Origin of the sequence: Gracilibacillus timonensis, assembly GCF_900086715.1 — a bacterium.
Lineage (GTDB): Bacteria > Bacillota > Bacilli > Bacillales > Amphibacillaceae > Gracilibacillus > Gracilibacillus timonensis.
This window is the reverse complement of record NZ_FLKH01000010.1, coordinates 403,700-461,370: the sequence shown is the minus strand read 5'-3', so window position 1 is coordinate 461,370 and position 57,671 is coordinate 403,700. Positions and strand designations below refer to the sequence as shown.

The following is a 57,671-nucleotide window of genomic DNA, read 5'->3' as shown; positions in this document are numbered from 1 at the left end:
AAGCGGGTAAAAGGCATCCGGATAAGATTGTAAAAAGCTTTGAGCACGCTGGTCTTCAATCAGGACAATGTTAGGCATACCATTCATTGTGCCCGAACTTAATCCCGTATTTAAGCGTTGTACAATATCATCTTGGGCATTTTCTTGGATCTCTAACTCGAATCCTTCCTTGTCGTAGTGCTCATTAGCTAGGTTTAAGGCAGCGATATTAAAATTGGGATCCCACGCCCAAGCAACAATGCTGTCGGATCCTTCGTTTTCATTTCCTTCTGTCTCGTCATCACCGCCAGAGCATGCCGCCAGTAGTAATACCATCAAACTAGCAATAAGTGTCGTCCAAAGTAGCTTTTTTCTCATGTTTTCCACCCCTTTTTATTTTTTATCACCAACATTGAATGCGTTTTCTTTATTGGTGAGTTTATCTTAGCAAAGAAAAGCTAAAAACCTCTAGGAAGATTTTTAGCAAAAAATAAGACTATTTTTAGATGTCTCGTACTAAATGGTAAAATCTTTTGAAATGGTATTATCTTTAGTTATTTTTTTGAATTCCTTCTTCAAGGATGGGGAGCGTCATGGTAACTGTGGTACCCTGATGAGGTTCGCTAATGACATCCACTCCATAATGATGGCCGTATAGTAACTGGATCCGCTCGTGTACGTTTTTAATGCCAATGCCGTTGAATAGCTGTTTTTTATTTTTTAAACGAGACAGATCCTTTGTTTGTTTCATCCCATCTCCGTTATCCATGATTTCGCAAACGAGCATGCCTTCTTTTTGAGCAATTAATATTTTAATAAACCCACGCTTCTTTTGTACAAAACCATGGAAAAAGGCATTTTCGATAAAAGGCTGGATAATCAGTCTTGGTATTTGCAAAGACAAACAGTCAGGTGCGACTAAAAAGCTGACTTGGATTTGATCCCCATACCTGGCATGGTTGATCTGTACATAATGACGCAGAATTTCCACTTCTTCTTCTACTGTAGTCGTCTTTTCGATCGTTTTTAATGAAGCTTGTAAAATCGAGATAAAGGAGTCCATGGTGACCATGGCCTTATCATTTTGCTGCTGTTTAATCATAAATTTGATCGAGGTTAGGGTGTTATAGATAAAATGTGGATTGATTTGGTGCTGTAAGGCCGTTAATTCTGCTTTGCGTTGTTTTTCCTGGGTATTTAGCAATATATTCACATAATCACGTAGCTCATTTAGCATATAGTTAAAGGCAGTGGCGATTTTTCTTGATTCATATCCTCCTTTGACGGGTAGGGATCTGGTAAATTGATAACGAGCCATATCAGAAATATTATGCACAATTTGACTAAGCGAAATAGTCATCTTTCGTAAAATCAGAAATGAAAAAATTAATGCAAAGACAGCAATTGAAACGCTAATCAGTAGAATTTCCTTTGTGCTGATTAGGTTACTGGTAATCTGTTCATGGTCAATTAAATTCACAAGGTAGAGATCCAGATTCGGAATATACTCAGCAAAGAATAAATAATTTTGATCAAAGACATCCACGGCCTGATAGTTTTCTTGCTGGCTAGACAGATCATTGATACCTGCCAATAGACTGGGAGAAGATTCGCCTAGCCAATTCGTCTGGCTGCTGGAAATAATCGTGCCATCCCCATCTAGCAGTAATAAATCGTTACCATCGGATGTGTACCCCTCGTAGATACTGCGCAGATCACTTTCCCGAATAGATAAAAAAAGATAGCCAAAAATATCATCGCTTGTTTGATAACGAAGGGCTTTAGAGGCAATGAACATCGGAATATGGTTCGTAATTTCTGATGATTCAAATTGATACACGATATCATGTTCATTGGCCTCTGCCCTTGTCGTCAATTCATGCTCTAACAATTCCGTGCCAGTAACTTCCCAGTTCACATAATTGGTGGTAAAGGTATCCAAATAATTGGAGAGCAGTACAATATTTGTTTCGCGCGGTTCTAAGGTATTATGGATACGCTCTATCTCCTCTTGTATTCGATAATAGGCACGAGACGTATCCTTTGCTGAAATAGTTTTGGTGTTTAAATACTGTTTGAGTACAGCATTGGTTTCCACTTCTTTAGAGGCCATTACCAATGAATCACTAAAAGAATTCAATTGTCTTGATATATGGCCAATGCTTTTGGTGCTGGTCATGCTAAAGGTGTCCATAAACAGCTGACTCGACATCCGAATATTGCTAAAGGTAATGAATATCGCCACCATCCCAATACTAATTAGCATCACGCAGAAAATCTTGAACAATAAAGCATTCCGGTATAGGATCTTTTTTAATCGCTTCATCTTAAGAACCTCTTGTTTTTCTCATCATGCTGCGATAGCTTCTGGGAGACTGCTTTTCTACTCTTTTAAACACCTTGGTGAAATAACTAGGATCTGAGAAGCCAACTTCCTCGCTGACAGTGGTGATGGATTGATTCGTTTCTATTAATTTTTCTTTGGCGTATGTTATTCTCACCTTGTTTAAATATTCGCTAAATCCCTCTTGATGATGTTTAGTAAAATAACTCGATAAGTAAGAGGGGTTAAAGTGAAACTGATTCGCTAATGTTTGCAAGGTCAATCGCTCTTGGTAATGTTCCTCGATATAGTCCAAGATAGTTTGGAAGGAAGAACCCCTTGTTGTTATTTGTGTTTGAAGCTGTTCCACATCAGTCTGAAAAGCCTCCACGATATCCATCGCCTCTTGGATATGAAAAGAATGGGTGATCCAATGCAAGTATTGATATTTTTGATCTTCAAACGCTTTACTTGTTAAACCGATATTGTTTAGAGCTACAACGATATTAAAAATAACGTTCTCTAACCAGGATTTAAACGCGAAGATTTCCATCTCTCGCTGCTGTTGTAATAACTGAATATGTCTATGCAGATAGTGGAATCCCTTTTCAAATTGCTGATGCTTAAAATGGTCGATCAAACGTTGTAAATCAAAATCCTCTTGGATTATTTCTCTGTCCGGTAATTGTCCGTATTGTATCCAATGCTGTTCGGGCAAATAAAAATGATCCTTTTCCATTTCAGCAAACTGTTCTTGATTAATGTCGGCTAGTTTCTCTAATGGAAAAAAAGGGGTGCTAATCATCCATTTTTGCTGATGGTTGGCATCCGCCTCTGTAATGGCTTGTAGCAAGGAGCGTTCCATTGCTGGTAATTCCTCTGTTGTGAAATTGATAAGCGTTAAACAGTGATCATCGTCCTGACTGATATCGACTATCTCACAGCGTGGAAAGGTAGTCGTCAAGATATGTTGAAAAGTCTGATCATGTGTGTGTTGATCCTTTTTCTTTTTCCAGAAGGTCTTGACTAAGAGATATTGCTGGAAGGTGAAGTGTGTTTTTATTTCTTCCATTTCACGGACGGTATGGTACCCATCGATTATTTTACGCAGCATGTTTTGGATCGATCTGGTTGGATGCTTTTCTTCTCGATCTGGTTGTTTTTTTGTAATTCTATGCAGCGTTTGTAGTAAATCATCGGATTGCAACTTCGGTTTTAAGATATAATCGACCACGCCATATTGGAATGCCTGTTTCACGTATTCAAAGTCTTCAAAGCTGCTTAATACAATAATGTCGATATGAGGATGGTGTTCTTTGATATATTTGACCAATTCCACACCATTGAGTTCGGGCATCACAATATCGGTTATCAAGATATGCGGTTGTTGTTCGGTAATTTGTTTCATCGCCTCTTTTCCATTGGAAGCTTCTCCAATAATGGTAAAGCCTTCGTATTCCCAGTCGAGATAGTTCATAATACCTCTGCGTATCAGTAATTCATCGTCGACAATCAATACTTTATAAAATGAATCCATGTCAACACCTCATTCATTATGTCGTATTATTACTTTAACAGAATTGTGTACAGGAAGGAACGGTAGTTTAGTTAAGTTTGAAACCGCATACTTTCATAGAAGAGGTTTATTCGATATACTAGATGTGATCATTGAGTGTAGGAAAAAGGGAGGACGTGAAGTATGCAATATCGCCAATTGGGTAAAACAGATATGAAAATTAGTGAACTAAGCTTTGGTACTTGGGCTATAGGTGGTTCATGGGGGAAGACCGACGATAAGGAGGCCTTAAACGGTCTTGCCCGTGCCATGGATCAAGGTGTTAACTTCTTTGATACCGCCGATGTGTATGGCGATGGCCATAGTGAAGAGCTGTTAGCAAAAGCGACCAAAGGGAAGGAAGATCACATCTATATCGCTAGCAAGTTTTGTCGGGCCGGTGACATCCATGATCCAGCCAATTATTCGGAAGCTGCTGTTACGCAATATGTGGAAAATAGTTTACGCCGCTTGCAACGGGAACGGCTCGATTTGATCCAGATTCACTGCCCGCCGATCGACATATTGCGAGATGGCAGGGTGTTTGAGGTGCTGGATAAATTGCAGCAACAAGGGAAAGTCCGTTATTATGGTGTGAGTGTGGAAACGGTGGAAGAGGGACTGCTTGCAATGGAAAATCCTAACGTGGCTGCCCTGCAAGTTATTTTCAATATATTCCGGCAGAAACCTATTTTTGAGTTATTCCCAACAGCCAAGGAAAAGCAGGTGGGCTTACTCGCTCGTGTTCCATTGGCAAGTGGTTTATTGACCGGCAAGTTTAGCAAAGACCATCAGTTTGAAGGTAGTGACCATCGCCAATTTAATCAAAATGGGGAGGCCTTTAATGTTGGTGAAACCTTTGCAGGTCTGCCATTTTCCAAAGGGGTAGAGTTGAGTGAGAAGCTGGATTGGATCACATCAGGCAGAGGTAATTTAACCCGCGCTGCCTTGCAGTGGATTCTTAGTTATGACGCGATATCCTCGGTTATTCCAGGGTTCAAGACCGTTAAACAAATTGAGGATAACTTGGGTGCCGTAGAAGCACCTGCCTTTACAGAAGAAGAGCTAGAGGAATTGCATACCTTTTATCAGAAGGAAGTACACGATTGGATACGTGGTCCTTATTAAGTACAGCTACACACAAAAGTTGCCATGCAATGTTTGTGTGTTTTTTTATGGTCTTTGAAAACCCCTGGCTATGCCGGGGGTTCCATAGAGCTTCTAGCGCGGGGGCAAAAAAAGCCTCTCTTCATGATAAGATAAGGTTGGTTTCCCGACCACCAAATCTCATCAAAGAAGGAGGCATGTCCAATGCAGGACAAGAATAGTTTAGCACATACACAATGGAGATGTAAGTTCCACATCGTTTTTGCACCAAAATATAGAAGACAAATTATTTATGGGAAATATAAAAAAAGCATCGGAGAAATAGTAAGAGAGCTTTGTGAAAGGAAAGGGATTGAGATACACGAGGCAAATGCATGTAAAGATCACATTCATATGTTAGTAAGTATTCCACCAAAACTAAGTGTATCTCAGTTCATGGGCTACCTAAAGGGCAAAAGTAGTTTAATGATATTCGATCGCCACGCTAATTTAAAGTACAGATATGGTAATCGTAAATTTTGGTGTCGAGGCTACTTTGTAGATACAGTGGGCAGAAATAAAAATCAAATTCAAGAATATATTAGAAATCAGCTTAAAGAGGACTACATGAGTGATCAGTTAACATTATTTGAAGAATTTGATCCGTTCACTGGAGAGAAAAATAAGAGGAAATAAGAGATTCTTTTAGAATCAGTGAGTGAGTGTGGTGCAAAAGGGAAACCATTCAGTGGGCCTTTTAGGCCGAGGCCGGTAACATAGGCTTTCAGCCGCAGAGCAAACCACCAGTTCACACTGGTGGTTTTGATTGTCCTAGTCATGTAGTATGATATACTTAATTAAGAGCTTTAAGAAAGTGGGTACGTGTATGCAAAGAGGCAGTTTTCAATGGATGAAGTCATTAAATAAATCGATTATTTTAAATAAAATTCGTAAAGCTGGATCGATCTCGCGCGCTCAAATTGCGAAAGAAACAGAACTAACCCCACCTACCGTAGGAACAATTGTGAAGGAGCTGTTAGTGCAAGGGCTTATTAGGGAAAGTCAACTAGGAGTTTCTCAAGGCGGAAGAAAGCCAACTATGCTTGTATTGAATGTGCAGGCCTTTCATATTGTTGGGGTAGATGTTGGTCCAAGTCAAATTCGTTTTATTATTTCTGATTTGTCGGGAGAAAGACGGGATGAATTAAGGGAGATCATTCGCGATAAAGTAGATAGCGAGAACCTGTTGGACAGGCTGAAGAAAGGCATTCAACAATTAATGGAGCGGCACGACAACTTACAATTTATCGGAATCGGTGTGGCTATGCATGGTATTGTGGACGCTGAGCAGGGACGGGCTATCTTCGCACCTAATTTAGATTTACGTGATGTCCCGATCAAAGAACGGTTAGAAGCATACTTTGCGATGACGGTGAAGGTTGAGAATGATGCCAAGGCCTTGGCACTTGGCGAGTCCTGGTTCCATGGCGAAATAACTGGTAGAAGTATGGTTGCCATTAACGTGGGACGAGGTATTGGTGCAGGTATGGTGATAGATGGCAAGCTCTATAATGGCGAACATGGCATTGCTGGTGAGATTGGTCATATGATGATTGATTTACGTGGAAAAAAATGCAGCTGTGGTAACCATGGCTGTTTACAAACGATTGCGTCGGGACCGGCTATTGCAGAAAGGGCTGAAGAATTACTGGCGGCAGGAAATGCATCGATGTTGTTGGAGCACGCTGATGAAATTACAGCAGAAACCATTCATCAAGCGGCAGTTGCTGGTGATGACTTGGCAGGAGCGGTTCTTCATGAAGCCGGTATTTACTTAGGGATTGCCTTAACCAACCTTATTCACACGTTTAATCCTGGATCAGTGATTATCGGGGGTGGAGTGGCTAAAGCAGGTGCTTACATTCTCGATCCTGTTCGGGAAACGATTCATTCGCGTGTCATATACGATCGGGCTCAAGATACGGTTGTTCAATTATCGAAACTGGGCGAATACGGCTCTTCGCTTGGGGCGGTTGCCTTGGTATTGAGTGAGTTGTTTCAGCCGGAGGTCGGTAATTGATATAGTAGTTTCCGTCATGAAACCTCTAAGAAAAAAACATTCTTAGGGGCTTTTTGACGTCCAGCCCTTTTTACGATAAGATAAAAGTATTCCAAAATACAAAACATCATTCCGTATTATGGAATGAAAGGAGGGGGATATGGCACAAGTTCAATCTGTTGAGCGCAGTTTATCGATTTTGGAGTATCTGGCTGACGAGCCAAATGGAGCGAGTATTGCTCAGCTATCAGCGGAAATGGGGCTGGCGAAAAGCACGATTCATCGATTGTTGCAAACGCTGATGGTAAGAGGTTATATTCAACAAGACGAACAAACGGGTTATTATCAATTAGGAGTACAGTGCCTCACTTTAGCTAGCCATTTTCTAGGTCAGCTCGATATACGGTCGGTGGCAAAAGAAAATCTAAAGCAACTGTCACAAGACGCTGAGGAAGTGGTTCATTTATGCATTTTGGATCAAGATGAAGCCGTTTACATCGATAAAGTGGAAAGCAAACAAACATTGAGGATGTATTCCCAGGTTGGAAAGCGTGCGATGCTGCATTGTACCGGTGTAGGTAAGGCGCTGTTAATAGGGTATGAGGCGTCGCAATGGGAGCAATTAGCGGAAAATAAAGGGTTTCCGAAGTTTACCGATACGACGATCACCAATTTGGAGCAGTTGAAGGAGGAGATCGGTAACATACAAGCTCAGGGTTATGCTATCGATGAACAGGAGCATGAGAAAGGAATCCGCTGTATAGCTGCCCCCATTCTAGATGCTGAAGGCAAGGTAGTAGCGGCCATCAGCATTGCAGGACCGATCGAACGCATGACCAAAAGTCGTGTTCAAACAGATTTGGTTCCTGTTATCCGCAAGCAAAGTCAACTTATCTCGCAAAAATTAGGATATCGGAAAGGTGTGGAAAAATGAAGATTACTTCGATCGAAACATTTGTTGTGCCGCCAAGATGGTGCTTCGTGAAAGTGGAGACAGACGAAGGGATCACTGGCTGGGGAGAACCAGTCGTTGAAGGAAGGGCAGCTACGGTGGAAACCGCTGTACAGGAATTAGCGGAATACTTAATGGGGAAAGACCCATTAAACATCGAGGATCATTGGAATGTGATGTATCGCTCTGGCTTTTATCGCGGGGGTCCGATTCTGATGAGCGCGATTGCAGGGCTTGATCAGGCACTATGGGATATTAAAGGAAAATTTTTTAATGCCCCTATTTATCAATTATTGGGTGGCGCTTGCCGCGAGTCTATTCGGGTGTATTCCTGGATTGGCGGAGATCGCCCCAGTGATGTGGGAGAAGCAGCTCAGTCAGTTGTCGACGCTGGTTTTACGGCGGTGAAGATGAATGCTACGGAAGAACTGCAATATATCGACAGTTATGAAAAGATCGACCGTGTCGTCGAACGAATTGCCTCTGTCCGTGAAGCAGTTGGTGACTATATTGGCATCGGCATTGATTTTCACGGCAGGGTTCATAAACCGATGGCCAAAGTATTAGCGAAAGAATTGGAAGCGTTTCGCCCGATGTTTATAGAGGAGCCGGTACTGCCGGAGAATAACGAAGCGCTGGCTGAGATCAGCAAATATACTCCGATTCCGATTGCGACCGGTGAACGTATGTACTCTAGATGGGATTTTAAACCATTGTTTGAAGCCGGTTATGCCGATATTATTCAACCCGATTTATCTCATGCAGGCGGCATCACGGAAGTGAAGAAAATTGCTTCGATGGCAGAAGCCTATGATATCGCGGTTGCTCCACATTGTCCGTTAGGTCCGATTGCCTTGGCAGCCTGTCTCCAAGTGGACGCCACGGCTCATAATGCGTTTATTCAAGAACAGAGCCTCGGTATTCATTATAACCAAGGCAATGATTTATTGGACTATCTGACAGATACTTCGGTGTTTGATTATCAAGAGGGTCATGTCAAACTGCCACAAGGTCCTGGTTTGGGTATTGAAATGAATGAAGAAAAGGTAAGAGAACTGGCAAAAACGGGGCATAGCTGGCGAAATCCGGTTTGGCGTCATCAGGATGGCACGGTGGCAGAATGGTAAAGAAAATGGATGTTATCACGCTGGGAGAGACAATGGCGATGTTCAGCCCTGATACCATGGGGAAGATGCGCTATGCTTCCCAGTATTCCCGTAAATTTGCCGGAGCAGAGACAAATGTGGCGATTGGTTTACAGCGTTTGGGTTTTCAGACGGGCTGGATCAGCAGAGTTGGTGATGATGAGTTTGGCAAAGGATTAATCCATTTTGTTCGAGGAGAAGGAGTGGATGTTTCTCAGGTTCAAGCAGACAGTAGGGCGCCGACAGGATTATATTTTAAAGAGATTCGTCATGAGCAGGATGTGTATGTTTACTACTATCGCGCCGGATCTGCCGCAAGCAGAATGAGTGCAGATGATATCCAAGAAACATATATTGCGCAGACCAAATATTTGCATATTACTGGTATAACACCCGCATTAAGTGAAAGCTGTTTTCAAGCCGTTATGCAGGCCTTACGATTTGCTGAAAAATATCGTGTACCGGTCGTGTTTGATCCTAATATTCGCGAGAAGCTATGGGACTCTAAGCAGCAGGCAAGAGAACGTTTAGGGCAGATTGCCAAACAAGCCGACATCATCTTGCCAGGTGTCAGCGAAGCCCGTTATTTATTTGGCGATGCTTCCTTGGAACAATATGCCCAGCGTTTCATGGAAAAGGGAGCCAGTACGGTAATCTTAAAAGAAGGGAGTAAAGGCGCCCATTTTTTTACGAAAGATTCGCATGGGTTTGTGCCAAGTTATCCGGTGGAACGGGTTGTTGACCCTATTGGTGCAGGAGATGGCTTTGCGGCAGGCTTGATCGCTGGGCTATTGGAAGGGTTACCATTGGAAGAGGGGGTCGCTAAGGGAAATGCGATTGGTGCGATCGTGACCACCGTGAATGGCGATGTAGAAGGTTTGCCGGATGCGGACGAATTAGCGCGCTTTACCCAAGTAAAGAAAGGAGATGTGGATCGATAAGATGAACATCTTACAGGAAATATACAAACATAGACTGGTTGCGATCATACGTGGTGTACCAAGCTCTGAAGTGATGAATGTCGTAGAATCGTTGTATGCAGGTGGTATTCGAATACTGGAAATTACGGTAGATACGCCCAACGCCTTTCATTGGATTGAAAAGGTACGAGAAAGGTATCAAGGAGAGGTGATTGCAGGAGCGGGCACTGTCTTAGATGCAGAAACGGCTCGGTCGGCGATCATGGCAGGTGCACAGTTTATTTTTTCCCCAACGGTTGATAAGGAAACGATTGTAATGGCCAAACGTTATGGCATAGTAAGTATTCCGGGGGCGATGACACCAACCGAGATATTGACGGCTTACGAGAGCGGCGCGGATATCATCAAGGTTTTTCCTGCTACCGTGTTAGGACCGAGTTATCTCAAAGACATTCAAGGTCCATTACCGCAGATTCCTCTTATGCCAACGGGAGGGGTCAATCTAGATAATATAGCCGACTATTTTGCAGTTGGGGCAGTAGCAGCAGGAATCGGCAGCTCGCTAGTAAAGAAGCAATCAAGTTATTCCACACAAGATTTGCAGGCATTAACCGATCGTGCCAAGGCCTTTTCGCAAAAAAACAACTCCGTATAAGGTTACGGAGTTGTTTGTTGACATAATGCGAGATTGTCCGGAAAAAGGAGTGAACTGACCGGAAAAAGTCTCGAATCGTCCGGAAAGATCCCAGAACCGTCCGGCAAACAGCCAAAACCGTCCGGAAAAGCACACCTGCTATAGTCCACACTTCAACTGTGCGCCGCAATTGGTACAGGTATTACAACCGCCGATATCTTCTATACTTCCTTGACGGCAGACGGGGCAGGTGTCGCCAACTTCGGAGCCGACCGACATATTGGTTTTATCTAATTCATTGATCGTATCCATCAGCACCACTTTTTTCTCTTCATCGGCAAAGAGTTCTGTCTGCTCCGATAAATCATTCTCTTCTGCCTTGAGTGTGAGGACTTGGCTGTCACGGCTGCCATCGACATAGACGGTACCACCTTTGGCGCCGCCTCGATATAATCGCTGGTAAACCTGTTCGACTTGCTCGACCTTGTAGCCTCTCGGTGCGTTGACGGTTTTCGAAATCGAGCTGTCTACCCAGCGCTGAATTACGCATTGGGTGTCGGCATGAGCCTCTGGTGATAAGCTCATCGCAGTCACAAACCATTCCGGTAAGTCATTTTCGTCTTGCTCTGGATGGGCATCTAGATATTCCTGAACAATATCGGCCTTGACCTCGATAAACTTGCCTAATCGTCCACTGCGATAATAGGTGAAGGAGAAGTAAGGCTCCAGCCCAGTGGAGACGCCAACCATCGTACCAGTAGAACCAGTTGGAGCAACCGTCAACAAGTGAGAATTGCGAATGCCATGCTGCAGCACGCCTTCTCGAACATCCTCAGGCATACCTTTCATATAGCCTGTGTTGATAAAGTTTTGTCGCAGTTGTTGTGTTTCTTCCTCTGTTTCTCCGATTAAAAATGGAAAGCTTCCTTTTTCCTTAGCCAACTCTATCGACGTGCGATAGGCCGTGGTAGCGATCGTTTCAAAAATCTGATCCACTAGTTGGTTACCTTCTTTTGATCCATAGGCTGACTCACAATAGATCAACAAATCATGCAGTCCCATTACCCCTAAGCCAATTCGGCGTTCGCCTAATGCTTGCTGCCGGTTTTTCTCCAAGAAATAAGGGGTGGAGTCAATCACATTATCCTGCATTCTAACACCAATTTCGACCGTTTGTTTCAGCTGGTCAAAATCAGGTTTCTTCTGTTTTTTATCTGCCATATTAGCAAGATTGACTGCCGCCAAGTTGCAGACACTATAAGGAGCGAGGGGCTGTTCCCCACATGGGTTAGTCGCAACGACCTTTTGACCATAAGCTGTTGCGTTTGTTTTATTATTGGCATTGTCAATGAAGAAAATGCCAGGTTCTGCTGAATAAGTTGCACAAATATTGATGAGATTCCATAAGTCTTTCGCCTTTATAGTTCGATATACTTTTACACCAAGCCCGCGTTCTGCCCATTCCCGAACATCACCAACCTGATGCCAATGTTCATTATAATAGGCCATTTCTTCCGCTGTATAATTTTCTACATCAGGAAAACGTAAGCTATACTCACTGTCGTTTTCTACAGCTTGCATAAACTCATCGGTAATACAGACAGAGATATTGGCCCCTGTTAGGAAATCTGTATTGTGAACAGAGTAAGAACCGCCATCGCGTAATTCTGCTTCTGCCTTTTCTATATTGGCGTCGGTAAATCCGCCTTGCCCCGGCATATCTTTATAATTAACAATACCTTGGTATAACTGAACGTCATCAGCTGGAAGCGGTGTAAATGCTAGCTTTTCCTCTGCCAGTTGAACAATAGTCTCATCTTGACTACTTTCAATTAAATAACGTAAAATACGCGGATTTTGCATCTTAGAAATAATAAATTCGATGACATCTGGATGCCAGTCGCTTAACATAATCATTTGAGCCAGTTTGTTGCGTTGATTCGTTACATCAACTCTCTAAGTCACCTTAGAGGTCAGACCATATCTTATATCCATCTGAGTAAAACAGATATCCTCGCGCTTCGGGAGCACTTGCTCCCTACTCTACTCTCTTCCACTAAAAAGTGTGATTTCGATGGTCGTTGAACCTTCTCCATTTAAAAGGAGCTTGGCTGCTGGTTGTCTTTAACCATTTGTTATTTTTCAGCATTCACATCTATCGTTTCCGATTCTGTTGTAGCTAACAAATTATTTATAATGCTTTTGATATCTTCAAAATGATGAATGATATCAAATTCCCAAAATCTTAAAATAATATATCCATTTCGGTTAGCTATATTTGTATTTTCACATAGACTGTATGAACATTTTAAGTCATTTTCTGCATAAAAATATCGAATTAGATAATCATTTAAGGATAATCCATGTTGTATCTTTAAGTGAGAAGTAAATCTTCCTTGTTTATTATGATTGATTTCAAAATTACATAATTGGGATTCTTTAGCATTATAGAAAGACATGATTTTTCACTCCAAAATTATTTAATTTTTAGGAGATAATCATGTATTCAAAAAGAGTTTCCAGCAATTCACGAGGTTTATTTAGAGACGAGGCACTCGATTTTACCACGTCTTGATCCGCCTTGTTCGACTAAATGCGTTAACTTAGCGATGTCATCCAGCCATGAGACAGAGCCTGATGATTTGCCATTTACCCCTCTGGCTAGTGCATTTCGCGGTCGTAAGGTGGAACCGTTTGTTCCGACACCACCGCCACGGGACATAATCTCCATCACCTGTTTGCGATGATCGCTGATGCCTTCCCGCGAATCCTCAACAAAGGGCATCACATAACAATTAAAGTAAGTGACATCGGTATCAGAGCCAGCCCCGTAAAGCACACGTCCAGCTGGTACAAAGTTGAGGTCTACTAATTCTTGATAAAAATGGTCAAACCATTCCCCTTGTTTAACCTTTGTTGTTTCAACTGCTGCCAGCCCAGTTGCATTTCGTTTGGCTATCTGTTCATAGTAAACCTCTAAAGGTTTGTCAATAATCGTTAATGGCCGTTCAATAATGCCTGTTTCTTGTTCTTCTGGTTTTTCCAATACATGAAGATAATCGGATTCTATTTGTATTTTGGCCTTCGCTGAGTTGGGATTAATCTCTAGTATAAATCCCGTTCCTCTAGCAGGAAACTTCGGATCTTCCTTGATGGTTAATACGACAAAGTCACCTGGTTTCAAGGTCTCTTTTTGCGTATCCTTGAAGGCATATCGATCCAACATGACCAGTCGCGATACCCCTTTATGGGTGGTATGCATGTCTGAGGTAATCGAGTGAACTTGCGGAAATTGGGCAATATCTTGGTTTAATTGTTCTACATTTATTTCCATCGTATCGTTTTTTGTTGCTGACATCTCAGAGCCTCCTCTTTATAACAAAATCAATTCAAGCTTATCAGAAATAACATTATCATTCAATATATTGAGTGTTTGTGTCAAAATAAGCACTATATATTGAATAAAAAGTGAAAATGATGGCATGTTGATTTTTATGCTAGCGTTAGCGATGAGGGAGATAGAGGAATAAGAGGGATCTTCATTCGTTAACTCATGATTATACGAATAAAAGGGGGGGATTAACGCGATTATTTGTGATGGCGTTTTGTTTGGGAATTAGAGAATAGTAAGTGAACCCGCGATGATTGCAGGTCCTTAACCACAAAGACCAATAGACGCTCTTTTAGAACGTCTATTGGTCTTAGCTTTCTAAGAAGAAAAAATAAATTGCGTCTTCCCAAAATAGCGTTCGCCTTTATCAATCCAAACAGATGGGAATCCCTCATGATGGATGGAAGCAGGGGAGGCCTGGGTTTCTAAGCATAAACCTAAATATTGATCCGATTCTCGTTCGCGTAATGCCATACCTTTGTCGAGGTTGTTCGAGGTATACATGACAACACCCGGTTGATCAGTGATAACCTTCAGTTGCCGCCCGCTTTTGGGATCACGTACGATGGCGCTTGCCTCTTGCGAATGATCAAAGATAAAGTAATGATCATAGCCATGATTAGCCACGAGATTTTGTTTGAAATCAGAAGAGACACCGTCTTTCATCGGTCGACCTTGACGGAAATCAAACATCGTATTGGCTGTGTCGAGGATCTGTCCAGTCGGGATTAGTGCCTCGTCTAATTCAACAAACTGACTGCTGTCCAAGGTGATTTCATGATCTTGAATGTCTGTTTTTAGATCACCGCTCAAGTTGAAATAGGTATGATTGGTGCTCGTTAGTACGGACTTGTGATCGACAAATCCTTCATACGTAATCGTTAAAGCATTATCATTATCTAGTGTATAGACCACTGTCATTTCCAGGTTGCCCGGATAACCATTTTCTCCATCTGGGCTGGAATGGGTGAGGGTGAGGCCGACTTCTTCATTATTTTGAAAAGGAGTAACCTTCCAAATTGTTTTGTGAAAACCAGGCTCACCACCATGCAGATGGTTTTCTCCTTCATTGGCTGGCAGCTGATAGGTTTTACCATCTATCTCAAACTGTGCCTTCTCGATCCTGCCAGCCACACGGCCAATCAAGGCACCAAAATTACCGGGATTGTCTAAGTAATCCTCATAATGTTCAAAACCAAGCACGACATTTTCTACATTTCCGTCTTGATCCGGTGTGAGGATTTGGGTGATAATCCCCCCAAAGTCTAGGATAGACACGCTCATATCGTTGTCATTGACTAAGGTAAATTCTTTCCATTGTTGATCTTTTACATCAATTGCATGTGTTTGAATGTCCATTCAACGGATCCCTCCTAATAGGATTCTATTATTGATTGAAGAAGGCAAGAAAACGACGGAATGCCTCTCGTCCAGCTTGATCGGTTTTGTAAACACCGGCATCCTCTAGCACACGGGCAAATTTCGCGCCTAATGCGTCTTCAACGATTTGATCGACATTTGCTGTCGTGATCGCTTTATGCTCCTCTTGTATCGATTGTACCCAATTCTGGTGATAATCGGCAACATTTACTTCTTCCCCTAATAAGTACCGCTTAATCGCGGCTAGTTCTTGTTTCAATCGTGGAGGCAAAACCGCCAAGCCCATGACTTCAATTAAACCGATATTTTCCTTTTTAATGTGATGGACATCTGCGTGTGGATGAAAAATGCCCATTGGATGCTCCTCTGATGTACGATTATTACGCAAGACCAAATCTATTTCAAACATGCCATCTCGTTTGCGGGCAATCGGCGTGATCGTATTATGTGGTGTATTATCGCTAAAGGCATAGATATTCGCCTCCGGATCACTGTATTCACGCCATTTCTGCAGAATATCATCAGAAGCGTTGATCAACTGTTGACGATCGGCATGACGCAAACGAATCACGGATAATGGCCATTTAACCACTGCTGCCTCGATCTCCGGATAAGCATCTACCTGAAAAGAGAATTCATCTTCCGCATTGGTCATGGCAAAGGTATAGTTTCCCCCTTGATAATGGTCATGGGAGAGGATGCTGCCGCCTACAATTGGTAAATCAGCATTCGAACCAATAAAATAGTGAGGGAATTTCTCGATAAAGGCCGTTAACCGTGCGAAAGAATCACGGTTAATCTTCATCGGCCGGTGCTCCCTGGCAAAAACAATACTGTGCTCATTGTAATATACATACGGCGAATACTGTAAGAACCATTCTTCTCCCTCTAATGGCACCTCAATAATCCGGTGGTTAGATCGGGCGGGGTGTCCAATCCGCCCAACATAACCTTCATTTTCGGCACATAATAGACATTGCGGATAAGCTACATTCTGAACCATTTCTTTCTCCCGTCTGATCTGTTCAGGATCCTTTTCTGGTTTGGACAGGTTGATCGTAATATCCAGATCCCCATAGTCAGAAGCGGATTTAAAATGAATATTATTAGCAATTCGCTTGGTTTGAATATAGTTACTGTCTTTGCTTAACTGATAAAAGTAAGCTGTCGCCTGTTCTGGCGCGATTTCATATTTTTGATAAAAGGTATCATTAATGGCAGATGGTTTAGAAAGGAAGACATCCATGATTTTAGCGGTTAGTTGTTCCCGTTCATCTAGTAATCCTTCTATCATCCCTTTTTCTTGTGCAACATCCGCCAATTCTTCTAATACATCAGGTATATCCATAGAAAGCAGTTCATCTGTTTCTTGATAACTTGCTTCTTGCAGTAGGCCTAAGATTTGATTACGGGCATAGAACCGGTCGCGGTTGGTTATCAAGTCTTTTTCCGTTGCTTTGGTTACTAGGGTGTGAATAAGGGCAGAAAGGGATGCCATTTATTGATCCTCCTTATAGCCTTGTGGATTAGCCTGATGCCAGTTCCAAGCATCTGTAATAATCCGTTTAATATCGGTGCGCGATGGATTCCAGCCCAAGATTGATCGTGCTTTATCAGAAGCAGCGATTAAGGTACTCGGATCCCCTGCTCTTCTTGGCGCAACTTGTGCAGGGATCGGGTGCTGCGTTACATTCCTGGCGGCATCGATGATTTCTTTAACCGAAAATCCTTGGCTGCTTCCGAGATTAAAGACGGTACTTTCTCCGCCTTTTTGTAAATAAGTAAGGGCAAGTAGATGTGCCTCGATTAAATCCTCGATATGAATATAGTCGCGGATACAGGTGCCATCTGGTGTATCATAATCATCTCCAAAAATAGAGATATGCTCGCGTTGTCCTAGTGCTACTTGCAATACAATTGGAATCAGATGTGTCTCAGGATTATGATCTTCACCGATTTCACCAGTGCTGCGCGAACCGGCTACATTAAAATAACGTAACGAGACAAAATGGATGTCATGGGCCTGCTCAGTCCAGTGCATCATTTTCTCCATCGTTAATTTTGTTTCTCCGTACGTATTTGTCGGCTGGGTCGGCATTTCTTCCGTGATCGGTACTTGTTCTGGCTCTCCATAGGTGGCTGCTGTGGAAGAGAAGACGATATGTTTCATATCAAATTCCGTCATGGCCTGTAATAAGGTTTGTGTGCCATAGACATTGTTATCGAAATACATCAATGGTTTTTCCATCGATTCCCCGACCAGAGAATGGGCAGCAAAATGGAGAACGCCATCAATGGATTCTCGAGAGAAGACATCTCGTAAAAAATCCAAATCACGCATATCTCCTTGATAGAATGTAGCTTTTGGATGAACAGCATCCTGATGTCCGGTCAGTAGATTATCGATAACCACCACATCATGCCCTTGTTCGATTAATTGATAGACTGCATGGGAGCCGATATAGCCGGCTCCTCCTAATACGAGTGTACGCATCTAATATTCCTCCTAAAGTTCGATTTCTTTGGCACCATCGCCGATTGCCGCAATATAAAACGTTGGGGCGTAACCTACCTTTGCTTGATAGGCTTCAGTAATAGCCTGCTGTACCGTGTCTACTTGGTTTTTTTCAACGATAGCAATAGCACATCCGCCAAATCCTGCTCCTGTCATTCGCGCTCCTAAGACACCCTTTTGCTGCCAGGCGGTTTCGGCAATGGTATCCAGCTCAAGTCCAGTAACTTCATAGTCATCACGTAAGGAAACATGGGACTGGTTTATCAGCTGACCAAAGGTGTCCAGCTCGCCGGCCTTTAATTGTTGTAAGGCTTCAATGGTTCTGGCATTTTCATAGACGGCATGCTTGGCACGTTGTTGGTTAGTGCTGTCTTTAATTAGTTGACGATTTTGTTCAAATTGTTCTGGTGTTAGCTCACCGAGGCTGTTGATTGATAATTCGCTTTGTAAATCGGCTAGGGCTGTTTCACACTGACTGCGACGTTCATTGTATTTTGATTCCGCAAGCTCACGTCGCTTATTCGTGTTAATAATAATGATATCATGATTTTCTAATTGAATGGGGGCATATTGATAATCTAATGTATCACAATTTAAGAGCATGGCATGATCTTTCTTGCCCATTCCTACCGCAAATTGATCCATGATTCCACTGTTTACACCGATGTAATGATTTTCTACCTTTTGACCGAGCTGAACCAATTGCAGACGATCAATGGTAAAAGAATAGAGGTTTTCCAGTAACACACCGGTAACAAGCTCTAGCGAAGCAGAAGAGGATAAACCGGCTGCATTCGGAATATTACCATAGAATAACACATCAAAACCGGTTTCAATCGAATAGCCTGCTTTCTTTAAATAAAGCACCATCCCTTTAGGGAAATTGGTCCAATCATCTGCCTTTTGATAGGCTAGCTCATTCAGAGAAACCTCGATGATCCCTTTTTCCGGGAAATTATCAGAATAGAAGCGTAATGTTCTATCCTCTCTAGGAATAGCAAGTGCATACGTGCCAAACGAGATCGCAGCAGGGAAGACGTGCCCACCATTATAGTCGGTATGCTCTCCGATCAGATTAATACGGCCTGGCGCAAAAAAGGTGCGTGGTTGTGCGGACGTAGCGAATGTCTCTTGAAACTTAGTGGTTAATTCAGAAATATTCATGTCGTTCTTCTCCTTTCATTTTTAACTTAATTAATTTAATTTATTAACTATATTGTAAGCGATTATCGATGGAGATACAAGGTGTATGAAGTAAATTAATTTATTGTGGTTTTTTACAGCCAAAAATTACTTTGGAAGAATTCACTTAAAACAAAATGTGTGTTACGTTGAGGCTGTAAGATTTGTGTGAGGAAGGTGAAATGGAAAATAAATTTAGGGATGATTTTGTATGAAAAATAGTAGAATGATAAATATTATGGTAGCTCTATGTATAGCCTTACTATTCGTTACAAGAGCGATATACCCAGAGTTATTATCTGATTTAGCAACAATGCTCATTCTGACCGTTCTTTGTATACTCGCAATTTACACATCAGATGGCTTCCATCCTATTAATATCATGGCAGTAGCATTAGCTTTGATTTTCGGTTATATATATATTTACTTTGGAGAACAACTAGATTCTTTATATACTGGCGTTACAGGAACAATTATTACCATAATTCTACTAATAATGTTGCTCTATAAGCCAAAAAAGAAGGTTGACATTTCTTGAGGATGGAGACTTCTTGGCTAAAATACGTTAAAAGGTTTAGATCGATTTTAGTCTGTAATTTGGAACAACGAGTGGCATTTTAAAAGTCAAATCTTCATCAGTACGTACAAGATGTTTTTAGGATTTGGAAGACGTGCTTACTACGATTTTAACAAGACTATAGTTTTATGAAATAAAAAAATCAATACAAACACTTGTTCTTTTTAGTGATAGATGCTATACTAGTCTTAGAACTTCACCACGATCCATCCTCCTATAACCTCGCAAAGGACGTGCCATAATGACCGTACTCTCACTCGTTCGAGAAGCAACTCAGACCTACACCAAACATGACCAACTATTCAAAGAATTGATCCACCACTTTTTTGAAGAATTTCTGGAGGCCTTTTTCCCTGATGTCCATGCTTATTTAGATTTTGCAACCATCAAGCCCCTCTCGGAAGAAGTATTTTCCGACTTGCATGATGGAGACGCCCGCCGCCTGGATATTGTCGTAGAAGCCAAGTTGAAGAAAAGCGATGCCGTTCTGATTATCCATGTCGAACCACAGAGTTACCAGCAGTCGAATTTCCATGAGCGCATGTTTCTTTATTTTAACATGCTGTATAATAGGTATAGAAAACCAATTGTGCCGATTGCCGTTTTTAGTTACGAGGAAGACTGGGAATATGATCAATATACGATGGCTTTCCCTTTCCATCATGTGTTAACCTTTAACTATAGGACCCTTCATTTGCGCAAAAAAGACTGGCGCGACTATATTCAGTCGGACAACCCTGCAGCGGCTGCCCTTCTGAGTAAAATGGGCTATTCCGAAGAAGAAAAGGTAGAGGTGAAGAAAGAATTTCTGCGTATGCTGGTACGAATGAAACTGGATCCAGCCAAAGAACGCTTGATTTATGGCTTTTTTGAAAGCTATTTAACCTTAAATGAAGAAGAGGAGGAAGAACTAATGGAGGAAATCAAACGATCGGACGACGCCGAAAAGATTTTGGAGCTTCCTATTTCGTATGAGGAGAAAGGAAAGGAAATAGGGAAAAAAGAAGTCGCCATAGAAATGTTGGAGGAAGGATTTTCTTTAGATCTAATTTCAAGAATTACCGGTTTGGAAAAAGACGTAATCGAGGCGTTAAAAGAGGACCTCTAAGCATCCCCGTAGCCCAAGTCCCGTTTTGGGTCTTGGGCTAGGTGAAAACCGGTTTGCCGTTGTTCTCTTCTCTTGTTTTTCTAAGTCTCTGAATCCTTTTTCACCATTGATCAAATAAAAAAATTTCTCCAAAGAAAATGAAGCTATTGGGAAAAACATGAGCTATTAAAAGAATGGGTAGAATATAAAAAGAACTTTATAAACATCGCCAATGTAGAGGAGATAATAATATGAAAGCAAAATTCCTTACAATGATAATGGCATTTTTAATATTATGTGGTTGTGCAGATAATGGTATGTCTGAGGAGGATGTTGTTTTTCAATTTATTGAATCATCGGTTGTGAGAGGCGATTTTAAAAACTCGTTAGAACTTAGTACTGGTATTAACGAAGATCAGTTAGAAAGTATTTACCGGGAAGTAACGACTGAAGATAGAGAGACATATTTAAAAGTTGATATACATCTTACTAGTGAAGATGATTATTATTTAGCCTATCTTCCGGATTATCATATGCTAATTGAAATAGAGTTAACTAGTGGGAATGAAAGGAAAGTAAATGATGTGCTTGCTTATCATCCTGAAATAGAAGAACTAGAGAAAATATGGACGAATCACAATTGGGGTACTAGGACCATCATGTTGGATGAAGAATCATCTTAAAGCTGTTACTATTGTGGGGAATGGTAAGGTTGTTAAATAAAATGTGTATGTTTTTCTGAAATACTTTGTGCATTCATGTAAAACATGGAAGATGGCATTCTTATGTGGAAATGCCATCTTCCTGATAGCTCTGATTTTTTCTGTAATGGAAAGCGATACTCACCGTTCATAACAGCAGACAGACAAATGATGATGTTTCGTATGTATTTCATGAATCCCATCTATCATTGCATAGTATAAAAAAGGGATAACATAGCGGTAAAAACCTATGTTATCCCTTGCTAACCCGTTATAATCTACTGTTGCTTAGCAGTCGTATACTGCTTACGTGCGATCTTAGCTGCTTCGACCATCTTCTCCAAAGCGGCGACCGTTTCTGTTTCTTTCCTTGTCTTGAGGCCGCAGTCTGGGTTGATCCAGAATTGTTCCACATCAATGGTTTCTAAGGCCCGATCAATATTGGTTAGCAATTCTTCCACAGATGGAATACGTGGACTGTGGATATCATAAACGCCGAGCCCAATTTCCTTTTGATAATCATTTTTTTCAAAGGTTTCGACCATTTGCCCGTGACTACGTGAGGTCTCGATAGAAATCACGTCGACGTCTAATCCGTCGATCGCTTCGTAAATGGAACCGAAATCTGAATAGCACATATGAGTGTGAATTTGCGTTTCAGCTTTCACCGATGTAGTAGCTAAACTAAAGGCATGAACAGCAGCGTCGAAATAGGCAGGCCATTTTAATTTATCCAGCGGAAGTCCTTCACGTAATGCCGGTTCGTCGACTTGGATGATTTGAATGCCTGCTTCTTCCAATGCCAACACTTCTTTCTCCAATGCCAACCCGATTTGATCTTGTACAGTAAAGCGAGGTAATTCTTCATGGACAAAAGACCAGTTAAAAATGGTGACCGGTCCTGTAAGCATCCCTTTTACTGGACGTTTAGTCAGTGACTGGGCATAGGCGATCTCTTTAACGGTAATCGGACGATCCCATTCCACATTACCAGCTAATAATGGTGGCTTGACGCAGCGGGAACCATAGGATTGTACCCAGCCAAACTCGGTAACGGCAAAGCCTTTTAATTGTTCTCCAAAGTATTCGACCATATCGTTACGCTCGAATTCACCATGCACGAGCACATCCAAATCCAGATCCTCTTGTATTTTGATCCATCTTTGTGTTTCTGATTGCACGAATTCTTCATATTGTGCATTGGTAATCTCTCCTCGACGCCACTTGGTACGGGTGCGTTTCACCTCTGGCGTCTGGGGAAGACTGCCGATCGTAGTTGTTGGCAAAAGCGGCAGGTTCAGTTCTGCATGCTGTAGTTTCTTTCTCTCACTAAAAGGCAAACTGCGCACAGCTTGTTGATCCGCTGCCTCAGGTGTTTGGTTACGATAATCCGATTGATCGAGCTGTTGAATTGCCGTTTGACTTGCACTGATTGCTGTTTGTACGGTTTCTTTTCCTTCTGTTAATGCCTTTGTTAATACGGAAATTTCCGTTAACTTCTCATCAGCAAAACTAAGTCCTTCTTTTACGATATCATCCAGCTTTTCCTCTAATGTTTTTGTCACCGGTACATGTAATAGGGAAGAAGACGGCTGTACCAAAAGGGTATCTACTGAAGTAGCTTCTAGAATGTCTTGTAATAATTGATATTTTGTTTCCAGATTGGCGCGCCAGACATTTCGACCATTGATCACGCCGGCCCCTAATACCTTGTCTTGTGGAAAACCGAATTTTTGAATAAGTGTAAGACTATCTCCATGCACAAAATCAAGCCCAATTCCAGCCACTGGTAAAGCGATCACTCGCTCATAGTGCTGTACGGTTTCGAAATAAGTCTGCAGTAAAATGTTAATGTTCGGTATTTCTGTGGCAAAAGCCTGATATACACGTTCTACGGTGCTGATTTCTTTTTCTGATAAGTTTGTGCCTAAGATCGGTTCATCAATCTGTACCCATTCTGCGCCGGCTTCCGCTAGTTCTTGTAACACCTGTTGATAAAGCGGAAGTAACTGGTCAATCCAATGATCAAAGTCCTTCGTTTGATATTTTTTAGCTAATTTAATTAATGTGACCGGACCGACAAGAACAGGTTTACCATGAATCCCTAGTTCTTCTTTAGCCTCTTGATAATAAGTAAGCGCCCGGTTCTCATTTAGTTTTGGTGTCGTTCCCTCTAATTCCGGTACAATATAATGATAGTTGGTGTTGAACCATTTCGTCATTTCTGCTGCCACGGCATTGGTCTCGCCGCGAGCAATCGCAAAATAAGTAGATAACTCGGTTGGATCATGATGCTGAAAACGCTTAGGGATCAGATTAAAGGCAATCGCTGTATCCAAGATATGGTCATAAAAGGAGAAATCTCCTACTGGAATCAGATCAATCCCTTGTTCCTGTTGCTTTTTAAGGCTGTGCAGGCGTAATTGTTTCGTTTTTGACTTTAGCTCTTCTTCGTTGAGATTTCCTTGCCAAAATGCCTCGATTGCTCTTTTCCATTCTCTTTTTTCGCCAATACGAGGGTAGCCTAGGTTATTACTTAAGATAGTTGTCATTTAAAAAACTCCTTTATTTGATTAGTTTTTTTAACGGATGCTCTCTTCTTGTTTTTGATTGACTTGCTTATGCACATACTTAGTTAACTCAACGGTTAATGGATAGTGCATAAACGGGGTAATGATATAGACGCCATGAAAATAGCTTAGTACGGTGTCGATCAATTCTTTGGCAATTTCAACACCTTCTTGCAGACTGTCGGTGCGGTTATCGTGCTGCTGCATTCTAGCTCTTACCTCATCAGAAAGTTTCATCCCTGGTACCTCATAATGCAGAAATTCGGCATTGCGATGAGAGGTAAGTGGCATAACCCCGACAAAAATCGGTTTGTCAATATGTTTGGTTGCCCGGTGGAGAGCGATGATTTGTTCATGATTAAAGATGGGCTGGGTAAGAAAATAATCGGCACCATGCTTTATTTTTCGCTCCATTCGTTTAACGGCCTTATCCAGATTAGCAACATTCGGATTAAAGGCAGCTGCCACTTGGAAATGGCTTTTTGTTTTTAAAGAACTGCCGGAGAAGGATAATCCTTCATTGCTTTGTTTGATTAAGCGGGTCAGCTCAAAGGATGTGACATCAAACACCGAAGAAGCCCCAGGGAACCCGCCAATGCGAGTAGGATCGCCTGTAATCGCTAGGATTTCATGTAATCCGAGTGTGTGTAAACCCATTAAGTGAGATTGTAAACCAATCAGATTGCGATCTCGACAAGTCAAGTGAATAAGCGGTGTAACCTTGCAGCCTGCTTGCTTCATCTTGATTGCCATAGCTACATTACTGATGCGTGGTGTGGCGAGAGAATTGTCTGCCAGTGTAATTGCGTCTACTCCCGCTTTTTCTAAGGCAAATGCTCCTTTGATAAAATCTTCCGTATCCAAATGTTTTGGTGCATCGAGCTCCACAATCACGGTTGTCTGTTTAGCTGCTTTCCCTGCTAGTGTTTCTTCTGGTGGTGGAGATTCTGTTTGCTTTTCAGCTGGGAAATGGAGCGGAATGACCTCCTTGCTTTCTATCGGTTTCAGTCCAGTGACGCCATTCTTTAAGGCGCGAATATGTTCAGGAGTAGTACCACAGCAGCCCCCGATCAAATGCACTCCTTGGTCACGGAAATCTTTAGCGCACTGTTCAAAGTAGTTACTAAACTGATTGTAAACTAGTTTGCCATTTTGATAGGATGGCAGACTAGCGTTCGGATAAGCAGCCAAATAGGCTTTCTCCAGAAGCGGTACCGATTCTAATGCCTTGATCATAAAGTGTGGTCCCAAATGGCAATTCACACCGACGACATCGGCACCGATATCTTCTAATGTTTGTAATGCCGTTGACAGAGCCATACCATTTTCCATTACTCCTGGCTCATGCATGGATACATTGGCGATAATCGGTAGATCGGTTTCTTTTCTGGCAATCTGTAACACCTGTTTTATTTCCTCAAAGTCGTAATAGGTTTCCAGCAGTATGCCATCGACACCCTCTAAAAGAAGGGAAAAGAGCTGCTCTTTAAAACCACGAATAATATCCGACTCGGAGGTGTCCAATTTCTGTACTCCTCTGATTCCACCAATCGTGCCAACCACATTTGCCTGATTCCCTGCCGCTTGTTTGGCAAGCTGTACTGCCTTGGTGTTCAATTCATGCACATCATTTTCCAAGCCATAACGCGATAGTTTAATATAGTTAGCGCCATATGTATTGGTTTGAATAAGCTCTGCGCCGGCCTCGATATAGGATCGGTGTACACTTAGGATTTGTTCAGGGTGCGTAGTATTGTATGATTCAAAACAGCGGTTGCCTCCATGCGCATACAGTAAGGTTCCCATTGCTCCATCCGCTACTACTAGTTGATTTTTCAGTTTTTCCAAAATGGTTGTCATATTTTGCTTCACCTCTTTTCAAAAAATATAAAAAAATCCCCGTCTGCTTAAAAGACGGGGATTTGATTCTGCCATAGCATCTCATCTTTCAAGCATTCATTGCTTGCTGGAAGTAGCACCTTGTCTGTAATAGACGGTTGCTGAGGTATCAAAGGGCCAGTCCCTCCACCTCTCTGGATAAGAAAGATATTTAATTTTCAGTAACATTTGTAAGTATGTTACAGCATTTTTTAACAGAGCGCAACCCTTTTTTTGAAAAAATTAAGAAGCGGTCAAAGTGTTTGGAGATAGAGTGAGGCTTTTTCTAGTTCCATACTTGACTTGCAGAGAGGAAATAACATAAGATAATAATAGTTGAAAATGATTATCAGTTAAGGGAGAGTGGTTGCTATGACGTTAAAACAAACCATCAGAGAACGCCGCTCCATATCGGCTTATCAAGATAAGGAAGTATCGGCAGCATTAGTAGAAGAATTATTGGAAACGGCGATTTGGGTACCCAATCATAAATTGACCGAACCGTGGCGATTCGTATTTGTGCAAGGAGAAGCCAAACGAAAGCTGGCGGAGATCAACCGGGAAGTGGCAATGGCCAAAAGTAACACCGATAACAAAGAAGATTTACAAGTGATCAGCGATAATGCCTTTGACAAAATAAACCGCGTACCGTTCCTCTTTTTTGTGATTAACACCCTGCACACCGATGCGAAATTAAGAGAAGAAGACTACGCTGCTAGCAGCTGTCTGATTCAAAACTTCAGTCTGTTGGCATGGGAGGAAGGGTTAAGTACTTTTTGGAAAACGGGTAAATTGGCGACCTGTGCAGAAACGGCGGAATTGATTGGTTTGACAGAGAACGAGAGAGTCGTAGGCCAGATTCAGGTTGGCTACCCAGCCAAATCCCCAATTCCGACTCCAAGATTTGCGGCAAAAGATAGGATTACGGTAGTGGAGTAAGTAAGATGCTTAACCCCCTTTTTTAATGTGAAAGGGGGGGTTTTGCATAAGCTGAGCTTTTTTTAATTAATAATCTTGCCCCACAATGATGTTCCATTCGTTATCTGCACGGCGAATAGGGAATGTTGTCTCTATTGATTTTCCATCTTCTTCTATTTTTACCGTTGCTTCATATTCCTGAGCCTTTACTTGCTGTATGTTTACTATGTTTGTGTCTGTTATATCTTGACTCATGGTATCATAGGCCTCTCTTTGATCTTCTTTATTGGGAAATCTGACATCTCTGCTAGATTGAAGTAATACTTCCGTGTCATTCTCCTCCAGCGCTTCGAGATATTGATTCAGAAGCTTTTTTATATCAGTTTCTGTTGTTTCGGCAGCTTGACTTGTGCATCCAGTTAGAATAAATAAAAATAGGGCAATGGACATGTAGTATTTGACTTGTCTCACGTATGGTACCTCCTAATTAAAAAATAGGTATTATGTAGATAGTATACCATGATTAGCAAGCGTTCTCTATGTAAACTTCTAGGTGCAATAACGATTGTAATGAATAGAAAAGGCATTCATTTTGTGCATTGTTTTACTGTATTCCACGTATTACAATGAATATATAGACAAGATAATTAGTCAGGTGTGAACGTAAGAGGTTAAATGGCGTTCATAAAATCATTCTTAGTTAACATTAGGAAGGAGCATGAATATGGATCTCTTACGTAAATATTGGCTACCTGTATTGATTTACCTGCTGACTTTTCTCATTGTCCCTTACTTTATGATGGAGCAAGTAGAGGATGGATTAGCACTTGCTATCATTGATTTATTTCTACTTAATTCCATTGCTGTCTTTTTTGGTGTTTGTTACATCACTTACAAGTATGGTTTTGATTGGGTGAATTTGCTTATCATAGCGCTTCTATACTTATTGTCTTGTTATACCATTTGGAATGAATCGGCCCTTGTTTACTTTGTTCTTTATGGGATCGTCGCTGGTGTTGGCCTTTTAGTAGGTTATCTTTTCAGAAAGAAACTAGGAAACATACACAATAGAAAACCAGTTTAATCTTTTCTGTTTATAATCATATCAATTATTTTGATTTTTAGACAATGAAACAATGTGAAAAAGTGGCAGATAAGTGAGTGCAACTAGTTGTGTGAAACTTGAATCAAAAAAACAAATGAGGAGTGTAATAATGTCAGATAATCGTTTTGAAGAAGTTTATACTCAAGGAAAATAGAAGGTTACTAAGGTTATTCGTGATAATGAGACAGGTGTTTTGTATATGCTGCATCAAGAAGGCTATGGGGCTGGATTGACTGTTATGGTTGATCAAGACGGTAAGCCTCTAGTGGATAATCATTTTAAAAAGTAAAGAGGACCCGCCAATGATAAAGAAATGTGAAAAACGATTAACTTGAACAAAAAAAGACCCACAGCCTTCTAAAACTGTTGGTCAAAAAGGGACACTGTTTTGCGAGGAAAATGTAAAGCATGATAACTTGGAACAACTATAGTATAGCAAAGGATTGCAAAGCAGTAGTTAAGCACAGGTTAAGTTTTTGTAAATTTAGGATATGTCCTTTGCAGCCAAATAAAAAGCCAGTCAGCTTGCAAAAATAACATAAAATGAAAAAAATATTGCGAAACCATGTATAAAATCTAGCAATGTTGCCCAATAATGACGAGTGTGACAAGCTTTTGTAACATCGTAATCTTTGTTACAAACTCTTAATCTCAGTGTAACCACAGAGCTATTTTTGTGTGTTATATTGGGGCTTGTCAACATGAAAGGAGGCAACATTGATGAAAAAAGTTTTAATGTCAATGGGCGTTGTAGCAACTAGTTTTTGTATTGCTTTACCAATCTCTGCAGCAGAATATGAGGTGGAACAAGGTGATAACTTGTGGTCCATTGCTGATGAAAATAACACATCAGTTGCGGAATTGAAGGATCTTAATCAACTAGATTCAACCATCATTCATCCAAACCAAATCTTACAGATAGATAAAGAAGAAATACATGTGGTAGAAAAAGGAGAAACCCTAGGTGAGATTGCTAAAGAACATGGGGTAAAAGTAAAAGACCTCAAAGATTGGAACAACCTTGACTCACATATTATCCAAATTGGACAAGAATTAACGATTGAAGAGTCTAACAAGGAAGCAGCTCCTTCCACTGAACCGAAGCAAGAACAACCTCAACAAGAAACTGCAGAGGAACCTCAACAAGAAGAACCTCAGCAAGAACCAGTTGAGCAAGAACAACCTAAGGAAGAAGAAGTTACAGCGGAACCAACTAGTGCTCCTGCTGAAGAACAAACGGCCGAAACACCATCAACAGAATCCGATTCTTCTCAGCAAAGTGGAGAAACTATCAACGTAACGGCTACTGCCTATACTGGACAATGTGATGGATGTTCTGGAATTACTGCAACAGGTATTGACTTGAATGCCAATCCAAACGAAAAGGTGATTGCAGTAGATCCGAACGTGATTCCATTAGGTTCTAGAGTACATGTAGAAGGTTACGGTGAAGCAATTGCAGGCGATACTGGCGGTGCGATCAATGGAAACAAAATTGATGTGCATGTGCCAACAAAAGATGAGGCATACAGCTGGGGCGTTCGCTCTGTAGAAGTTACTATTTTAGATTAATAACCACATTTATTACTTAACTCTCTCACACCGCCATGTGAGGGAGTTTTTATTTTTGACGCAAATCCCACAGCTGTAAATAATCAATGATTCACTGTTTATGTATTATGTAAATTCCCAAAATTAAGATAATATAAACTTATTTTAGAATAATAAGCAGTTATTTTATGGGCGAAAAGTACAGGTTAAGCACGATAATAGATGTTTGATAATTAATTGAGAGAGATTAAAACAATCCCTCCAGCTAAAGTATCGATAACTATTTCTTGAATTTTTAAAGATAAAAAAGCACTTGCTATTTTTTGTGATGTCCTTTAAACTAAAATAACAACGTTGTTATTTAAGCGATTACAAAAAATGAGAGGTGCAAAAAGTGAAGAAAAAGTATGTACTGGTAGGGACAGGTGGACGTGCGGAATTTTTTTATGGGTCGATGGTTCGAGATTTTCAGCAAACTTGTGAGCTAATGGCTTTTTGTGATGTGAATCAGACGCGGATGGACTATGCCAATCATTTGTTGGAAGCATCTTATGGAGCAGCGAAAGTCCGTACTTATTTAGCTTCGCGATTTGAGGAGATGATCAAGGAGGAGCAGCCGGATATTGTGATTGTTACCTCCATGGACCGTACGCATCATCGTTATATTATCAAGGCATTGGAGCTAGGGTGTGATGTCATTACCGAAAAACCAATGACCGTCGATGCGGAGAAAACACAAGCAATTATTGATGCGGTAGAGCGTACTGGTCAGCAGGTGCGAGTTACCTTTAACTATCGTTATGCTCCACATAACACAAAAGTACGTGAATTAATACGTGATCAGGTGATCGGCAGGGTAAATTCTGTCCATTTTGAATGGGCGCTGGATACGCAACATGGCGCGGATTATTTCCGCAGGTGGCATCGTGATAAACGTAATAGCGGCGGCCTGCTTGTGCATAAATCAACCCATCATTTTGATCTGGTTAATTTTTGGCTGGATACCGAGCCTGATATAGTCTATGCGACAGGCGGTCTGCGTTTCTATGGAAAGGAAAATGCTGAAGAGCGTGGTGTGACCAAGTTTTATGAACGAGCTTATGGCAGTGAGGTGGCGAAAGAAGATCCATTTGCGATTGATATGGAAAGCAATCCGCATTTAAGAGGGATGTATCTGGATGCAGAGCATGAAGATGGTTACCATCGCGATCAAAGTGTCTTTGGTGATGGTATTAATATAGAAGATACCCTTGGTGTCAACGTGACCTATAAAAACAAAGCAATTCTAACCTATTCCTTAAATGCTTATCTGCCATGGGAAGGATTCCAAATTGCCTTTAACGGAACAAAAGGGCGCATTGAACTATCTGTTGGAGAACAGTCTTATATTAACTCAGGCGGTGAAAAAAGTGACGAGGGTAAATTAAAACAAAAGTCACTCCGTGTTATTCCGATGTTTGGTGAGCCTTATGAAGTAGAAATTGAAGAAAAAGCAGGAGGTCACGGCGGCGGTGATCCAGAATTATTACATGATCTATTTGGCGATCCAAAAGAAGATGCCTTCCATCGTGCTGCTTCTCATGTGGATGGTGCTATCTCTATCTTGACGGGAATTGCAGGGAATCAGTCATTGGCAACAGGGCAGGCTGTAAAGGTAGATAGTTTGGTTGATTTAAAGCGTTAATAAAGATAGAAACGAAGAAGCTGGTTCCATGAGAGAGCCAGCTTCTTTATTTTTAACAAAGGTCAAGATCTATCACCTTTTTTCTGCTATATCCTCTATTCCTCTTGCTCCAATTCGACCGAGTCATTATTGATGGTCTGGCTTTCCATCGAGAAACCCAACACGCTGAAGCCAGTGATTAATAGAAGAAATAACACAATCAATAATTTTCTCATGAGCCATCCCTCCATTTGTCAATCCAAACTATATTGTATATCATAGAGAGCATAAAAACTATAGAAATTTTGTGGAAATATTTCAAAAAAAAAGAGGGGGAGACTTCATGGGTCATTCATTACAAGAAGCGGAAGTGGTGCAAATAGAAAGCATTGGCGAAGGGGCACGCGTCTGTCTGGATTTTGTCGATCAGTTAGCACCAACAGAAGGGCTGTTAGTCGGCAACACAGGTCATGGTTACTTGGTCGTGTTAGCAGAGAATCGCACAACGGATACCTACCCGGCAAGACCTTTTCGTATTAATGTTGGAGCTATTCATCATTATTTGATCAAAGAAGGAGAGCAGTCGGCTTATCTGGCGGAATTGCAGCCAGGAAATCGACTTTCACTGATTAACGAGAAAGGAGAGACGCGCTCTCTAGCCATTGGAAGAATCAAGATCGAAAAACGTCCATTACTAAGGGTGGTTACTAAGATAGGAGAAACGGAGATATCCGCTACATTACAGGAAGCAGATAGTGTCCATGTATTAGGACCTAATCAGGAGGAGAAGCAGATCCTATCTTTAGAAGTGGGCGATCAAATCATGATCTGTGTTGACCAGCCCGGAAGACATTTAGGAGAGAAAATAGACGAGGAGATTGTTGAGTTTTGAAGTGCCATGGTGAAATCTCCACTGCAAGAGATTTCACCTATCTTATTAAATCAAAAAAATGGAAAGAAAGATAAGCGCAAACGTAGCTAAAAAGCTCAGCGTTACAACCGATTTTGCGGAGCTATTCGATTTCGACAGGAATGATACGAGTATCCAATATAAACCTGATATCAACAAGGATGCAAAAAGAAAAATCAACCATCCATTCTGTTCAGCGCCGATCTGAAGCTCTCCGGTAATGCCTAAAAAGATAAACAGGCATATAAGTAATACTTCAGTTATCGTAAAAATAACCGGGACTTTTTTCCAAAAACGATGCTGAAAGAAATCTTCATGCTTCTGGATTTGGAAATAAACGATGAGATAATTAAATCCTAAAATCACCAAAATAAACAGCGAGATACTTAATTGTATAGCGCCGCTTTGGCTGGATGATATAAAGGCAGAAAAAAGATCATGACCTTTGATTTCTATAAAAATAAAAAATAAGGCCAAGACGAAGATACTAATGATTTGGTAGATACTCCACTTCTTAATGAGTTTCACCTCGCTTGTTTCATTTGTAAATGCAAGGTAACAGAATCCCAGACGCAAGACCCTTTGCAAGGCGATTGGAAATCTGCTGAACTTCATTAAATGGATCTTCAGCATGTAACTCCACTCGGTGAACTGTCATCTTTGTGCAAGCCCATATCGTCAGTTGTTGGTGATCCTATCGTTGTATGGACAGCAAACAGACCCTATATGAACCGAGACGTGCAAAACGAGGACCGGGTTGTGGCATGGAGGCCGGTTTTTCTTGCATGTTATACCAACAAGCTAAAACTCCTTTTGTGAAGAATTTTACAACTAGTTAGCAATCCAGTCCTCTACGGTCAGTACATATGACATCTATCCACAAGTTATACTCATAAATCAAATCTACCAGCCGTGAAAATCAGTGAATTTGTGCCAACCTTAAAAGACCATTAAATGAACAAAGTTTTGTGAAAGATTCAGTAGTTTGATATAATTAAAAAGAACTAGAAGCAAGTTCCGGTTCTTGATAAAAATGTCCTATTAAAATAAAAATAGCTCAACCCTGCAATAATCGGTAGCGGGGTAAAGCTATTCAACGTGCACTTGTGTTACAACTCTGCCTGAAATGGTAGCAAAGGAATAACACTAGATTACCTTTAGATTACACTATTATTCATTGAAAGTCAATATTATAATTTAGCAAACAAGGAGGTTAAAATGAACTATCTAATTTATTTCGACGAGTCAAACAAAATAGACCAATTTAATGAAAGGTTTTCATATTACGGCGCTTATGGTGCTTCAGATAAATCTTTAGCAGAGATAGTGAAAATAATAAGAAAAATATATATAGACAATCATTCAAAAAGTGAGCTTCATTTTACAAAATATACAAAAGATACAAACATAAAAAAGTATTTTAAAACTTTAAATGCCGTTATAACAAGTGAGCTTAGAATAAATATTCTAATCGTAAATAATGAAGATGCGTTATCTTCAGCAGCTAGATTGGGTTTAAACACAGAAGAATTGAGAAATTTGTTCTATATTAAAATACCTGAACGGCTATTTTATGGCTTAACAAGAGATTTATCTGATTTAACAAAAGACGACAAACTAGTTTCTGTAAAATTAAAAATCGACAATAATGAAGAGTATGAAAAACTTAATCTAAATGAAAAATTAGTTGAGCAAATGAATGCACATGCTGCCTATAGAAATAAAAACTATCGTGTAATGAAATCAATTACACTTGATTCAAAAAAATCAATTCCATTACAAATAATTGATACCTTTATGGGGATAGTAGTATTTCTCATCGAAAAAAGTTATATGGATAATACGAATTCAACTATTATAAAAAGCGATTTAATTTATAGAGTTCTTATAGAAAAAGCCAATATTTATCGCTTCCAAAAGCAAATTAAATTATTTGAATGGACGGGTAGTGAAGAATTAAAAGAAATAAATATAGGTGACTACCTCTCCTCTTTTATCGTTTATAAATCAAACTATGATATAGAAGAAATAACAAAAATGAAAGATATTTTGCTGACTAATCCTTCAATTAAGACTAAAGATTTACGTAATATAATGGGATATCCTAATACGAGAAGGAACCAATTATTAGGATATAGAAACCATATTGAAGGTATTGGAAGGAACTCTTTTCTTTTGAACTAAGGAAACTTGATTTGACTGATTTAATAATTCTAGCTCTCCTAAATGATTTAAAACATCGCGCTCGTTGATTAGATCATTACCTACTATACAGCTTCTCTTCTCTTTCTTACACCCTATCAATTTCCACTTAATAAAGCTTTACTTTATCAAATAAATGTTTGTAAATAAATTAACAATATAACAAAAAATATAAAAACTGATAAAATTACCTAATTGATAGAAATTGGATGAATATAATAATATACAATGGTAACCAAGCTAGAGCGTGTAGGCTCCTTTGTTTAAAGTAACATAGTTATAATTTATCAAAGGAGAAGAGAATATCGGTGAGGCAATCCTTTAAAGTAAGCAAGTAGAAGCAACAGAAGAATAGTTATGTTGGTTTGTTACAAATAGAAGTTTTAGGAGGGGTGCATGAAAGTCTTTTTAAAGCGGTTACTGAATCAAGTGTTTGCTCAACTACCCGAATATTCCCATCCCCTAATCAGCATCAAACTATCCAAATTTTCTGACCATTTTGATCAAAAATGATTGACAAATGCTGACGACCGTACTATGATAGTAACAACATTCTAAATCAATGGCGCAGACGAAGAGTAGTAGCTTGATTCCTCATACAATAAGAGAGCTGATGGTTGGTGTGAATCAGCGTATGGGATAAGTGAATGGACTTTTGAGCTACCAAACCGAACGATTTTCTAGTAGGCTTTGGCGAGAATCCCACTCGTTATAAAGGGAACATGTTGCATAGACATGATAAGTGAGTTGCTTTTTGGCAGCTAATAAAGGTGGTACCACGGGTTTCCTCGTCCTTTGCGGATGGGGAGACCCTTTTTGTATACAAGAGGATGTTCAAAAATCCAATAAAAATGACGCATCGAATTTCTGCGTTGGCTTGCTCTTCCGGTACTCACGTATGAAAGGCATACGATCCGTTCCTCTGAGCTGCGCCGCCTTGAACTTCTTGGTCCTTTTTATCGAACTTTTTGAACTAGCATTATAAATAAAATCAGTGAGAAGGAAGAGTACAGCAATCCACTGTATCAAAGAGAGCCGGGGTGGCTGGGAACCTGGCATACATGAATGTTGGAATGGACCTTTGAGAGTGCCTTAGAAATCAGAGTACAAGGCAACGATTCATCCTCGTTAACGGATCATGAGTGGAAGGTAGCTTTTTTGCCTTCAATATAGGTGGCACCACGGTGAGAAACCGTCCTTATGCATACTGCAATCGGTATGTATAAGGACGGTTTTTTTAATGAAAAAATGATAGAGGAGTGACAGCAATGATCTCATATAAGAGTGTTACATTAAATGGTGATACGATCACACCAATCACCATTTTTCATCGACTGAAAGGGAAGAAAAAATTTTTATTAGAGTCTTCTGGTAGTCATAGTGATAAAGGACGATATTCGTTTCTTGGCTTGAATCCATACAAAGAAATTATTGGTGCAGCAGCTGAAACCGTTGTGAAGAATCATACGACTGGCACAGAGGAGAAGGTGCAGGAGAAACCACTGGAGGTTGTCAAGGCGCATATCCCGAAAGAGGAACTGCCCTTACCATATGCCTTTTACAGCGGAGCGATTGGCTATATTGGCTATGACACCATTCGACAATATGAAGACATTGGCGAGCTGTTGGACGACGAGATCCATATGCCGGATGTACACATGATGTTTTATCAAGATGTGATTGTCTTCGATCATATGAAACAACAGTTGACATTAATGACCGTGAACCTAGATGGAACTAGGGAGAATCAACAGCTAGAGCAGCAATTAGAAAAGCTTCAGGAAGATATTTTAACACCAGAGAGTTATATGCCTGATGAAGATTTAGCCATTAGCTTCAATACTTCCATCTCTAAAGAAAAATTTATGGGGATGGTGGAAGAAGCGAAACAGCATATTAAAGATGGAGATATTTTTCAGGTGGTGTTGTCTCAACGAATGAAGGCAAGTTTTACGGCAGATCCATTTGTTTTCTATCGCAAATTAAGGGTAGCTAATCCATCTCCTTATATGTATTTTATTGATTTTGATGATTATATTGTGTTGGGAGCTTCTCCAGAGAGCTTGATCAAGACAACGGGTACTCAAGTAGTGACCAACCCTATTGCTGGAACAAGACCGCGGGGGCAAACGGTGGAAGAAGATCAGCAATTAGCCCTTGATTTATTGGCGGACGATAAGGAATTGGCCGAACATAAAATGTTAGTTGATCTAAGCCGGAATGACTTGGGGCGTGTGTGTGAAACGGGATCGATTACGATTCCTAAGTATATGGAAGTCGAACGTTTTCAGCATGTCATGCACATCGTTTCAGAGGTCCATGGGCAGCTAACCCCAGCTTATACAGGGTTAGACGCCTTAATATCGGCGTTACCCGCTGGAACTGTCTCTGGCGCACCGAAGATTAGGGCAATGCAGATTATCAATGATTTAGAGAATAAGAAGCGCGGCACTTATGCTGGAGCCGTTGGTTACATCAATATGAATGGGGATTTGGACTTGGCATTGGCCATCCGCACGATGATGATTAAAGGACAACAAGCATATGTGCAAGCAGGAGCAGGGATTGTATATGATTCCGATCCCGCACTAGAATACCAGGAAACACTTAACAAAGCCAAATCCTTATTGGAGGTGACCCAGAAATGATATTATTAATCGATAATTATGATTCCTTTACCTATAACTTGTATCAATATATTACGGAACTGGGAAAACAGGTTGAAGTAGTGCGTAACGATAAAATCACGATCGACGATATGGTGACAATGAACCCGGAAGCTATTATTCTTTCGCCGGGACCAGGAACACCGGAACAGGCCGGTATTTGTATCGAGGTGGTAAGGCAGCTTGCCAACAGGTTCCCGATCTTAGGTATTTGCTTAGGACACCAAGCTATTGGGGCGGCTTACGGAGCGGACATTATCCATGCAGGACAGATTAAGCATGGTAAGACATCGATGATCCGGCACCAGAATGATGAAATCTTTAATTACCTGGAACAGCCGTTAGAGGTCATGCGCTACCATTCACTAGTAATCGATCAAGCGACGCTGCCTAATGAATTAGTCATAACGGCAACGGCCATGGATGACAGGGAGATTATGGCCATCAAACATACCTATTTACCCGTTTATGGGTTGCAATTCCACCCTGAATCTATCGGTACAGGCAAAGGCAAGAAAATATTGAACAATTTCTTTGAGGCGATTAGAAAGGAGCAAAAGGCATGAAGGCATATTTGAAAAAGGTGTTGGAAAAAGAAGATTTGTCACTGAAAGAAATGGAAGAAGCAGCGAGATTTATTTTTGCTGAGGATACAAATGATATAACGATCGGAGCGTTTTTAACGGCATTAAAGGCCAAAGGGGAAACCGCTGATGAAATTACTGGTCTTGTCAATGTGTTGTTAGAAATATCACCTCTGGCACTTCCGGATGAATTGGACGAGGCGATGGATAACTGCGGTACCGGAGGGGACGGTTCACAAAGCTTTAATGTCAGTACGACCTCCGCCTTTGTGATCGCAGGTGCAGGAATTACCGTTGCCAAGCATGGAAATCGCAGTATTTCCAGTAAAACAGGCAGTGCCGATGTCTTAGAATACCTCGGAGTGCCGTTAGAGTTTACACGACCAGAAACCTATGAGATCTTAAAAGAGAATGGTATCGCTTTTTTATTTGCTCCTAATGTACATCCAGCTATGAAGCGGGCGATGACAGTGAGAAGAGAGTTAGGTGTTCCAACCATTTTTAACGTGATAGGGCCATTGACTAATCCCGTTAAGTTAACCTCTCAATTGATGGGTACTTATCATCGTGAATCATTAGAGACGATGGCAAGAGTGTTAGGGAAATTAGGACGCAGGCGTGCCTTAGTCGTGAATGGTGCCGGACATATGGATGAAGCCTCTTTAGCTGGAGAAAATCATTTGGTATTATTAAACCATGGTCAGATTGAAAAATTCACCCTTCATCCCGAAGAGACTGGATTGCCAGTGATTGATAATGACTTGATCAAAGGTGGCGATGCGAAAGATAATGCCGTGATATTACGTCAGGTATTAGAAGGAAAGAAAGGTCCGCATCGTGATACGGTTTTATTAAATGCAGGATTGGGTATTTTTGCCAATGGAACAGCAGAAACGGTGAAACAAGGGATAGAATTAGCACGGGAGTCGATTGATTCAGGAGCCGCATTGGCCAAACTGGAAAACCTTATTACGATCAGCAATAAACTAAAGCAAGGGGTATAGTATGACGATCTTAGATAAGATTTTAACGGAAAAGAGAAAAGAAGTGGATGTATTAAAGCAGGATTATAAGCCAGGTACTATTCAAGGCAAACGAGTGAATGTTTCCTTATTCGATACTTTTATGCAGTCGGATCGAATGAGTATTATTGCTGAGATGAAGCGGGCTTCGCCATCTAAAGGCCTAATTAATGATGGCGTGGATCCAGCCGAGCAAGGACGTCTATATGAGGATTGCGGAGCAGGAGCCATTTCCGTATTAACCGATACGCCTTTTTTTCAAGGGTCCATTCGCGATATGCAGGATGTGCGAGAAGTTGTTCATGTACCCGTATTAAATAAGGACTTTATTATCGATGAGATTCAAATAGACCGTGCGTATGATGGTGGAGCTAACTTGATTTTGTTGATTGCAGCGGCCTTATCAGAAGAACGGCTGGCGGAATTGTATGCTTATGCAGCGAATAAAGGTTTAGAGATTTTATTTGAAGTGCATAATCAGGAAGAATTACAAGTAGCCAAGCGGCTGGGAGCTCGAATTATCGGCGTGAATAATCGTAACCTAAAGACATTTGAGGTTGATCTTGCTGTTACGGAGCAATTGGCCGCCGAGATTGACACGGAAAAAGTGCTTTTGATCAGCGAAAGCGGAATGAGAACGACCGCAGATGTCGAAAGAGTGAAAAAGGCAGGTGCTAAGGCGATCCTGGTCGGCGAAACGATGATGCGTTCTGGCGATTTAAAGGAAACCTTTCAATCATTAAGAATACCGTTAGGAGAATGAGTGATGACTCAAGTCAAAATATGTGGACTGCGAAATCAAGCAGCTGTGCAGACAGCAGTAGAAGCAGGCGCTGATTTTATTGGATTTGTGTTTGCCGATAGTAAGCGGCGTGTGACTAAATCGGAAGCGGCAGAACTGGCAACAGCCATCCCGGATCATGTCAAAAAGGTTGGTGTCTTTGTTAATGAGGACATCGCAACAATACATGACATTGCTGAGACAGTAGGTTTAGATTATATTCAGCTACACGGCGACGAAACTCCTGCCTTTTGCGAAAGATTGAACTATCCTGTGATCAAGGCATTTGAAGTGCATAACCAGCAAGATTTAGAGCGGCTAGCCGATTATGATTGTGCCTATTATTTATTAGATAGCCCAGCTGGCCGTTATCGTGGCGGAAGTGGTCAAGTCTTTGACTGGTCTTTAACAACGTCGTATGATTTTTTGGAGAAAAAGATTTTATTAGCTGGCGGTTTGCGTGCAGATAATGTATCCGAGGCGATAAAGGAAGTGCAGCCGGCTGGAGTGGACGTATCCAGTGGTGTGGAGGCAGATGGAACAAAGGATCTTACAAAGATCAAGGCATTTATACAGGCGGTAAGGAAAGGAGATGACAATCGTGGCATATAACGTACCAAATCAAACCGGTCATTATGGAGAATACGGGGGCAGGTTTGTACCAGAAACATTAATGCCCGCAGTATTAGAACTGGAGAAGGCTTATCATGAGGCAAAAGATGATCCAGCATTTAACGAGGAATTTCAACATTACCTAGAGGAATACGTCGGCAGGGAGACACCGCTTTACTATGCCGAACGATTTTCGAAAAAACTGGGTGGCCCGAAGATCTATTTGAAGCGGGAAGATTTAAACCATACTGGCGCACATAAGATTAATAATGCGCTGGGCCAAGCCTTGTTAACATTACGAATGGGAAAAAAGAAGGTTGTAGCTGAGACGGGTGCTGGACAGCATGGTGTAGCGACGGCAACGGTCTGTGCCTTGCTTGGTTTAGAGTGTGTGATTTTTATGGGTAAAGAGGATGTACGCCGGCAAAAATTGAATGTTTTCCGAATGGAGCTTCTAGGGGCCAAGGTAGAGAGTGTTGAACAAGGAAGCGGCACGTTAAAAGACGCGGTGAATGAGGCGTTACGTTACTGGGTAAGCCATGTCGAGGATACTCACTATATTATTGGTTCGGTCGTAGGTCCGCATCCATTTCCACAGATTGTTCGCGACTTCCAAAGCATGATTGGGTCAGAGACAAAACAACAATTGCAGGAAAAAGAAGGTTGCTTGCCGGATGCTGTGGTTGCTTGTATCGGCGGTGGCAGTAATTCGATGGGGATGTTTTATCCATTTGTAGAAGATGAAACGGTAAAGCTCTATGGTGTAGAAGCTGGCGGTGAGGGTGTGGATACGGATAAGCATGCCGTCACATTAAACTATGGAAGCAAAGGTGTCCTGCACGGTACGATGACCTATTTGCTGCAGGATGATAATGGCCAGATTCAAGAGGCACATTCGATTTCAGCTGGTTTGGACTATCCAGGAGTTGGGCCAGAACATAGCTATTTGCGTGACCAGGGTCGGGTGAACTATGTTGATATAACCGATGCGGAGGCATTGGAAGGATTACAGGAACTATCGAAAACAGAAGGTATTATCCCGGCATTAGAGAGCGCCCATGCGATTGCCTATGCAACGAAGCTGGCAAAAGAGATGAAAGAAGATGAAGTGATGGTGATTTGTCTATCGGGTCGTGGTGATAAAGATGTAGAAACCGTCCGTGAGGCGTTAGGTGGTGAAGCAAATGGGTAAACAAAAACTAGATCAGGCATTTGCGGAAGTATTGGAGCGAGGCGACAAGGCCTTTGTGCCATATATAATGGCGGGTGATGGCGGTTTAGATCAGCTGAATGAGCAATTGGCTTTTCTTGAGGAAGCGGGAGCGACGGCCGTTGAATTAGGAATTGCCTTCTCTGATCCCGTTGCGGATGGTCCAACGATTCAGGAAGCAGGTTTACGGGCGTTGAAGCAAGGTGTTTCGTTAAGCGCCGTGTTAGAGAAATTACAGGAAACAAAAGAAACGCGGCAACTACCAATTGTGTTGATGACCTATATCAATCCGATTCATGCCTATGGGGTGGAAGCATTCGCTGCGACTTGTGCAGACGCTGGCGTGGATGGCTTGATTATTCCTGATTTACCATTGGAAGAGGAAGGCATGATCGTCCCTGCCTTACAGAAGAATGCGATTGCCTTGATTCGTTTGGCTGCCTTAACCAGTACCGAGGAGCGCCTTGTGGAAATCGCTCAACGCACCGAAGGCTTCTTATATGCAGTCACCGTAACGGGCACAACGGGAGTGCGCAGTGCTTTTCAAGAAAACTTAGGCGAGCATTTGGCGAGATTACGTAAACAGAGCAATGCCCCTGTATTAGCTGGATTTGGTGTGTCTACGCCAAAGCATGTAACCTCACTTACCGAGCATTGCGATGGCGTGGTCGTCGGCAGTAAAATCGTAGACGCTCTGCATAAGGGAGAGCGTGAGGAGATTCGTGCGTTGATTGCCGCAGCGAAAAAAACGGTCAAGGAGGAGTAATCATGCAGTAGTTGGAAATGAGTGAGAAGCGCTGACTCTAAATGAAAATAAAATAAAACAAAACACCTTTTTAACCTATTGTTCAGGTAGAAAAGGTGTTTTATTATGAAATAATTATCGGACAAAGGTAATAAAATCAATACTAACAGGTTCGTGATGATTGGTACGGAGGTCTGCATTTATTTGTCCTCGATGATAATGGCCGTGGAGTGCTACATGTGTTAGAATATCTCGAATCGAGTTTTGAAATGCTGCCTCTTTACTATTTTTATAGGTTATTATTCGATCTAAATCGGTTTCATTTAATCTATCGAGAAACGCGGTAAAGCCTGCTTGATTTCTGCTTGCCATTTTTTTGCAGTCTGCGATGGTCGTTTCCTGCCAGATAGGCAATGATGAACTATCTTGTTCCTGCATCCTGGTCAGCCATACGGTTTCTGCAAAAAGAATATGAGAAAATAATCGGATGGCTCGGGAATTTTCTGTTTCCGTGTTCTGCAATGTTTCGAGCATGATTTGGTTAGCCCAATGTAGGTGGTCGTACATGTTTATTATTGTTTTCAAGTGTATCATCCCTCCTTTTATTTTTATTATAACAGGTTTAATATGATGGAAATGCACGTCAAAATCTATCTCAGCAGTTGTATAACAGAGAAGAATAAAAGTAGCTATAATAATAACACTTAACAGGTTGCCCCTTGTTTTTTTCTTACTCTTGTTTCTAGGCAAGATAGAGGGTTTTCCTTTCGCTACACTACAATCTTTATTATAAATAGAGATAAAAAACTAAAATATATGAAATGTTCATCCGCAAACGCTGTCATTGGACAAAATCTGTATCAAATGACCTAATATAAGGAATAATCCTATTCATGCTTGTGAATAATGGGATATATCATAGATGAGATTTTGTGCAATAATAAGCTAATATTTATTGGTGTTGAAGATAATGGCGAAATTACTGGTTGTGCAAATTTTGATGATCAGAAAATAATTGAAAATATATATGATAAAACTATACCGAACTTATTTACTGACATCGAAATAAAGAATATAAATGGGAAGTGTATTTTACAATTAACTATTGAAAAATCTTCAGATATAGTAGCGACATCAAAAGGAGTGGTTTATAAAAGGTTGGGTAAGAACACTAAACCACTTTATCCATCCGAATATGCCTCAAATAAAATAAAAGGATTTGATGGAGATTACTCAGCGAAAATAATTGTAACAACTACAGAAAATGATATTGATTTTATAGAGGTAGGGCGTTTAAAACGAATGATTCAATCTAGGGATAGTGAATCGACTTTATATCAAGCAGATAATATCAGCTTTTTAAAAGATCTACAACTGTTAGAATATGTTGACAATGAAATAAAATTAACTGTTGCTGGGCTACTGTTTGTAGGAAAAAAAGAGGCTATCGCTAAATATATGCCCCAATCTGAAATAATTCTTCTGACATATAAAGATGGCGAAATTGAATATAATAAACGTTTAGAGTTGAAGATACCCATTGTTCAAGCGGTAGAAAGAATTCAACAGTTTTTTGAAGATAGAAATGGTATTCAAAATATTCAAATGGGTTTATTTAAATTAGAAGTGCAAGAATACCCTATCAATGTTGTTCAAGAAGCATTACTGAATGCTATTTCGCATCGAGATTATGAAAACAGTTCATCCATTTTTATGAAGTTTTATCCAACAGAAATTATAATAGAAAATCCTGGATCTTTCCCCGCAGGAGTGGATAACACAAATATAATCACTCATCCTTCTTCTCCAAGAAATAAGTTGATTGCGGAGACTTTGCAAAAATTAAAATATGTGCAACGTTCTGGTCAAGGGGTAGATATTATATTTAAGGATATGCTGTCATCAGGGAAGTCCGCACCTGAATATAATCTTCATAGTGATGCAGTTAGTCTTACTCTCAGAAGCAACTTGGAAGATGCTGATTTTTTGAGTTTTATAAAAAATGAACAAGAGTCTAATGGTGAATTTTCAGTATCAGAAATTTGTATATTAAAACAAATTAAATTAGAAAAGACTATCACAGTAAAAAAAGCTGCAGAGGTAGCCCAAATTCCGGTGTCGTCCGTATCAAACGTATTGAATAAACTTGTTCAGAAGAAAAATGTACTTCAACGTTCAGCAAGAAATAGATACATGTTTACTCATAGAGTATATGAAAATATTGGTGAGACTATTCAATATACCAAGGATAAAGAATTTGATGAAATCCAAGCAAAACAGATGATTTTGGATTATTTAGCAAAAAACAAGAAAATTACTAGGGGGGATGTAGAGAGGTTATGTGGTTTCTCTCGGACTACCAGTAAACGAGTGTTACAACGATTGAGAGATGAAGAATTGATTGAATTAAAAGGTCATTCAAGAAGTAGTCATTATGTTAGTAAATAACAACAATGATTATCACAATGGGCCGCAAATGGACCGCAAATGGACCGCAAAACTAATTCATTTATGTGAATATACGGCTTGACAACATTCAACCGGAAGTAAAAAAGATAAGATTCATTACCCAACAGACGACAGACGTGTACAAGATGATAAACAAGGGGCAAGAGAAACCATGCCCCTTCTCATGCAGTCAACGTTTTCGAGAGATGCTAATGCTCTTGCTTCCATAAAATATAGAGCAGGATAAACATTACGATATCTAACCTTGCTTCAAATAAAAAATGAAATAAGCCTGACGAAAGAGTTGGTATCTTGGTAAGTATAATCGCAGCAATAATAATGACGAACAACGGAATAGTGGCTTTTTTTACATAATAATTGGCAATGATTAATCCGCCGCATAATAATTCCGTAATTCCTACCAGCCATACGGTCATTTCTGGATAGGGCACCCCCATATTGGCGAATGTACCGACAAAGTCTGCGATGACGAGCTTCATAATAGCGGAAGCAATAAATACGTAGCCGACGACATAGCGAATTAGTTGATGAGAGGAAAGCTGCCTTGGTTTTGGCATAGAATAGTCTCCTTTCTACTACTTGTTATCCTATACATATGCTAGATAGGGGACAAGCTATGCCAACAATTATTTCAAATAAAAAAACTGCACCCGAAAGTTGGGTGCAGGTTTCTGTTTAGGCATACATTGCTTCTACTTCTTTTTGTAATTTCTGATCGGCTACATATTCATCATAACTGATTTCTTTATCGATAATGCCGCTTGGCGTGATTTCAATCAAACGATTGGCGATACTATTGATAAATTGGTGATCATGTGACGTAAATAAGATCGATCCTTTGAAATTGATCAACCCGTTATTGACAGAAGTAATCGACTCCAAGTCTAAGTGGTTCGTAGGTTCATCCATTACTAACACGTTGGCATTGGCTAACATCATTTTCGATAACATACACCTAACCTTTTCTCCACCGGAAAGTACACTTGCTTTTTTCAAGGCTTGCTCACCGGAGAAGAGCATGCGTCCTAAGAACCCACGTAAAAAGGTTTCGGTTTGGTCATCTGGTGAATATTGTCGCAGCCATTCCACTAATGTCAATTCATTTCCATCAAAAAACTTCGCGTTATCCTTTGGAAAATAAGACTGCGATGTCGTAACTCCCCATGTAAAACTGCCTTCATCTGGTTCGGTTTCACCCATTAAAATATCGAATAACACGGTCTTTGCTATTTCATTTGGTCCGATAAAAGCGACCTTGTCATAAGGCTTTAAGGTGAAGCTTACGTTGTCTAACACCTTTTTGCCATCGATTGTTTTGGATAACCCTTCGACACGAAGTAAGTCATTACCAATCTCACGTCCCGGCTGAAAGGCGACATATGGATAACGACGGGAAGAAGGTTTGATATCATCCAGTGTAATATTATCCAACATCTTCTTACGAGAAGTGGCTTGTTTCGATTTGGAAGCATTCGCGCTAAAGCGTGCAATGAAATTCTGCAGTTCCTTCATTTTTTCTTCTTTTTTCTTATTTTGATCTTTGGCCATCTGCAGGGCAAGCTGACTGGATTCATACCAGAAATCATAGTTCCCCACATATAATTCAATCTTGCCGTAATCGACATCGGCAATGTGGGTACATACTTTGTTTAAGAAATGACGGTCGTGAGAGACAACAATCACCGTATTCTCAAAATTAATCAGGAATTCTTCCAGCCATTGGATTGCCTGAATATCCAAGTGGTTGGTTGGCTCATCTAAAAGCAAGATATCCGGGTTGCCAAATAACGCTTGTGCCAGTAATACTTTTACCTTGTCAGAACCAGATAATTCGGCCATTTTCTGAGTGTGCAGCGCTTCTTCGATTCCTAGTCCTTTTAACAAAATGGCAGCATCTGACTCTGCCTCCCAGCCATTCATCTCGGCAAATTCACCCTCTAATTCAGCGGCACGCATGCCATCTTCTTCAGTGAATTCGCCTTTGGCATAGATGGCGTCTTTCTCTTGCATGACCTCATACAAACGCGTATGACCCATAATCACGGTAGTCAATACCTCATATTCCTCGTAAGCAAAGTGATCCTGCTTTAGCACAGCCAGGCGCTCATCTTTACCAAGGGACACATGCCCGGATTGAGGCTCTACTTCACCGGATAACACTTTTAGGAAGGTTGATTTACCTGCCCCATTAGCTCCGATTAACCCATAGCAATTACCCGCTGTGAATTTAATATTCACATCTTCAAACAGTTTTTTATCTCCAAAGCGTAGACTAACATTGGTAGCTTGTAACATATATCACAATTCCTCCATCTTTCGTATATAAAGCAAGCTTAAGGGATTTGCGATAGGAAGTCAATCAAGGGGGCCGATAATTTTATCAATACGGTGTTGAAAGAGGTCATTGGCTCGTTAAAATAGTGGATGTCTTTCAGCCAGTTATAGGACGATCAATGTTATAATGAAGAAAAAATGTACTAAGAAAAGGAGGAGGGTCGTTTTGCCATCGTATTCAAGACATAATACATATGGGTTTCGCTTTAAGGGAGCGTATCAAGAACGAGTAGCTGGTCTACATGCGATTGGTCGTGAAAATCGTGCAGATTCCAGTTATCAATGGAATGGTTTGCAAAGGGGCGAAGACGGACGAATTGTCTTTCAATATACCTTAAACGGGGAAGGTGCCATCCGTATTGGTGATACTGTCCATAAGCTGTCCAAGGGAAAGGCATTTTTTGTCTACATACCAAGTGATCATTGTTATTACCTTCCGGATACTTCAGAAAATTGGGAGTTTATTTATTTTACGATGTATGGGAGAGAGGCGCTCACTCTGTTTCAACAAATGACAGAAAAACATGGGCATCTGTTTCATATGTCAACGCAAGCTCGACCGATCAGGCATATATGGCGGACATTGGAAAAAATTGAAACAACGGGGATCAACCATGGCTATGAGGCCTCATCGTATGCCTATTCCTTTCTGATGGAATGCTTAGAGTATTTGGAATATGGAGAACAGCAAGTCAGAGATATCCCGATTGCTATTCAACAAGCAAAGCAATATATCGAACGGCATTACCCCGAGGATTTGACCTTAGACGATATGGTTTCCGTGTCTGGTCTGTCGAAGTACCACTTTACCCGCCTGTTTGTTAATTCAGTCAAGGAAACACCAGTTCAATATTTGACGAAAATCCGCATTCAGCATGCCCTTGATTTATTAATGGATGACCATAAAACAGTGGAACAAATTGCCCAAGAAGTTGGTTATACAACAGGAAATTATTTTAGTAAAGTGTTCAAGCAATTAATTGGCAGTACACCGAGTCATTATCGCCGTGATAAATCGGTGATGCCTGTTGATCGTTTGTTTATTGACTAAGGCTAAAGAGCAATATATTACCCTTTTCAAAAATATTTACGATTGAAACCAATTCATTAACGGATTATGATGGGAATAAGCAATAGCAATTTAATACGATTCAAAGGAGGATATTTTATGTCTAAGATCACTTTTTTAGGAGCAGGAAGTACGGTGTTTGCCAAAAATGTGCTAGGGGACTGTATGACGGTCGACGCCTTGCAAGATTTTGAGTTTGCCTTATTTGATATTGACCATGAGCGCTTGAATGATTCTGAAATGATGCTGAATAATTTGAAAGAAAGCATGAATGCTACGGTAACCGTGAAGGCGTACACAGATCGTAAAGAGGCTTTGCGCGGAGCAAAATATGTCATTAATGCCATTCAGGTTGGCGGGTATGATCCTTGTACGATTACCGATTTTGAAGTGCCAAAGAAATATGGTTTACGCCAAACGATTGCGGATACATTGGGGATAGGAGGAATTTTCCGTAATCTTCGTACCATCCCGGTGATGCGAGAATTTGCTCGTGATATGAAAGAGGTCTGCCCAGATGCCTGGTTCTTGAACTATACCAATCCGATGGCAGTTTTGACCAATGTTATGTTGCAAGAAGGGATCAAAACTGTAGGACTATGCCACAGTGTACAGGTATGTGCCAGTCATTTACTTGAATCACTAGAAATGCCGAAAGATAACGTGCAATGGAAGATTGCCGGTATTAATCATATGGCTTGGCTGTTAGAGATCACTCGTGATGGAGAAGATCTATACCCAGAAATCAAAAAACGCGCCAAAGAAAAACAAAAAGAAAAGCATGATGATATGGTGCGCTTTGAATTGATGGATAAATTCGGTTACTATGTCACAGAATCATCCGAACATAATGCAGAATACCATCCATACTTTATTAAAAGTCAATATCCAGAATTAATCGATCGTTATAATATTCCACTAGATGAATATCCAAGACGTTGTGTCAATCAGATTGAGCGCTGGAAGCAAATGCGCGATGATTTAGTTAATGATCAGAATTTGACTCATGAGCGTTCGCACGAATACGGCTCCTACATTATTGAAGCAATGGAGACCAATAAACCGTTTAAGATTGGCGGAAATGTCTTAAATACGGGCAGATTGATTAGTAACCTGCCAGAAAATGCTGTCGTAGAAGTACCGTGTCTGGTTGATGCAAGCGGGGTAACACCTACGTATGTAGGTGATTTGCCAGAACAGCTTGCTGCCTTAAATCGAACCAATATTAATACCCAATTGTTAACGATTGAAGCGGCCTTGACGCAAAAGAAAGAAAAGATTTATCAAGCAGCTATGCTCGATCCGCACACAGCAGCCGAGCTATCATTAGACGATATTGTTGCCTTATGTGATGATTTGATTGAGGAACATGGGGATTGGTTGCCAACGTACAAATAATGAGCGAATATATGAAAGACAGCTGGTGGATAATTGGATCTTCCAGCTGTTTTTTGTATATTAGTTTAGCATAGTTTTACTTGATGACAGAGGGCAAATAAAGTGCTAAAATAAAAGTAACAAAGTAAGAATTTATGAATATATTAATGGGAGGTTGGATATAATCATGGTAAGTATAACGGAAAGCAGGGATACTATGCCTGGAAAAAGTGTACGTTTACGTGGAAAGAATCAAGTAACAATCCCCACTGATGTAATCGAACAGCTACAATTAAAAGAAGGAGAACAACTTGAAGTAGCGATTGAAAATGGTCGTATTGTATTAATTCCAGTCATAACCATTGAAAGAGATCAGGCATGGTTTTGGACGGAAGAATGGCAAAAAGGTGAGCGTGAAGCCGATGAAGATATTAAAGCAAAACGTGTGAAATCTTTTAAAAACCCAGAAGAAGCTATAAAATGGTTAGATAGTGACGAGGCGGATTCATGGGTGAACGAGGATAAATAGATGGAGCTCTATTTCACAAAGTCTTTTGTTAGAAAATACAAAAAGATGGATACAAAAGCTCAAATAAAAATCCAAGATACGTTAGAATTAATGGCAGATAATTTCTCCCACCCTTCACTCAGGATTAAAAAGATGAAAGGTTATCAAAATCCTGATATTTGGGAAGCAAGCGTTAATATGGATCTACGAATTACATTTGAAATTAGAAAACCTGAAAAAATAATATTACGTAATTGCGGCCAACACGATTCAACGCTGAATAACCCTTGAAACGTGCATGATTTTGAAAGAGAAACTTGTCAATTGGTTGCCAGAGTATAAATAATAAATGAATCGGTCTATGATAAAAACAGCCGGCAGATGATTGGATCTGTCGGCTGTTTTTTCGCGAGTGGCAGCACATACCACTAAAGGGTGAAAGTCCCGAATGCGCCGCCCAGCCGGAAAGCATTAGCTGACATGTAGTGCGCGTACTGTGAAGTAGCGTGCGGAGGACATGAAAGCAAACCTCTGACCAGAGCTGGAATCCCACGATGGCATGAGAGAAGGATGACTGTGCAAAACAACAGGAAGTCCAAATAGCTGGCAATCTCGACATGTTAGGAGGGCTGTGCTAGAGGGAAAGGGTATGATGTGACCCATTGAGATCTTCTTTCTTCCTGTATAGGCAGGTATTGTCGTCGCAAGGGTAAACCGAGGACGCAAGACGAGGAGGAAGAAGTCAGAGATCGCCATAGTAGTGAAGAAGCTTATGCCGAAGACCTACTGGTAACAGGAGCGAGGACAGCACATAAGTGAAACGGTACGAAGATATCGTTGCGACGTCTCTTTCAAAAGAAGAGAAAGTGGTGTGAAGGGCGTGACCCATAGAAGCATTTTGTGAGTAGGTTTGCTTAGGACTGTGGAAGTAGACAGAAGCTGGATACGCGTCAAGAATCGACGGAAGCCAGGGTGGAACAAACGGGTACACCGTCTACCGCCGAAAGAGGGAAGAAGAGGTATTGCGACGAGCTAAGAACCTTGGAAATTCGCTCTTTCCCAAGGAGAAACAGTAACCGGGGAAGCAAGAAAGCAGAGACGTAAGGGGAATAAACAGATGAAGAAACGGATATGGTATAGCTTGTATGACAAAGTATATAAGCGAAGCAACTTGAAGCAAGCTTTTGACCAGGTGAAGTACAACCAAGGCGCACCGGGAGTGGATAAGGTAACGATCGACGTCTATGAACAAGACTTGGAACACCATCTAGAAGTGCTCCAACAACAGTTGAAAGACAAAACGTATCGTGCTAAGCCCGTGCGGCGAGAATGGATCGAGAAAGACAATGGGAAATGGCGTCCGTTAGGGATTCCAACGGTAGAAGACCGGGTGGTACAGACAGCGTTATGCCAAGTATTGGAGCCTATCTTTGAAGGAGACTTTCTATCTGTCAGTTATGGATTCCGACCAGGGATCAGTGCCCACATGGCGTTAGATAAGGTTACTGAACATCTCCAAGCGGGATATTACTATGTCATGGACGCGGACCTACAATCTTACTTTGATACCATTCCGCATGATAAGTTGGAACAACAAATCAGGAAACGAGTGACCGACGGATCGGTCATTCAACTGATCTACCAATTCCTGTGTGCGGGTGTGATGGAAGGAGATCACTATCAAGAGACGCGACAAGGGGCGCCACAAGGTGGTGTCATCAGTCCATTAATTGCTAATATTTATCTTCACCAATTAGATGAGTTGATGGTAGCTCGAGGCCATCGAATCGTTCGCTTTGCGGATGATTTTATCATCTTGTGTAAAAGTCAGAAGGGTGCGGAAAGAGTAAGAAGAAATGTCACAAGATTTCTGGAAGAAGATCTAGGACTTACCGTGAATCAAGAGAAAACCAAGGTTGTGTATGCGTGGGAAGAGCCATTTACCTTTCTTGGCTATGAGTTCATACGTACCATTCGCCGAATAGACCCAAAGAAAGTGAAGAAGTTCAAAGAAAGGGTCAAAGCCATCACGAGAAAGAACCAAACCGTGGACATTCAGACCCTTATCCAAGAACAACTGAATCCCTATTTAAGAGGCTGGGCGAATTATTTCCGATATGGGAGTGTGAAGTCGTCCTTTAGAGAATGGGATAGTTGGGTGAGAAGAAGATTACGGATGGTACAGCTAAGGAGTTGGCGACACGTAAAAAGTCTCCACCGTCTCTTGAGAAAGAAAGGATGGAGAGAAGAAAACCTTAGAGGGATTCGAATGTTTGCTTGGCGAAGTTCGAAGAGTCCCATGGTTCACGCAGCGTTAGATAACGAATTCTTTCACAAGCTAGGTCTCGTTAATTTAGTAACTGTTTATGATGAACGTTATCTCTAAGAGGGATATATGGGAGGAGCCACATGCGTAGGACCGCACGTGTGGATCTGTGAGAGGCGTGGCCAGTAATGGCGACGCCTACTCGGTTTATAGGCTCGTAACGGCTCTTTTTATAAAAATCTTACCATTCTATCTTCTACATTCTCGGTATATTATATAACATTAATAGAACTATTAGTAATTTTTTAATTTAATTTTAGTACTTATTAGCATATTAAATAAACTAATAAGTATCATATTACATAAATTTACTAAATATTTTGTTCATAGGTAAAAGAATAATCAGAATGATAACCGGATGACATTTTGAGTAAATTAGGAGGTGTAGGATTTATATGAATGGCTAAGTGATGAGGTGCTGCAAGAATTATTTGCCATCATAGCTGTAATCAGACTAAGAATTTATGTGGTATGATCTTATCGTTTTCTGAATGCAAAATCATCACGACTCCTAGTTTTGTGCATATAATGCCTATCACGAGGAAGGCGGCAGCGTATCAAACATTCATTCTAACTAATACATTTACTTAATTTATGTGCATGTTTTAGTTTTTTAAAAATATGTATATTGTAAACGCATTCATCGAGAGGGATTGTTCCTATTAGTGGCTTACGTTTATCCGTTTATTGTGTTTAGGCTTCAGGAGTTTGACAAGGTTTGTTTACTAAAACAAGAGGGGGAAACAAAAAATGAAAAGAGTAAGATTCGTTACGATCATGTTACTTGGTTTCGTGTTTATCTTCCTTTCTGCATGCTCCAATGACTCAGGTAGTGGGGATGGTGGTTCAGGTGGTGGGAATCCAGATGCTGATGTAAAACTGACCATGACAGCGTGGGGAAATCCTGCAGAACAAAAGGTATACCAAAGGGCATTGGATGCCTATATGGAGGAGAATCCAGATGTGTCAGTCGAACTAATCCCTGCTCCAGGTGATACCTATCGCCAGCAGTTATTTACTCAACTACAAGGAAGTCAGGCAACCGATTTGTTCTATGTAGGGGCAGAATATATGGCGCAATTAATCAAAACAGGAAGAATTGTAGAATTGACAGAATTTCTAGAATCAGATGACAGCTATGTGGCACCAGATGAATTTGCAGAAGGACTTTGGGGACCTGCGAGGAACGATGATGGTATTTATGGTACGGCCGTCGATTCCAATCCAATGCTGATCTACTATAATAAGAACGTGCTAGAGGAAGCCGGTATCGATCCAGAAGAACCGCAAAAGCTATTCGAAGCCGGAGACTGGGATTGGGAGCATTTTTCACAGCTGAGTGAGCAGGTAGCACAGAGCGGAAAGTATGGTTTTGTCGCTGAAAATAGTGCGATGCACAATTTTAGCTGGATTTGGACAAATGGCGGTAATATGTATGATGAAGACACGAATATGATTTTAGCAGATAATCCAGAGGCGCAAGAGGCGTTTGGTTATGTAAGTGAAAATATTGCGGCTGGTAATTTCACCTATGCAGGAGCGTTACCGGAAGGGCAAGGACCAGACGCGATGTTTATGTCCAATCAAACGGCATTTGTAGCAGCGGGCAGATGGCTGACGCCGATGTTTAGTGAGAATGAAGCATTAGAATTTGATTATATTCCTTGGCCGACCAATACTGGTGAGCAAACGGAAACAGCAGGTATTGCTACTGCTTATCTGTCGGTAGGGGAGCATTCGGATCACGTAGATGAGGCCATAAAATTCTTGTCCTTTTATACCTCAGAGGATGGTCAGCGTGCCCGATTGACAGATGGGGGGAATGCGGTACCTTCTGTAGAAGCTGCCGATGATATTGTAGAGCAGGCTGATATCCCAGAACACTCGAGTTATTTAGTAGATGTGAGAAATATTGGCATGGTGGAAGATAAACAGACAACTATTCCGGGCTTAGATGAAGAAATAAATAGTATTTTAGATTTATTATACCTAGGGGAAGAAGAACTGGATGCAGCAGTAGCAGAGATTGATCAAGTAGGCAAAGATATGATCGAAGAATATCGTAACGAAGAGTAAACGATCGTGAAAAGGGTGAGTGCAATGGCTTGCCCTTTCCCTATACTACGGAAAGAAGGGTGGAAGGAAACGTGCAGAAACAAAATGCAAAATGGGGACTCCTGTTTTTAACGCCACAATTGCTTGGTTTACTCGCCTTTGCCATTATTCCATTGATCTCTGCCTTTGTTTTAAGCTTTATGAAGTGGGATGGCTTTGGCCAACGAACGTTTGTAGGAATCAGTAATTATATCAACCAACTGACCCAATCTGATTTTTGGACGGCTACTTATAATACGATTTTATATACCATTCTAACGGTGCCGGTAGGGTTGCTGTTATCGCTTATACTTGCGATTGCCTTGAATAAGATAAAAGGGAAAGAATTCTATCGTTTATTTTTCTTTATGCCAGTAGTCACTAGTTCCGTATCTATCGCCGTCATTTGGATGTGGATTTTAAATGGTGATATTGGTATTTTAAATCAAATGCTTGCGGCGATTGGTATAGACGGACCGAACTGGTTAACCAATACCAGTATTGTGATGATCTCGATTGCGATCTTAAGTATCTGGTGGCAATTGGGTTATAATATGGTCATTTTCTTAGCTGGGTTGCAAGGAATATCGAAAACATACTACGAGGCTGCTGAAATCGATGGGGCTTCCAAGTTTCAACAATTCTATAAGATTACGCTTCCTATGTTGTCGCCAACTACCTTTTTTTTAACGATTATGGCGCTGATTGGCTCGTTCCAAGTGTTTGACCAAGCCTTTGTTTTAACACAGGGAGGGCCAGGTAAAGCAAGTTATACGATGGTATATCATATTTACCAAAATGCCTTTATCGATTTTCAATTTGGGATGAGTTCGGCTGCTGCTATGGTTTTGTTCGTGGTTATTTTGATCATTACCTTGATACAGTTCACACTGCAGAAAAGGTGGGTATACTATGAAGACTAAGTTATCGTTTGGAAAAGTATTGTTGCATATTGTCTTAATTATTGGCTCCTTTCTGATGGTCTTCCCTTTTCTCTGGACGATCGGTAGCTCGTTGAAGGATATGACGCAAATTTTTGCGATTCCACCGGTGTGGATTCCCAACCCAGTCGTTTGGCAAAATTATATTGATTCCTTTCAAGCCATGCCGTTTGGGCGTGCCTATTGGAATAGCTTTTATATTACAACGATTGCCGTGGTAGGACAGATATTCACAGGCTCCATGGCGGCCTACGCCTTTGCGAAGTTAAGGTTTAAAGGTTCTGGTGTCCTGTTTATTTTATTCCTGGCAACGATGATGATCCCGAAACAAGTAACCATGATTCCATTATATTTAATTATGGATTGGTTAGGATGGTTAGATACGCATTTGCCATTAATTATTCCAGGTGCCTTATTTAATGCCTTTGCTGTATTCTTGCTGCGTCAATTTATCCGAGGTATCCCTAAAGAATTAGAGGAAGCGGCGATAATGGATGGAGCCAATCCAATCAGAATATATTGGAGTGTGATCCTGCCATTAATTCGACCAGCGCTTGCTGCGATGTCTATTTTTATCTTTATGCAGACCTATAATAATTTTATTGATGCCTTAATCTATTTATCTACACCGACTAATTTTACGGTTCCGCTTTTACTGAACAATTTTAAAGGTTTATACGTGACCAACTGGTCATATATGATGGCGGGAGCGACTATTTCGATTGTACCGGTGATTATCGTCTATTTATTTGCCCAGCGGTATATTATTGAAGGGATTACCTTAACGGGTATAAAAGGTTAGTCTAAAACGAACCTGCAGCAATCTACGGTTGCTGCAGGTGGTCCGTCAAGGAAAAGAGGTGCTAGTGTGAAAAGCGTAATGAACGGGATGGAATGGATTACTAGGATGGCCTATTTGAACGTGTTATGGCTTATTTTCACCATACTAGGTTTGGTTGTCTTTGGTTTATTTCCGGCGACGGTAGCCATGTTTACGATTATTAGGCGTTGGTTATTAGGAAATATACAAGAATGGGACTTCCGAATGTTTTATTCAATCTATAAGAAAGAGTTTGTGAAAAGCAATGTCATAGGTCTTATTTTTCTGGCCGTTTCCTTTCTGTGTTATGTCAACATTCAATATATGTCCTATTATCATAGTGGATTTCACGGGATGATTAAATGGCCGCTGCTTACAGTGATGATCGTCATTGGTTTAATGATGTTATATGTCATTCCGGTGTATGTACATTATCAAGTCTCGTTAAAAGAAGTATGTAAATATGCCTTCTATTTAATGCTGAGCCATCCGTTGGCAAATATAGGAATGCTAATCAGCTTGGCTATTATGCTGTTGTGTATGTTTATTTTACCGTATGCTATCCTCTTTTTTTCTGGAAGCTTAACGGCCTATATTACGATGCGAACATGTTTGTATGTGTTTAACAAGGTAGCAGAAAAACAAGAACTGCTTCGATTGCAGGAGAATTATACACCATGAGGTAAGATAATTAGATAGATGGCAATGATGGCGAGTTACTATAAAAAAAGGTGGATAAAATATGGCAACGATAAAAGACATAGCGGCAAAGGCGAATGTCTCTCCTGCCACTGTATCAAGGGTATTAAATAATGACTTAACCCTCTCTGTCGCAACAGAAACACGCCAACGCATCATTACGATAGCAGAAGGGTTGAATTATAAAACCCTCAAATTACGAAAAAAGGGAACCATCGCCAGCAAGCGATCCTACCGGGTTGGGATTGTTGTCTGTCAGTCACTAGAAGAAGAGTGGGATGACCCTTATTTCTTAACTTTAAGAAAGGGAGTAGAAAAGCAATGTTTAAAAAATGGGATAGAAACAACCGAGATATACCGACTGCGTAATTTCACGCCATCTCAACTATATCAGCGGTTAGACGGAATGATTTTAATTGGTAAGGTGGATCCAGCCTTGCTGCCCACTTTGCAAGAAAAAGTAAAGCATGTGGTGTATGTAGACTATTCACCAGATGAGAATCAGTATGACTCGGTAATGGTTGACTTTGAAAAATCAACCAACTTAGCAATCGAGCATCTACTTCAATTAGGCGCTAAAACCGTTGGATTCATTGGCGGTTATACCTTCGAATTTATCGATGGACAGAGCAAACAAATAAGTAAAGACGAGCGTCATACGGCATTTATTGAGAAAATGAAAGAAGTAGGGAAATATAAAAAGAAACACGTGCATGCAGGAGATTTTACCATGTCAGATGGTTATCGATTAATGAAGGAAGCTATTGCTAAAGGGAATATGGCAGAGGCTTATTTTATTGCAAGTGATCCCATGGCAATTGGCGCGTTGAGAGCCCTTAGAGAAGAAAATGTTGCCGTTCCAGATGATGTGGCTATCGTTAGTTTTGATGATGTAAAGGCAGCCCAGTTTGCAAGTTCTCCACTTACTACGATTCACGTCCCAATCGAGACAATGGGGGCGACAGGTGTCAAATTGCTGATCGATCGGATCGAGGGAAGGGAAATACCGTTAAAAGTAATTGTGCCCACAAGATTGGTGATTCGAGAAAGTTGTGGTTTTCATCAGGCAAGAAGCAAAAATCTTTAATCGAGAGAAGAGCCCTAAAGACAGCTCCTCTCGATTTTTTTAAT

The 57,671-nt window shown here is 40.9% G+C and carries 50 protein-coding genes, 3 pseudogenes, 1 riboswitch and 2 other annotated features (1 of these 56 cut by a window edge); of the genes and pseudogenes, 35 read left to right on the top strand and 18 right to left on the bottom strand.

Annotated elements, in window-relative coordinates; genetic code table 11:
- From BN6556_RS06120 to BN6556_RS06110, 3 genes are all read right to left on the bottom strand, one after another.
- On the bottom strand, positions 1 to 357 hold the 5' portion of the coding sequence (locus BN6556_RS06120; protein WP_066188397.1) for an ABC transporter substrate-binding protein. 930 nt of this gene lie to the left of the window's left edge; the window shows 357 of its 1,287 coding nt (coding positions 1–357); the start codon lies at positions 355 to 357; its stop codon lies off the left edge, out of view.
- Positions 358 to 529: 172 nt separating this feature from the next.
- A complete protein-coding gene (locus BN6556_RS06115) occupies positions 530 to 2,305 on the bottom strand; it encodes a cache domain-containing sensor histidine kinase (protein WP_066188393.1) in 1,776 nt (591 codons plus the stop codon).
- 1 nt (position 2,306) lies between these two features.
- On the bottom strand, positions 2,307 to 3,839 hold the full coding sequence (locus BN6556_RS06110) for a response regulator transcription factor (protein WP_066188391.1): 1,533 nt from the start codon (positions 3,837 to 3,839) through the stop codon (positions 2,307 to 2,309).
- Between the two features lie 162 nt (positions 3,840 to 4,001).
- On the opposite strand from BN6556_RS06110, the gene BN6556_RS06105 reads away from it, so the two are divergent.
- The 7 genes from BN6556_RS06105 to BN6556_RS06070 all read left to right on the top strand — a co-directional run bounded on the left by BN6556_RS06105 (position 4,002) and on the right by BN6556_RS06070 (position 10,674).
- On the top strand, positions 4,002 to 4,985 hold the full coding sequence (locus BN6556_RS06105) for an aldo/keto reductase (RefSeq protein WP_066188389.1): 984 nt from the start codon (positions 4,002 to 4,004) through the stop codon (positions 4,983 to 4,985).
- Positions 4,986 to 5,168: 183 nt separating this feature from the next.
- Positions 5,169 to 5,639 (top strand): IS200/IS605 family transposase, encoded by a 471-nt coding sequence (gene tnpA, locus BN6556_RS06095; RefSeq protein WP_066188382.1) that lies wholly within the window; start codon positions 5,169 to 5,171, stop codon positions 5,637 to 5,639.
- A gap of 190 nt (positions 5,640 to 5,829) precedes the next feature.
- Complete coding sequence (locus tag BN6556_RS06090; RefSeq protein WP_066188380.1) at positions 5,830 to 7,023, top strand: ROK family transcriptional regulator; 1,194 nt, start codon at positions 5,830 to 5,832, stop codon at positions 7,021 to 7,023.
- Positions 7,024 to 7,162: 139 nt separating this feature from the next.
- Positions 7,163 to 7,936 carry an IclR family transcriptional regulator gene (locus BN6556_RS06085; protein WP_066188378.1) on the top strand — a complete coding sequence of 258 codons (774 nt, stop codon included), beginning with the start codon at positions 7,163 to 7,165 and terminating at the stop codon, positions 7,934 to 7,936.
- Complete coding sequence (dgoD, locus tag BN6556_RS06080; protein WP_066188375.1) at positions 7,933 to 9,081, top strand: galactonate dehydratase; 1,149 nt, start codon at positions 7,933 to 7,935, stop codon at positions 9,079 to 9,081. Before BN6556_RS06085 ends, dgoD begins: the two co-directional genes overlap by 4 nt.
- 5 nt (positions 9,082 to 9,086) lie before the next feature.
- Positions 9,087 to 10,040, top strand: a complete 954-nt coding sequence (locus BN6556_RS06075; protein ID WP_066189032.1) for a sugar kinase — start codon at positions 9,087 to 9,089, stop codon at positions 10,038 to 10,040.
- A 1-nt stretch (position 10,041) separates the two neighbouring features.
- Positions 10,042 to 10,674, top strand: a complete 633-nt coding sequence (locus tag BN6556_RS06070; protein ID WP_066188373.1) for a bifunctional 4-hydroxy-2-oxoglutarate aldolase/2-dehydro-3-deoxy-phosphogluconate aldolase — start codon at positions 10,042 to 10,044, stop codon at positions 10,672 to 10,674.
- A gap of 138 nt (positions 10,675 to 10,812) precedes the next feature.
- On the opposite strand, the pseudogene BN6556_RS06065 reads toward BN6556_RS06070, so the two are convergent.
- The 7 genes and pseudogenes from BN6556_RS06065 to BN6556_RS06035 all read right to left on the bottom strand — a co-directional run.
- A pseudogene (locus BN6556_RS06065) lies at positions 10,813 to 12,576 on the bottom strand (vitamin B12-dependent ribonucleotide reductase); the annotation flags it as partial.
- Between the two features lie 212 nt (positions 12,577 to 12,788).
- Positions 12,789 to 13,112: a hypothetical protein gene (locus tag BN6556_RS06060; RefSeq protein WP_066188372.1), complete on the bottom strand. Its 324-nt coding sequence runs from the start codon at positions 13,110 to 13,112 to the stop codon at positions 12,789 to 12,791.
- Between the two features lie 104 nt (positions 13,113 to 13,216).
- Positions 13,217 to 14,011 (bottom strand): annotated as a pseudogene (locus BN6556_RS06055) (ribonucleotide reductase N-terminal alpha domain-containing protein); the annotation flags it as partial.
- 351 nt (positions 14,012 to 14,362) lie between these two features.
- Positions 14,363 to 15,403, bottom strand: coding sequence for an aldose epimerase family protein (locus BN6556_RS06050; protein WP_066188371.1), 1,041 nt, complete (start codon positions 15,401 to 15,403; stop codon positions 14,363 to 14,365).
- A 28-nt stretch (positions 15,404 to 15,431) separates the two neighbouring features.
- Entirely contained in the window at positions 15,432 to 16,922 is a 1,491-nt protein-coding gene (galT, locus tag BN6556_RS06045) for a UDP-glucose--hexose-1-phosphate uridylyltransferase (RefSeq protein ID WP_066188368.1), read from the bottom strand.
- On the bottom strand, positions 16,923 to 17,918 hold the full coding sequence (galE, locus tag BN6556_RS06040; RefSeq protein WP_066188366.1) for a UDP-glucose 4-epimerase GalE: 996 nt from the start codon (positions 17,916 to 17,918) through the stop codon (positions 16,923 to 16,925). It abuts the gene before it with no gap.
- 12 nt (positions 17,919 to 17,930) lie between these two features.
- Positions 17,931 to 19,103: a galactokinase gene (locus BN6556_RS06035; RefSeq protein WP_066188364.1), complete on the bottom strand. Its 1,173-nt coding sequence runs from the start codon at positions 19,101 to 19,103 to the stop codon at positions 17,931 to 17,933.
- A 229-nt stretch (positions 19,104 to 19,332) separates the two neighbouring features.
- Between BN6556_RS06035 and BN6556_RS06030 the strand changes: the two genes are divergently transcribed.
- From BN6556_RS06030 to BN6556_RS06020, 3 genes are all read left to right on the top strand, one after another.
- Complete coding sequence (locus BN6556_RS06030; protein WP_066188361.1) at positions 19,333 to 19,659, top strand: hypothetical protein; 327 nt, start codon at positions 19,333 to 19,335, stop codon at positions 19,657 to 19,659.
- A 280-nt stretch (positions 19,660 to 19,939) separates the two neighbouring features.
- Complete coding sequence (locus tag BN6556_RS06025) at positions 19,940 to 20,806, top strand: RpnC/YadD family protein (RefSeq protein ID WP_066188359.1); 867 nt, start codon at positions 19,940 to 19,942, stop codon at positions 20,804 to 20,806.
- A gap of 230 nt (positions 20,807 to 21,036) precedes the next feature.
- Positions 21,037 to 21,468, top strand: a complete 432-nt coding sequence (locus BN6556_RS06020) for a hypothetical protein (protein ID WP_066188358.1) — start codon at positions 21,037 to 21,039, stop codon at positions 21,466 to 21,468.
- A gap of 296 nt (positions 21,469 to 21,764) precedes the next feature.
- Here BN6556_RS06020 and metE read toward each other — a convergent pair whose 3' ends face one another.
- Positions 21,765 to 24,038, bottom strand: coding sequence for a 5-methyltetrahydropteroyltriglutamate--homocysteine S-methyltransferase (gene metE, locus BN6556_RS06015; RefSeq protein WP_066188357.1), 2,274 nt, complete (start codon positions 24,036 to 24,038; stop codon positions 21,765 to 21,767).
- A 30-nt stretch (positions 24,039 to 24,068) separates the two neighbouring features.
- On the bottom strand, positions 24,069 to 25,916 hold the full coding sequence (locus tag BN6556_RS06010; RefSeq protein ID WP_066188355.1) for a bifunctional homocysteine S-methyltransferase/methylenetetrahydrofolate reductase: 1,848 nt from the start codon (positions 25,914 to 25,916) through the stop codon (positions 24,069 to 24,071).
- Positions 25,917 to 25,994: 78 nt separating this feature from the next.
- A riboswitch (SAM riboswitch) is annotated at positions 25,995 to 26,100 on the bottom strand.
- Between the two features lie 206 nt (positions 26,101 to 26,306).
- Between BN6556_RS06010 and BN6556_RS06005 the strand changes: the two genes are divergently transcribed.
- Positions 26,307 to 26,873, top strand: coding sequence for a nitroreductase family protein (locus tag BN6556_RS06005; RefSeq protein ID WP_066188353.1), 567 nt, complete (start codon positions 26,307 to 26,309; stop codon positions 26,871 to 26,873).
- Positions 26,874 to 26,939: 66 nt separating this feature from the next.
- On the opposite strand, the gene BN6556_RS06000 is transcribed toward BN6556_RS06005, so the two are convergent.
- A complete protein-coding gene (locus BN6556_RS06000) occupies positions 26,940 to 27,323 on the bottom strand; it encodes a hypothetical protein (protein WP_066188351.1) in 384 nt (127 codons plus the stop codon).
- Between the two features lie 253 nt (positions 27,324 to 27,576).
- On the opposite strand from BN6556_RS06000, the gene BN6556_RS05995 reads away from it, so the two are divergent.
- From BN6556_RS05995 to BN6556_RS05975, 5 genes are all read left to right on the top strand, one after another.
- A complete protein-coding gene (locus BN6556_RS05995; protein ID WP_066188350.1) occupies positions 27,577 to 27,936 on the top strand; it encodes a hypothetical protein in 360 nt (119 codons plus the stop codon).
- 190 nt (positions 27,937 to 28,126) lie between these two features.
- Complete coding sequence (locus BN6556_RS22465; RefSeq protein ID WP_262361283.1) at positions 28,127 to 28,246, top strand: DUF6440 family protein; 120 nt, start codon at positions 28,127 to 28,129, stop codon at positions 28,244 to 28,246.
- Between the two features lie 431 nt (positions 28,247 to 28,677).
- Positions 28,678 to 29,529, top strand: coding sequence for a 3D domain-containing protein (locus BN6556_RS05985; RefSeq protein ID WP_066188349.1), 852 nt, complete (start codon positions 28,678 to 28,680; stop codon positions 29,527 to 29,529).
- Positions 29,530 to 29,902: 373 nt separating this feature from the next.
- Positions 29,903 to 31,192 carry a Gfo/Idh/MocA family oxidoreductase gene (locus BN6556_RS05980; RefSeq protein WP_066188347.1) on the top strand — a complete coding sequence of 430 codons (1,290 nt, stop codon included), beginning with the start codon at positions 29,903 to 29,905 and terminating at the stop codon, positions 31,190 to 31,192.
- Positions 31,193 to 31,412: 220 nt separating this feature from the next.
- Positions 31,413 to 32,063 carry a 3-dehydroquinate synthase II gene (locus BN6556_RS05975; RefSeq protein ID WP_316245314.1) on the top strand — a complete coding sequence of 217 codons (651 nt, stop codon included), beginning with the start codon at positions 31,413 to 31,415 and terminating at the stop codon, positions 32,061 to 32,063.
- Between the two features lie 45 nt (positions 32,064 to 32,108).
- Here BN6556_RS05975 and BN6556_RS05970 read toward each other — a convergent pair whose 3' ends face one another.
- Positions 32,109 to 32,714 carry a hypothetical protein gene (locus BN6556_RS05970; RefSeq protein ID WP_066188342.1) on the bottom strand — a complete coding sequence of 202 codons (606 nt, stop codon included), beginning with the start codon at positions 32,712 to 32,714 and terminating at the stop codon, positions 32,109 to 32,111.
- A gap of 585 nt (positions 32,715 to 33,299) precedes the next feature.
- Between BN6556_RS05970 and BN6556_RS05965 the strand changes: the two genes are divergently transcribed.
- From BN6556_RS05965 to trpA, 8 genes are all read left to right on the top strand, one after another.
- Complete coding sequence (locus BN6556_RS05965; protein ID WP_066188340.1) at positions 33,300 to 34,265, top strand: DUF3800 domain-containing protein; 966 nt, start codon at positions 33,300 to 33,302, stop codon at positions 34,263 to 34,265.
- A gap of 577 nt (positions 34,266 to 34,842) precedes the next feature.
- Positions 34,843 to 35,082, top strand: a binding site (T-box leader).
- A 186-nt stretch (positions 35,083 to 35,268) separates the two neighbouring features.
- Positions 35,269 to 35,486, top strand: a binding site (T-box leader).
- A 65-nt stretch (positions 35,487 to 35,551) separates the two neighbouring features.
- Positions 35,552 to 36,931, top strand: coding sequence for an anthranilate synthase component I (gene trpE / locus BN6556_RS05960; RefSeq protein ID WP_066188338.1), 1,380 nt, complete (start codon positions 35,552 to 35,554; stop codon positions 36,929 to 36,931).
- A complete protein-coding gene (locus BN6556_RS05955) occupies positions 36,928 to 37,515 on the top strand; it encodes an anthranilate synthase component II (RefSeq protein WP_066188336.1) in 588 nt (195 codons plus the stop codon). The genes trpE and BN6556_RS05955 overlap by 4 nt, the downstream gene beginning before the upstream one ends.
- A complete protein-coding gene (gene trpD, locus BN6556_RS05950) occupies positions 37,512 to 38,537 on the top strand; it encodes an anthranilate phosphoribosyltransferase (protein WP_066188334.1) in 1,026 nt (341 codons plus the stop codon). The genes BN6556_RS05955 and trpD overlap by 4 nt, the downstream gene beginning before the upstream one ends.
- Position 38,538: 1 nt before the next feature.
- Positions 38,539 to 39,318: an indole-3-glycerol phosphate synthase TrpC gene (trpC, locus tag BN6556_RS22460; protein ID WP_066188331.1), complete on the top strand. Its 780-nt coding sequence runs from the start codon at positions 38,539 to 38,541 to the stop codon at positions 39,316 to 39,318.
- 3 nt (positions 39,319 to 39,321) lie between these two features.
- Positions 39,322 to 39,948: a phosphoribosylanthranilate isomerase gene (locus tag BN6556_RS22455; RefSeq protein WP_066188330.1), complete on the top strand. Its 627-nt coding sequence runs from the start codon at positions 39,322 to 39,324 to the stop codon at positions 39,946 to 39,948.
- Positions 39,929 to 41,140, top strand: coding sequence for a tryptophan synthase subunit beta (gene trpB, locus BN6556_RS05935; RefSeq protein ID WP_078059943.1), 1,212 nt, complete (start codon positions 39,929 to 39,931; stop codon positions 41,138 to 41,140). Before BN6556_RS22455 ends, trpB begins: the two co-directional genes overlap by 20 nt.
- Positions 41,133 to 41,924 (top strand): tryptophan synthase subunit alpha, encoded by a 792-nt coding sequence (gene trpA, locus BN6556_RS05930; RefSeq protein WP_066188325.1) that lies wholly within the window; start codon positions 41,133 to 41,135, stop codon positions 41,922 to 41,924. The genes trpB and trpA overlap by 8 nt, the downstream gene beginning before the upstream one ends.
- A gap of 114 nt (positions 41,925 to 42,038) precedes the next feature.
- On the opposite strand, the gene BN6556_RS05925 is transcribed toward trpA, so the two are convergent.
- Entirely contained in the window at positions 42,039 to 42,497 is a 459-nt protein-coding gene (locus BN6556_RS05925) for a DinB family protein (RefSeq protein WP_235817459.1), read from the bottom strand.
- 312 nt (positions 42,498 to 42,809) lie between these two features.
- On the opposite strand from BN6556_RS05925, the gene BN6556_RS05920 reads away from it, so the two are divergent.
- Positions 42,810 to 44,351 (top strand): ATP-binding protein, encoded by a 1,542-nt coding sequence (locus tag BN6556_RS05920; RefSeq protein ID WP_066188322.1) that lies wholly within the window; start codon positions 42,810 to 42,812, stop codon positions 44,349 to 44,351.
- Between the two features lie 209 nt (positions 44,352 to 44,560).
- Here the strand turns inward: BN6556_RS05920 and BN6556_RS05915 are convergent, their stop codons facing one another.
- The 3 genes and pseudogenes from BN6556_RS05915 to BN6556_RS22875 form a co-directional block, all read right to left on the bottom strand.
- Positions 44,561 to 44,929 (bottom strand): DoxX family protein, encoded by a 369-nt coding sequence (locus BN6556_RS05915; protein ID WP_066188321.1) that lies wholly within the window; start codon positions 44,927 to 44,929, stop codon positions 44,561 to 44,563.
- 118 nt (positions 44,930 to 45,047) lie between these two features.
- A complete protein-coding gene (locus BN6556_RS22880; RefSeq protein ID WP_454107301.1) occupies positions 45,048 to 46,055 on the bottom strand; it encodes an ABC-F family ATP-binding cassette domain-containing protein in 1,008 nt (335 codons plus the stop codon).
- A gap of 72 nt (positions 46,056 to 46,127) precedes the next feature.
- Positions 46,128 to 46,667: pseudogene (locus tag BN6556_RS22875) on the bottom strand (ATP-binding cassette domain-containing protein); the annotation flags it as partial.
- Positions 46,668 to 46,872: 205 nt separating this feature from the next.
- On the opposite strand from BN6556_RS22875, the gene BN6556_RS05905 reads away from it, so the two are divergent.
- The 10 genes from BN6556_RS05905 (at position 46,873) to BN6556_RS05860 (ending at position 57,627) form a co-directional block, all read left to right on the top strand.
- On the top strand, positions 46,873 to 47,757 hold the full coding sequence (locus tag BN6556_RS05905; protein WP_078059942.1) for an AraC family transcriptional regulator: 885 nt from the start codon (positions 46,873 to 46,875) through the stop codon (positions 47,755 to 47,757).
- 117 nt (positions 47,758 to 47,874) lie between these two features.
- Positions 47,875 to 49,173: an alpha-glucosidase/alpha-galactosidase gene (gene melA, locus BN6556_RS05900; RefSeq protein ID WP_066188317.1), complete on the top strand. Its 1,299-nt coding sequence runs from the start codon at positions 47,875 to 47,877 to the stop codon at positions 49,171 to 49,173.
- Between the two features lie 166 nt (positions 49,174 to 49,339).
- On the top strand, positions 49,340 to 49,681 hold the full coding sequence (locus BN6556_RS05895; RefSeq protein WP_066188315.1) for an AbrB/MazE/SpoVT family DNA-binding domain-containing protein: 342 nt from the start codon (positions 49,340 to 49,342) through the stop codon (positions 49,679 to 49,681).
- A complete protein-coding gene (locus tag BN6556_RS05890; RefSeq protein WP_066188314.1) occupies positions 49,682 to 49,951 on the top strand; it encodes a type II toxin-antitoxin system RelE family toxin in 270 nt (89 codons plus the stop codon).
- 826 nt (positions 49,952 to 50,777) lie between these two features.
- Complete coding sequence (gene ltrA / locus BN6556_RS05885; protein WP_066187247.1) at positions 50,778 to 52,046, top strand: group II intron reverse transcriptase/maturase; 1,269 nt, start codon at positions 50,778 to 50,780, stop codon at positions 52,044 to 52,046.
- Positions 52,047 to 52,736: 690 nt separating this feature from the next.
- On the top strand, positions 52,737 to 54,062 hold the full coding sequence (locus BN6556_RS05880; RefSeq protein ID WP_066188313.1) for an ABC transporter substrate-binding protein: 1,326 nt from the start codon (positions 52,737 to 52,739) through the stop codon (positions 54,060 to 54,062).
- A 71-nt stretch (positions 54,063 to 54,133) separates the two neighbouring features.
- On the top strand, positions 54,134 to 55,003 hold the full coding sequence (locus tag BN6556_RS05875; RefSeq protein WP_066188311.1) for a carbohydrate ABC transporter permease: 870 nt from the start codon (positions 54,134 to 54,136) through the stop codon (positions 55,001 to 55,003).
- Positions 54,993 to 55,823 (top strand): carbohydrate ABC transporter permease, encoded by an 831-nt coding sequence (locus tag BN6556_RS05870; RefSeq protein ID WP_066188307.1) that lies wholly within the window; start codon positions 54,993 to 54,995, stop codon positions 55,821 to 55,823. Before BN6556_RS05875 ends, BN6556_RS05870 begins: the two co-directional genes overlap by 11 nt.
- A 66-nt stretch (positions 55,824 to 55,889) precedes the next feature.
- Positions 55,890 to 56,522, top strand: a complete 633-nt coding sequence (locus tag BN6556_RS05865; protein ID WP_078059941.1) for a YesL family protein — start codon at positions 55,890 to 55,892, stop codon at positions 56,520 to 56,522.
- Positions 56,523 to 56,583: 61 nt separating this feature from the next.
- Positions 56,584 to 57,627 (top strand): LacI family DNA-binding transcriptional regulator, encoded by a 1,044-nt coding sequence (locus BN6556_RS05860; protein WP_066188305.1) that lies wholly within the window; start codon positions 56,584 to 56,586, stop codon positions 57,625 to 57,627.
- The last annotated feature ends 44 nt before the right edge of the window (positions 57,628 to 57,671 follow it).

What these genes read in the sequence shown, in the direction of transcription:
- metE (WP_066188357.1), bottom strand. Translation starts at nt 24,038, where the DNA reads ATGACAACTATCTTAAGTAATAACCTAGGCTACCCTCGTATTGGCGAA.
- BN6556_RS06075 (WP_066189032.1), top strand. Translation starts at nt 9,087, where the DNA reads ATGGATGTTATCACGCTGGGAGAGACAATGGCGATGTTCAGCCCTGAT.
- melA (WP_066188317.1), top strand. Translation starts at nt 47,875, where the DNA reads ATGTCTAAGATCACTTTTTTAGGAGCAGGAAGTACGGTGTTTGCCAAA.
- tnpA (WP_066188382.1), top strand. Translation starts at nt 5,169, where the DNA reads ATGCAGGACAAGAATAGTTTAGCACATACACAATGGAGATGTAAGTTC.
- trpD (WP_066188334.1), top strand. Translation starts at nt 37,512, where the DNA reads ATGAAGGCATATTTGAAAAAGGTGTTGGAAAAAGAAGATTTGTCACTG.
- BN6556_RS05995 (WP_066188350.1), top strand. Translation starts at nt 27,577, where the DNA reads ATGGATCTCTTACGTAAATATTGGCTACCTGTATTGATTTACCTGCTG.
- BN6556_RS06030 (WP_066188361.1), top strand. Translation starts at nt 19,333, where the DNA reads ATGAAAAATAGTAGAATGATAAATATTATGGTAGCTCTATGTATAGCC.
- galE (WP_066188366.1), bottom strand. Translation starts at nt 17,918, where the DNA reads ATGCGTACACTCGTATTAGGAGGAGCCGGCTATATCGGCTCCCATGCA.
- trpE (WP_066188338.1), top strand. Translation starts at nt 35,552, where the DNA reads ATGATCTCATATAAGAGTGTTACATTAAATGGTGATACGATCACACCA.
- BN6556_RS06085 (WP_066188378.1), top strand. Translation starts at nt 7,163, where the DNA reads ATGGCACAAGTTCAATCTGTTGAGCGCAGTTTATCGATTTTGGAGTAT.
- BN6556_RS06020 (WP_066188358.1), top strand. Translation starts at nt 21,037, where the DNA reads ATGAAAGCAAAATTCCTTACAATGATAATGGCATTTTTAATATTATGT.
- BN6556_RS05860 (WP_066188305.1), top strand. Translation starts at nt 56,584, where the DNA reads ATGGCAACGATAAAAGACATAGCGGCAAAGGCGAATGTCTCTCCTGCC.
- BN6556_RS05890 (WP_066188314.1), top strand. Translation starts at nt 49,682, where the DNA reads ATGGAGCTCTATTTCACAAAGTCTTTTGTTAGAAAATACAAAAAGATG.
- BN6556_RS06050 (WP_066188371.1), bottom strand. Translation starts at nt 15,403, where the DNA reads ATGGACATTCAAACACATGCAATTGATGTAAAAGATCAACAATGGAAA.
- BN6556_RS05985 (WP_066188349.1), top strand. Translation starts at nt 28,678, where the DNA reads ATGAAAAAAGTTTTAATGTCAATGGGCGTTGTAGCAACTAGTTTTTGT.
- BN6556_RS05955 (WP_066188336.1), top strand. Translation starts at nt 36,928, where the DNA reads ATGATATTATTAATCGATAATTATGATTCCTTTACCTATAACTTGTAT.
- trpC (WP_066188331.1), top strand. Translation starts at nt 38,539, where the DNA reads ATGACGATCTTAGATAAGATTTTAACGGAAAAGAGAAAAGAAGTGGAT.
- BN6556_RS05880 (WP_066188313.1), top strand. Translation starts at nt 52,737, where the DNA reads ATGAAAAGAGTAAGATTCGTTACGATCATGTTACTTGGTTTCGTGTTT.
- BN6556_RS06115 (WP_066188393.1), bottom strand. Translation starts at nt 2,305, where the DNA reads ATGAAGCGATTAAAAAAGATCCTATACCGGAATGCTTTATTGTTCAAG.
- BN6556_RS05970 (WP_066188342.1), bottom strand. Translation starts at nt 32,714, where the DNA reads ATGCTGAAGATCCATTTAATGAAGTTCAGCAGATTTCCAATCGCCTTG.
- BN6556_RS06110 (WP_066188391.1), bottom strand. Translation starts at nt 3,839, where the DNA reads ATGGATTCATTTTATAAAGTATTGATTGTCGACGATGAATTACTGATA.
- BN6556_RS05870 (WP_066188307.1), top strand. Translation starts at nt 54,993, where the DNA reads ATGAAGACTAAGTTATCGTTTGGAAAAGTATTGTTGCATATTGTCTTA.
- BN6556_RS05965 (WP_066188340.1), top strand. Translation starts at nt 33,300, where the DNA reads ATGAACTATCTAATTTATTTCGACGAGTCAAACAAAATAGACCAATTT.
- BN6556_RS22455 (WP_066188330.1), top strand. Translation starts at nt 39,322, where the DNA reads ATGACTCAAGTCAAAATATGTGGACTGCGAAATCAAGCAGCTGTGCAG.
- dgoD (WP_066188375.1), top strand. Translation starts at nt 7,933, where the DNA reads ATGAAGATTACTTCGATCGAAACATTTGTTGTGCCGCCAAGATGGTGC.
- BN6556_RS06005 (WP_066188353.1), top strand. Translation starts at nt 26,307, where the DNA reads ATGACGTTAAAACAAACCATCAGAGAACGCCGCTCCATATCGGCTTAT.
- galT (WP_066188368.1), bottom strand. Translation starts at nt 16,922, where the DNA reads ATGGCATCCCTTTCTGCCCTTATTCACACCCTAGTAACCAAAGCAACG.
- trpA (WP_066188325.1), top strand. Translation starts at nt 41,133, where the DNA reads ATGGGTAAACAAAAACTAGATCAGGCATTTGCGGAAGTATTGGAGCGA.
- BN6556_RS06010 (WP_066188355.1), bottom strand. Translation starts at nt 25,916, where the DNA reads ATGACAACCATTTTGGAAAAACTGAAAAATCAACTAGTAGTAGCGGAT.
- ltrA (WP_066187247.1), top strand. Translation starts at nt 50,778, where the DNA reads ATGAAGAAACGGATATGGTATAGCTTGTATGACAAAGTATATAAGCGA.
- BN6556_RS05925 (WP_235817459.1), bottom strand. Translation starts at nt 42,497, where the DNA reads ATGATACACTTGAAAACAATAATAAACATGTACGACCACCTACATTGG.
- BN6556_RS06025 (WP_066188359.1), top strand. Translation starts at nt 19,940, where the DNA reads ATGACCGTACTCTCACTCGTTCGAGAAGCAACTCAGACCTACACCAAA.
- trpB (WP_078059943.1), top strand. Translation starts at nt 39,929, where the DNA reads ATGACAATCGTGGCATATAACGTACCAAATCAAACCGGTCATTATGGA.
- BN6556_RS05895 (WP_066188315.1), top strand. Translation starts at nt 49,340, where the DNA reads ATGGTAAGTATAACGGAAAGCAGGGATACTATGCCTGGAAAAAGTGTA.
- BN6556_RS06070 (WP_066188373.1), top strand. Translation starts at nt 10,042, where the DNA reads ATGAACATCTTACAGGAAATATACAAACATAGACTGGTTGCGATCATA.
- BN6556_RS06060 (WP_066188372.1), bottom strand. Translation starts at nt 13,112, where the DNA reads ATGTCTTTCTATAATGCTAAAGAATCCCAATTATGTAATTTTGAAATC.
- BN6556_RS06090 (WP_066188380.1), top strand. Translation starts at nt 5,830, where the DNA reads ATGCAAAGAGGCAGTTTTCAATGGATGAAGTCATTAAATAAATCGATT.
- BN6556_RS06105 (WP_066188389.1), top strand. Translation starts at nt 4,002, where the DNA reads ATGCAATATCGCCAATTGGGTAAAACAGATATGAAAATTAGTGAACTA.
- BN6556_RS05920 (WP_066188322.1), top strand. Translation starts at nt 42,810, where the DNA reads ATGGGATATATCATAGATGAGATTTTGTGCAATAATAAGCTAATATTT.
- BN6556_RS05915 (WP_066188321.1), bottom strand. Translation starts at nt 44,929, where the DNA reads ATGCCAAAACCAAGGCAGCTTTCCTCTCATCAACTAATTCGCTATGTC.
- BN6556_RS06035 (WP_066188364.1), bottom strand. Translation starts at nt 19,103, where the DNA reads ATGAATATTTCTGAATTAACCACTAAGTTTCAAGAGACATTCGCTACG.